Source organism: Microbacterium sp. NPDC056044 (assembly GCF_042267145.1).
In the GTDB taxonomy this organism is placed as follows: domain Bacteria; phylum Actinomycetota; class Actinomycetes; order Actinomycetales; family Microbacteriaceae; genus Microbacterium.
Genome location: NZ_JBHJWZ010000002.1, coordinates 456,504 through 514,174, shown reverse-complemented (window position 1 = coordinate 514,174; position 57,671 = coordinate 456,504). Strand labels below are relative to the sequence as shown.

51 protein-coding genes (2 of these 51 cut by a window edge) are annotated in these 57,671 nt (G+C 70.8%); 17 read left to right on the top strand and 34 right to left on the bottom strand.

Translation table 11 applies throughout. The annotated features are described in order from the left end of the window. Positions 1–221: the end of a DUF1254 domain-containing protein gene (locus ACFC1I_RS07405; protein WP_376007515.1), read on the top strand. It extends 1,105 nt beyond the left edge of the window; the window shows 221 of its 1,326 coding nt (coding positions 1,106–1,326); its start codon lies beyond the left edge, outside the window; the stop codon is at positions 219–221. 64 nt (positions 222–285) lie between these two features. Here the strand turns inward: ACFC1I_RS07405 and ACFC1I_RS07400 are convergent, their stop codons facing one another. The 6 genes from ACFC1I_RS07400 to ACFC1I_RS07375 all read right to left on the bottom strand — a co-directional run bounded on the left by ACFC1I_RS07400 (position 286) and on the right by ACFC1I_RS07375 (position 6,417). Further along, entirely contained in the window at positions 286–1,536 is a 1,251-nt protein-coding gene (locus ACFC1I_RS07400) for an alpha/beta fold hydrolase (protein ID WP_376007513.1), read from the bottom strand. Between the two features lie 175 nt (positions 1,537–1,711). After that, complete coding sequence (locus ACFC1I_RS07395; RefSeq protein WP_376007511.1) at positions 1,712–2,590, bottom strand: cation diffusion facilitator family transporter; 879 nt, start codon at positions 2,588–2,590, stop codon at positions 1,712–1,714. Continuing rightward, entirely contained in the window at positions 2,587–2,952 is a 366-nt protein-coding gene (locus tag ACFC1I_RS07390) for an ArsR/SmtB family transcription factor (RefSeq protein WP_376007509.1), read from the bottom strand. Before ACFC1I_RS07390 ends, ACFC1I_RS07395 begins: the two co-directional genes overlap by 4 nt. A gap of 48 nt (positions 2,953–3,000) precedes the next feature. Further along, a complete protein-coding gene (locus ACFC1I_RS07385; RefSeq protein ID WP_376007507.1) occupies positions 3,001–3,537 on the bottom strand; it encodes a hypothetical protein in 537 nt (178 codons plus the stop codon). Between the two features lie 245 nt (positions 3,538–3,782). Further along, complete coding sequence (locus tag ACFC1I_RS07380) at positions 3,783–5,306, bottom strand: MATE family efflux transporter (RefSeq protein WP_376007505.1); 1,524 nt, start codon at positions 5,304–5,306, stop codon at positions 3,783–3,785. 169 nt (positions 5,307–5,475) lie between these two features. Further along, positions 5,476–6,417, bottom strand: coding sequence for an EamA family transporter (locus ACFC1I_RS07375; protein WP_376007503.1), 942 nt, complete (start codon positions 6,415–6,417; stop codon positions 5,476–5,478). Positions 6,418–6,490: 73 nt separating this feature from the next. Between ACFC1I_RS07375 and ACFC1I_RS07370 the strand changes: the two genes are divergently transcribed. Beyond that, the gene (locus ACFC1I_RS07370) at positions 6,491–7,402 is read left to right on the top strand and encodes a LysR family transcriptional regulator (protein WP_376007501.1); all 912 of its coding nucleotides are present in this window, start codon (positions 6,491–6,493) and stop codon (positions 7,400–7,402) included. Positions 7,403–7,453: 51 nt separating this feature from the next. Here ACFC1I_RS07370 and ACFC1I_RS07365 read toward each other — a convergent pair whose 3' ends face one another. Then, positions 7,454–8,020: a dihydrofolate reductase family protein gene (locus ACFC1I_RS07365; protein ID WP_376007499.1), complete on the bottom strand. Its 567-nt coding sequence runs from the start codon at positions 8,018–8,020 to the stop codon at positions 7,454–7,456. Between the two features lie 157 nt (positions 8,021–8,177). Here ACFC1I_RS07365 and ACFC1I_RS07360 point away from each other — a divergent pair, with 157 nt between their 5' ends. Together ACFC1I_RS07360 and ACFC1I_RS07355 are read left to right on the top strand one after the other, a co-directional pair. Beyond that, complete coding sequence (locus ACFC1I_RS07360) at positions 8,178–10,655, top strand: transglycosylase domain-containing protein (RefSeq protein WP_376007497.1); 2,478 nt, start codon at positions 8,178–8,180, stop codon at positions 10,653–10,655. A 150-nt stretch (positions 10,656–10,805) separates the two neighbouring features. Further along, the gene (locus ACFC1I_RS07355) at positions 10,806–15,179 is read left to right on the top strand and encodes an Ig-like domain-containing protein (protein WP_376007495.1); all 4,374 of its coding nucleotides are present in this window, start codon (positions 10,806–10,808) and stop codon (positions 15,177–15,179) included. A gap of 61 nt (positions 15,180–15,240) precedes the next feature. Here ACFC1I_RS07355 and ACFC1I_RS07350 read toward each other — a convergent pair whose 3' ends face one another. The 3 genes from ACFC1I_RS07350 to dnaB all read right to left on the bottom strand — a co-directional run bounded on the left by ACFC1I_RS07350 (position 15,241) and on the right by dnaB (position 18,363). Then, positions 15,241–15,924: a Type 1 glutamine amidotransferase-like domain-containing protein gene (locus tag ACFC1I_RS07350; RefSeq protein ID WP_376007493.1), complete on the bottom strand. Its 684-nt coding sequence runs from the start codon at positions 15,922–15,924 to the stop codon at positions 15,241–15,243. Positions 15,925–16,032: 108 nt separating this feature from the next. Further along, positions 16,033–16,896 (bottom strand): lysostaphin resistance A-like protein, encoded by an 864-nt coding sequence (locus tag ACFC1I_RS07345; protein ID WP_376007491.1) that lies wholly within the window; start codon positions 16,894–16,896, stop codon positions 16,033–16,035. Positions 16,897–16,989: 93 nt separating this feature from the next. Further along, complete coding sequence (gene dnaB, locus ACFC1I_RS07340) at positions 16,990–18,363, bottom strand: replicative DNA helicase (RefSeq protein ID WP_376007489.1); 1,374 nt, start codon at positions 18,361–18,363, stop codon at positions 16,990–16,992. 609 nt (positions 18,364–18,972) lie between these two features. Between dnaB and ACFC1I_RS07335 the strand changes: the two genes are divergently transcribed. The 6 genes from ACFC1I_RS07335 to ACFC1I_RS07310 all read left to right on the top strand — a co-directional run bounded on the left by ACFC1I_RS07335 (position 18,973) and on the right by ACFC1I_RS07310 (position 25,535). Next, the gene (locus tag ACFC1I_RS07335; RefSeq protein WP_376007487.1) at positions 18,973–19,956 is read left to right on the top strand and encodes a hypothetical protein; all 984 of its coding nucleotides are present in this window, start codon (positions 18,973–18,975) and stop codon (positions 19,954–19,956) included. A gap of 122 nt (positions 19,957–20,078) precedes the next feature. Continuing rightward, positions 20,079–21,575 (top strand): chaplin family protein, encoded by a 1,497-nt coding sequence (locus tag ACFC1I_RS07330; protein ID WP_376007485.1) that lies wholly within the window; start codon positions 20,079–20,081, stop codon positions 21,573–21,575. A gap of 339 nt (positions 21,576–21,914) precedes the next feature. Beyond that, positions 21,915–22,853, top strand: coding sequence for an ABC transporter ATP-binding protein (locus ACFC1I_RS07325; protein WP_376007483.1), 939 nt, complete (start codon positions 21,915–21,917; stop codon positions 22,851–22,853). Next, on the top strand, positions 22,850–23,668 hold the full coding sequence (locus ACFC1I_RS07320) for an ABC transporter permease (protein ID WP_376007481.1): 819 nt from the start codon (positions 22,850–22,852) through the stop codon (positions 23,666–23,668). The genes ACFC1I_RS07325 and ACFC1I_RS07320 overlap by 4 nt, the downstream gene beginning before the upstream one ends. 83 nt (positions 23,669–23,751) lie before the next feature. Beyond that, positions 23,752–24,933 carry a sensor histidine kinase gene (locus tag ACFC1I_RS07315; protein WP_376007479.1) on the top strand — a complete coding sequence of 394 codons (1,182 nt, stop codon included), beginning with the start codon at positions 23,752–23,754 and terminating at the stop codon, positions 24,931–24,933. After that, positions 24,930–25,535, top strand: coding sequence for a response regulator (locus ACFC1I_RS07310; protein ID WP_376007477.1), 606 nt, complete (start codon positions 24,930–24,932; stop codon positions 25,533–25,535). The genes ACFC1I_RS07315 and ACFC1I_RS07310 overlap by 4 nt, the downstream gene beginning before the upstream one ends. 61 nt (positions 25,536–25,596) lie before the next feature. On the opposite strand, the gene rplI is transcribed toward ACFC1I_RS07310, so the two are convergent. From rplI to ACFC1I_RS07285, 5 genes are all read right to left on the bottom strand, one after another. Next, positions 25,597–26,049, bottom strand: coding sequence for a 50S ribosomal protein L9 (gene rplI, locus ACFC1I_RS07305; protein ID WP_376007475.1), 453 nt, complete (start codon positions 26,047–26,049; stop codon positions 25,597–25,599). 11 nt (positions 26,050–26,060) lie between these two features. After that, positions 26,061–26,315, bottom strand: a complete 255-nt coding sequence (rpsR, locus tag ACFC1I_RS07300) for a 30S ribosomal protein S18 (RefSeq protein WP_005054609.1) — start codon at positions 26,313–26,315, stop codon at positions 26,061–26,063. 75 nt (positions 26,316–26,390) lie between these two features. Next, positions 26,391–26,921, bottom strand: coding sequence for a single-stranded DNA-binding protein (locus ACFC1I_RS07295; RefSeq protein WP_116195174.1), 531 nt, complete (start codon positions 26,919–26,921; stop codon positions 26,391–26,393). Positions 26,922–26,926: 5 nt separating this feature from the next. After that, positions 26,927–27,295: a 30S ribosomal protein S6 gene (gene rpsF / locus ACFC1I_RS07290; protein WP_376007472.1), complete on the bottom strand. Its 369-nt coding sequence runs from the start codon at positions 27,293–27,295 to the stop codon at positions 26,927–26,929. A 160-nt stretch (positions 27,296–27,455) separates the two neighbouring features. Continuing rightward, positions 27,456–28,655, bottom strand: a complete 1,200-nt coding sequence (locus ACFC1I_RS07285; protein WP_376007470.1) for an acyl-CoA dehydrogenase family protein — start codon at positions 28,653–28,655, stop codon at positions 27,456–27,458. Between the two features lie 198 nt (positions 28,656–28,853). Between ACFC1I_RS07285 and ACFC1I_RS07280 the strand changes: the two genes are divergently transcribed. Next, positions 28,854–29,489: an SGNH/GDSL hydrolase family protein gene (locus ACFC1I_RS07280; RefSeq protein ID WP_376007468.1), complete on the top strand. Its 636-nt coding sequence runs from the start codon at positions 28,854–28,856 to the stop codon at positions 29,487–29,489. Beyond that, on the top strand, positions 29,486–30,157 hold the full coding sequence (locus ACFC1I_RS07275) for a GntR family transcriptional regulator (protein WP_376007466.1): 672 nt from the start codon (positions 29,486–29,488) through the stop codon (positions 30,155–30,157). Before ACFC1I_RS07280 ends, ACFC1I_RS07275 begins: the two co-directional genes overlap by 4 nt. Positions 30,158–30,160: 3 nt before the next feature. On the opposite strand, the gene ACFC1I_RS07270 is transcribed toward ACFC1I_RS07275, so the two are convergent. The 7 genes from ACFC1I_RS07270 to ACFC1I_RS07240 all read right to left on the bottom strand — a co-directional run bounded on the left by ACFC1I_RS07270 (position 30,161) and on the right by ACFC1I_RS07240 (position 37,895). Then, entirely contained in the window at positions 30,161–30,955 is a 795-nt protein-coding gene (locus tag ACFC1I_RS07270; RefSeq protein WP_376007464.1) for an amidohydrolase family protein, read from the bottom strand. Beyond that, positions 30,952–31,929 (bottom strand): aldo/keto reductase, encoded by a 978-nt coding sequence (locus tag ACFC1I_RS07265; RefSeq protein ID WP_376007462.1) that lies wholly within the window; start codon positions 31,927–31,929, stop codon positions 30,952–30,954. Before ACFC1I_RS07265 ends, ACFC1I_RS07270 begins: the two co-directional genes overlap by 4 nt. Further along, positions 31,899–32,690 carry a ribonuclease activity regulator RraA gene (locus tag ACFC1I_RS07260; RefSeq protein WP_376007460.1) on the bottom strand — a complete coding sequence of 264 codons (792 nt, stop codon included), beginning with the start codon at positions 32,688–32,690 and terminating at the stop codon, positions 31,899–31,901. Before ACFC1I_RS07260 ends, ACFC1I_RS07265 begins: the two co-directional genes overlap by 31 nt. Before the next feature lies 1 nt (position 32,691). Then, positions 32,692–34,638 carry a hypothetical protein gene (locus ACFC1I_RS07255; RefSeq protein ID WP_376007458.1) on the bottom strand — a complete coding sequence of 649 codons (1,947 nt, stop codon included), beginning with the start codon at positions 34,636–34,638 and terminating at the stop codon, positions 32,692–32,694. Positions 34,639–34,640: 2 nt separating this feature from the next. Continuing rightward, positions 34,641–35,600 carry a carbohydrate ABC transporter permease gene (locus ACFC1I_RS07250; RefSeq protein WP_376007456.1) on the bottom strand — a complete coding sequence of 320 codons (960 nt, stop codon included), beginning with the start codon at positions 35,598–35,600 and terminating at the stop codon, positions 34,641–34,643. Then, positions 35,597–36,547: a carbohydrate ABC transporter permease gene (locus ACFC1I_RS07245; protein WP_376007454.1), complete on the bottom strand. Its 951-nt coding sequence runs from the start codon at positions 36,545–36,547 to the stop codon at positions 35,597–35,599. Before ACFC1I_RS07245 ends, ACFC1I_RS07250 begins: the two co-directional genes overlap by 4 nt. 82 nt (positions 36,548–36,629) lie before the next feature. Next, positions 36,630–37,895, bottom strand: a complete 1,266-nt coding sequence (locus ACFC1I_RS07240) for an ABC transporter substrate-binding protein (protein WP_376007452.1) — start codon at positions 37,893–37,895, stop codon at positions 36,630–36,632. 123 nt (positions 37,896–38,018) lie between these two features. On the opposite strand from ACFC1I_RS07240, the gene ACFC1I_RS07235 reads away from it, so the two are divergent. After that, positions 38,019–39,221: a hypothetical protein gene (locus ACFC1I_RS07235; RefSeq protein WP_376007451.1), complete on the top strand. Its 1,203-nt coding sequence runs from the start codon at positions 38,019–38,021 to the stop codon at positions 39,219–39,221. 234 nt (positions 39,222–39,455) lie between these two features. After that, positions 39,456–39,944, top strand: coding sequence for an FBP domain-containing protein (locus tag ACFC1I_RS07230; RefSeq protein WP_376007450.1), 489 nt, complete (start codon positions 39,456–39,458; stop codon positions 39,942–39,944). Positions 39,945–40,040: 96 nt separating this feature from the next. Here ACFC1I_RS07230 and ACFC1I_RS07225 read toward each other — a convergent pair whose 3' ends face one another. From ACFC1I_RS07225 to ACFC1I_RS07180, 10 genes are all read right to left on the bottom strand, one after another. Then, on the bottom strand, positions 40,041–41,711 hold the full coding sequence (locus tag ACFC1I_RS07225; protein ID WP_376007448.1) for an ABC transporter ATP-binding protein: 1,671 nt from the start codon (positions 41,709–41,711) through the stop codon (positions 40,041–40,043). Next, positions 41,711–42,703 (bottom strand): ABC transporter permease, encoded by a 993-nt coding sequence (locus ACFC1I_RS07220; RefSeq protein WP_376007446.1) that lies wholly within the window; start codon positions 42,701–42,703, stop codon positions 41,711–41,713. Before ACFC1I_RS07220 ends, ACFC1I_RS07225 begins: the two co-directional genes overlap by 1 nt. A gap of 1 nt (position 42,704) precedes the next feature. Next, entirely contained in the window at positions 42,705–43,751 is a 1,047-nt protein-coding gene (locus ACFC1I_RS07215) for an ABC transporter permease (protein ID WP_376008019.1), read from the bottom strand. A 131-nt stretch (positions 43,752–43,882) separates the two neighbouring features. Then, positions 43,883–45,517 carry an ABC transporter substrate-binding protein gene (locus ACFC1I_RS07210; RefSeq protein ID WP_376007444.1) on the bottom strand — a complete coding sequence of 545 codons (1,635 nt, stop codon included), beginning with the start codon at positions 45,515–45,517 and terminating at the stop codon, positions 43,883–43,885. Between the two features lie 155 nt (positions 45,518–45,672). Further along, positions 45,673–46,092: a DUF779 domain-containing protein gene (locus tag ACFC1I_RS07205; RefSeq protein ID WP_376007442.1), complete on the bottom strand. Its 420-nt coding sequence runs from the start codon at positions 46,090–46,092 to the stop codon at positions 45,673–45,675. 223 nt (positions 46,093–46,315) lie between these two features. Then, positions 46,316–47,866, bottom strand: coding sequence for an aldehyde dehydrogenase family protein (locus ACFC1I_RS07200; protein WP_376007440.1), 1,551 nt, complete (start codon positions 47,864–47,866; stop codon positions 46,316–46,318). A gap of 87 nt (positions 47,867–47,953) precedes the next feature. Then, entirely contained in the window at positions 47,954–49,294 is a 1,341-nt protein-coding gene (locus tag ACFC1I_RS07195) for a transcriptional regulator (protein WP_376007438.1), read from the bottom strand. 157 nt (positions 49,295–49,451) lie between these two features. Then, positions 49,452–49,829 carry a group 1 truncated hemoglobin gene (locus ACFC1I_RS07190; protein ID WP_376007436.1) on the bottom strand — a complete coding sequence of 126 codons (378 nt, stop codon included), beginning with the start codon at positions 49,827–49,829 and terminating at the stop codon, positions 49,452–49,454. A gap of 42 nt (positions 49,830–49,871) precedes the next feature. Next, positions 49,872–50,678 carry a DivIVA domain-containing protein gene (locus ACFC1I_RS07185; RefSeq protein WP_376007434.1) on the bottom strand — a complete coding sequence of 269 codons (807 nt, stop codon included), beginning with the start codon at positions 50,676–50,678 and terminating at the stop codon, positions 49,872–49,874. A 12-nt stretch (positions 50,679–50,690) separates the two neighbouring features. Next, a complete protein-coding gene (locus tag ACFC1I_RS07180; protein WP_376007432.1) occupies positions 50,691–51,893 on the bottom strand; it encodes a globin domain-containing protein in 1,203 nt (400 codons plus the stop codon). A gap of 163 nt (positions 51,894–52,056) precedes the next feature. Here ACFC1I_RS07180 and ACFC1I_RS07175 point away from each other — a divergent pair, with 163 nt between their 5' ends. Next, positions 52,057–52,482: an excisionase family DNA-binding protein gene (locus tag ACFC1I_RS07175; protein ID WP_376007430.1), complete on the top strand. Its 426-nt coding sequence runs from the start codon at positions 52,057–52,059 to the stop codon at positions 52,480–52,482. Positions 52,483–52,508: 26 nt separating this feature from the next. Continuing rightward, positions 52,509–53,060, top strand: coding sequence for a hypothetical protein (locus tag ACFC1I_RS07170; protein ID WP_376007428.1), 552 nt, complete (start codon positions 52,509–52,511; stop codon positions 53,058–53,060). A gap of 88 nt (positions 53,061–53,148) precedes the next feature. On the opposite strand, the gene ACFC1I_RS07165 is transcribed toward ACFC1I_RS07170, so the two are convergent. Next, positions 53,149–54,576, bottom strand: a complete 1,428-nt coding sequence (locus ACFC1I_RS07165) for a CCA tRNA nucleotidyltransferase (protein WP_376007426.1) — start codon at positions 54,574–54,576, stop codon at positions 53,149–53,151. A gap of 24 nt (positions 54,577–54,600) precedes the next feature. Further along, positions 54,601–56,121 (bottom strand): methyltransferase, encoded by a 1,521-nt coding sequence (locus ACFC1I_RS07160; RefSeq protein ID WP_376007424.1) that lies wholly within the window; start codon positions 56,119–56,121, stop codon positions 54,601–54,603. Positions 56,122–56,237: 116 nt separating this feature from the next. Between ACFC1I_RS07160 and ACFC1I_RS07155 the strand changes: the two genes are divergently transcribed. Next, positions 56,238–57,671, top strand: partial view of a DUF6049 family protein gene (locus tag ACFC1I_RS07155; RefSeq protein ID WP_376007422.1) — the 5' portion only. It continues 819 nt past the right edge of the window; 1,434 of the gene's 2,253 nt are visible here — the first part of the coding sequence; the start codon lies at positions 56,238–56,240; the stop codon falls past the right edge of the window.

Here is a 57,671-nt window from a genome sequence, read left to right as displayed (position 1 = left end):
GCTACTCGGTGGGCGACCGCACCCCCGGCATCGTCACCGACGCCGACGGCGGCCTCACGATCCGCATGAGCCGCACGCGGCCTTCGGAGACGGATGCTGCGGCCAACTGGCTGCCGACTCCCGAGGGCGCGTTCCGCCCGATCCTGCGCATGTACATGCCCGACGCCTCTGTGCTCGACGGCACCTACGCCCCGCCGCCGATCACCCGCCTCGACACGTGATCGACAGGATGCCGCGGCGCGGGCTCGTGCCGCGGCATCCGTGTCCCCTTGGTCGGCGCCGCGGTCAGCGGACGCGGCGTCCGTGGGCGAGGTCGATGAGGCGCTCGAGTACGTCGCCGCCGCCGCGCAGGCCGTTGTGCTCGTGCTCGCTCGTGATCCACGGCGTGACGCCGGGCAGGAGCCGTGCCGTCTCCATCGAGAACTCGAACGGCACGTACACGTCGTTGACGTACACGGCGGTGGCACCGCGTGCGTCGGACGCGGCGAGCGCGTCGGCGTCGTAGAGCGACGGCCACTCGAACTCCGCGAGCGCGAGGGTCACGTCGCGCCACGGCTGGAAGCCGGGCACCGTGTCGAGCCACTCCCGGCGCACGTGCTCGCCCGTGAAGAGCGTCGGGTCGTCGCGGAAGTCATCGGGCTCGGTGCGCTCGGCCGACCACCGGGTGGCGTGGCCGTCGGCGTAGCTCGACTCGTGGAACACGAAGTACAGCGGGTTGCGGGTGCCGAACGGCATCGCGGCCGCGAGATCGTGGCGGAAGGCGTTCGACCGCGGATCGCGTTCGAGCAGACCCCACACCGTCTGCCAGCCGTCGTTGAGACCGAGTGCCGAACCCACCGATCGCACCCGCGAGACCGACGCGACCTCCCCGCCGGGGAGCACGAGCTCGCCGTCGATCGCGAGATCGATCACGCGCCGCATCGCGTCGCGGTGGGCGGGGAAGCGGCGGTAGTACTTCTCGGACTCGTCGCGCATCTTGTCGTACGTGAGGGCGTAGACGTCGTCGGGGTGGCGTCCCACGGCGCTCAGGCCACCGGTGATGTAGACGTGCTCGAGGGACGCAGCATCCGTCGACAGATACGCCAGGGTGGTGAACCCGCCGAAGGACTGCCCCAGCACGCTCCACCGGTCGGCCCCGAGGTGCTGGCGGACGGCCTCGCAGTCGCGCACGATCGCGTCGGCCCGCAGGTGCGTGATGTACTCGGCGAGCTCGGAAGCGTCACGGGCGAGATCATCGTCGCCGATCGGGGTCGAGAGCCCGGTGCCGCGCTGGTCGAGCAGCACCACGCGGTAGTGCTCGAGCGCCGCGTCGAGCCACGACGGCCCCGACGGCGAGTGGAACGCGCGCGGCGCCTCGTGCCCCGGCCCGCCCTGCAGGAACACCAGGTACGGCAGCCTTTCGCCGCCCTCTCGCGTGACGACCGCCGCGTGGATGTCTATCGTGCGGGCGTCCGCCGGATCGCCCCACACCAGGGGGACCGTGAGGAAGTGGTCGTCGATGGTCAGATCCTGCATGCGGCGCGTCGTCACAGACATGGCAACGAGCCTAGGCGTGGCCCCCGACGTCGATCGTGGAACGGACCGTGACCGTGAAGTCGTCGACATTGCGCAGGTGGGAACGGATGCTGGACTCCGCGGCATTGGCGAGGAACGAGGCATCCGTCTCCGCAGCGGCGATGACGACCGCGTCGCCCTGGAGGCGGTGTCCGACTCAGCGGAGGCGGACGCGGTCGATGCGCTGGACTCCGTCGACGTGCTCGATCGCGTGCTCGGCGCGGTCGACGAGCTCGGGTTCGACACCGTCGAGCAGCCGGCGGCCGACGCTGCGCACCGTGCCGATCAGGAGCACGAAGATCGCGGCGGCGATGATGAGGCCGACGATGGGATCGGCGAGCGGGAAGCCGAGGAGCACGCCGATGCCGCCGAGCACGACCGCCAGCGACGTGAAGCCGTCGGTTCGCGCGTGGACGCCGTCGGCGACGAGCGCGGCCGAGCCGATGCGCTTGCCCACGCGGATGCGGTAGATCGCGACCGCCTCGTTGCCGGCGAACCCGATGACGCCCGCGGCGATGACCCAGCCGAGGTTGTCGAGGGGCTGTGGATGCAGGATGCGGTCGATCGCCTGCCACGCCGCGACGACCGCGGACAGCGCGACGACGAACACGATGAACAGTCCGGCGAGGTCTTCGGCGCGGCCGAGTCCGTAGGTGTAGCGCCGGGACGCCGCGCGACGGCCGAGCACGAACGCGATCCACAGCGGGACGGCGGTGAGCGCGTCGGAGAGGTTGTGCACGGTGTCGGCGAGGAGCGCGACCGACCCGCTGAAGGCCACGACGATCGCCTGCACCACCGTCGTCGCGAGCAGGATGACGAGGCTGATCTTCAGGGCGCGGACGCCGGCGGAATGCGCCTCCATCGCGTCGTCGATCGAGTCGGCGGCGTCGTGGGAGTGCGGCACGAACAGCTCGTGGAGCACGCCGCGGAACCCGCCGGGGTGGGAGTGTCCGTGGGCGCCGTGGGAGTGGTGGGCGTGGTGGGCGTGGTGCCGGTTCTCGTCGTGGGCGTGGTGCCCGGCGGTCTTCGCGTTCATTCCGCGGCCTTCTCGGTGTGGTGGTGGCGGGGCGTGCCGCCCAGCGAGTGCTCGGCCTGGTAGATCGCGTCGGCGACCAGGCGCGACGCGTGCTCGTTCTCGAGCCGGTAGAAGACCCGTTGACCTTCCTGGCGGGTCGAGACGATGCGGGCCAGCCGGAGCTTCGCGAGGTGCTGCGACACGGCCGCCGGGGACTTGTCGACGATGTCGGCGAGGTGATTCACCGAGAGTTCCCCCGAGTCCTGCAGCGCGAGGACGATCCGCACCCGGGTGGCGTCGGCGAGCATCGCGAAGACCTCGACCGCCAGTTCGACGAAGGGACTGTCGACCGCGTATCCGCATCGCTGCTTATCTGCACTCATACGCAGATATTACGACGTTCTCCTCCCGCGAGTCGCCGGACAGGCGGATCAGCCGGTCGCGAGGGCCGCCCACGCGCCTGCGGCGAGGAACACGGGTGCGCCGAGGATGCCGCACCAGAAGCTCCGCGCGACGTCATCCGACGGCGCGAACAGCGCCCACCCGGCGACGCCGATGAGGAGCACCGCCGGCACGAAGAGGAACGGCTGGTGCAGCGCCGGTGCGAGGACGACGAGGTCGAGGCCGACGAGTGCGAGGAGGGCAGGCGAGACGAAGTCGGACCATCCCGCGCGGACCGCGAGGATCGCGAGCACCACCGCGAACGCGAGCTCGACCCAGAACACGACGATGTAGAAGACGAATGCGGTCGTCCCCGGTTCGATCGCGGTCGGCGTCGCCCACTGGCGCGCGAGCAGAACGCTGCCGACCACCGCGAGCGCGAGCCCCGCGAGGCTCCCGATGCCGAGGGCCGCCCGCCACCACCAGCCTCGCGGAGGATGCTCCTGCGCCCACGCGGACCACACCAGCGCTGCAACCCCGAAGGCGGCCGCGATGAACGCGAGGTCCCGCGGGTAGACGCCCGTCATGGCCGCACTCTACTGAGGCCCGACCGCCCGCGCCGGGGCGCAGCATCCATTCCGGGTCCGTTGCCGGCGTCGAAACCGGGGATCCGCGCCGAAACCGAGGGCCACGCCCCCGGTCTCGTCGGAAACCCCCTGTCTCGGCGAACGCCGAGCCGGGTTGGCCCCGCACCGTCGCATCACACCGCGGAAGCGACCAACCGGCCCACTCGAGCGACGCGACGGGCACCCCGTCCCCGCCCCGGGCCGGATCAGCCGCGCGTGCGCCGCTTGTCGCGCGACGGCGCGAACCGGAACCGCCGCGCCCGCCGCGCCACGCCACCGCCCGACGAAGCGGTCGGCAGCACGATGGGCTGCGTGACGATGGCGTCGACGACCATCGAGCCGTCCGTCGGGCCGATGACCGGGATCGGGGTCGTGAGCGTCGCGACCATCGGCGTGATCGGCGCCTTGCCCAGCTGCCGGTGCGCGACGATGTACGCCGGAACCAGCACCACCACCGCGCCGAGCCACGCGAGCGGGTTGCTCGCCGCGACGCCGATGAAGCCGAACAAGCTGCCGAGCAGCACCGCCGCGCCGACGCGCATGACGAGTTCGATGACTCCGGTGACGGTCGGAATGAGCGTGTGGCCGAGGCCTTGCAGTGCCCCGCGGAGGACGAACAGGATCCCCAGGATCCAGTAGGTCGCGCCGTTGATCGCGAGCATCTGCGCGGCCATCTCGACCACGCCGCCAGAGCCCTCGTCGAGGAACAGCTGCACCGTCATCGCGCCGAACGCGATGAGCAGCGCGCCGAGCACGATGGCTGCGCCGACCGAGATCCACGTCGCCTCGATCACGCCGCGGCGGATGCGGTCGGGCCGGCCGCCGCCGTGGTTCTGCGCGACGAACATCGACACGGCGAGGCCGAGTGACTGCAGGAGCGCCACCGCGAGGCCGTCGACCCGCGATGCCGCGGTGTACGCGGCGACGGCGTCCGCGCCGAGCTCGTTAAGCGCGACCTGCACCGACAGGGTTCCGATCGCGATGATCGACGCCTGGAAGCCCATCGGCAGACCCAGGCGGAGGTGCTCCGCGAGTTCGGCCCGGCTCACACGCCAGTCGCTGCGGCGGACGTGGAGCACCGGCATCCGTCGCCGTACGAACTCCAGGCAGAGCAGCACCGAGATCGCCTGCGACACCACAGTGGCGAGCGCCGCGCCGCCGACGCCCCAGCCGAGCGGGCCGACCATGACGATCACGAGCGCGACGTTGAGCGCGCACGCGATCGTGAGGAACACGAGCGGCGTGCGCGAGTCGCCGATCGCGCGGATGATCGCCGACAGGTAGTTGAAGAACATCAGCGCGCCGGCGCCGAGGAAGCTGATCTGCGCGAAGACGATGGCGTCGTCCATGAGCTCGGCGGGCGTGCGCAGCAGCTCGAGCAGGGGCGCCGTGAGCAGCGGCGCGCCGACCGTGAGCAGCAGCGTGCAGATGGCCGTGAGGATCGTGCCCGCCGCGACCGAACGCCGCACCGCCGCATGGTCGCGCGCCCCGAACGCCTGAGCCGTCGGGATCGCGAATCCGGACGTGAGACCCCACGCGAAGCCGAGCAGCAGGAACAGCATGCTGCCCGTCGCGCCCACCGCGGCGAGCGCGTCGACGCCGAGATGGCGCCCCACGACGACGGCGTCGACGAAGTGGTACAGCTGCTGCACCACGTTGCCGATGAGCAGCGGGACGGAGAACAGGACGATGACGCGCCAAGGGCGGCCCGTCGTCAGAGCGGTGGTCATGAAGGCGGCTCTCGAACGAGAAGGCGAAAGAGGGGGACGGATGCTGCGCCCGCAGGCGACGGCGGATGCCGAGCGGCAACGACCCAGTGTATCGAATCGATTCGGGGGGACCATCCCCATGTCAACTTCTTGCGCAAACCCGGAGCTTTCGACGACCCTGCCGAGCTCATCAGCCTCGAGATCGCAGAGCGGTTCCCAACCGGAGCCGATATCGACGAGGCGTGGGACGTGCCCGTCGAGAGCCTCGCTGCCGCAGTCCGGTGACGAGCACACCGCCGACGAGGAGCAGGCCGCCGATGATCTCTGCGGGCGTGGGGATCTGGCCTAGCAGCAGCGCGGCCGATGCCATCGCGACGACCGGTGCCAGCAGCACCCACGGCACCACCGCGGCGGACGGGTTTCGAGCGAGCAGGCCGTTCCAGATCGAGTAGCCGATGATCGTGCACAGCACCGCGGTGTAGAGCGTCGACAGAGCCGCCTGCCACCCGAACGTGGCGAGGCCCGACGCGATCACCTCTGGACCCTCGACCACGAACGACAGCATCAGGGCGGGGGCGGGGACCACCAGCGCCGACCACACGGTGAGTGACAGCGAACCGAGTCGACCAGGTCCGCTGACGGCCCCGGCGCGGCGCGAGATCACATTGCCGATGCCCCACGAGAACGCCGCGGCGAACGCCAGCATCACCGCGAGCGCGGGGGCGTCGCCGCTGCGGCCGGCCGCGACGATGGCGAGCCCGACCACGCCGAGTGCGACGCCGGCGATCTGGGCCGCCGTCGGGCGCTCACGCAGCACGGCGGCGGCGATGAGGATCGTGAACACCGCCTGGGCCTGCAGCACGAGCGCGGCGAGCCCGGGTTGGAGCCCCAGCGCCATCGACGTATACAGCAGGCCGAACTGCCCGAGGCTCATGAACAGGCCCACGCCGACGACGGTGCGCCAGGAGGCGCGCGGCCTCGGGACGACGACGATCGCAGAAGCGACCACCAGGAACCGGATCGCGACGAACAGCAGGGGTGGTACGCCCGCCATGCCCCAGTCGATCACGACGAAGTTGAAACCCCAGAGCGATGCGACTGTCGCCGCCAGCACCATGTCGCGTCTCTTCACGCGTTCCACTTCACCGGATCCTTCAATGAAGTACCAGCGATGCTTTTCTCACGAAACCATGTAGCGTTGATTCATGATCGACCTCGAAGCGGTGCTCTCCCTTCGCGCGGTCGCCACGCAGGGCAGCGTGGTCGCCGCCGCGACGAGCCTGGGCTACACTCCGTCCGCCGTGTCGCAGCAGGTCAAGCGCCTCGAGCGCGAGACCGGCATCGCCCTGCTCGAGCGCGCCGGTCGTGGGGTCGTCCTCACCGAGGCGGGCACCCGACTCGTCGTCGCCTCGACGCCGATCCTCGCCGACCTCGAGCGCCTCCGTGCCGACCTCCAGCTCGCTGCCGGCGACGACGACCGCGTCAGCGGCGAGATTCGGCTCGCCGCGTTCTCGACCGTGGTGCGCGGATTGGTCGTCCCGGTGCTGAACGACCTGGCGGCGCAGCATCCCGACCTCTCCGTGCCGTTACGCGAGAGCGAGCCGTGGGAGACGATCGCGCTCGTCGCCTCGGGCCAGCGCGACCTCGGCATCGTGCACCGCTGGGGCGGGGTCGCCCTCGCGATGCCCGACCACCTGATCACGACGCCGCTGTTCACGGACGTCGCCGACGTCATCCTGCACCGTGACCACCCGCTCGCCGGTCGTGCAGAACTCCGCCCCGACGAGCTGGCGGGCGAGAGGTGGGTCGCGACGTTCGAGGCGACGATCTGCCGGCAGTGGCTGCGGCGGCTGTTCGACGGCGTCTCCAACGCCCCCCGCATCGTGCACGAGTCCATGGAGTTCCAGAACCACCTCGAACTCGCCCGCGCGGGCCACGCCGTCGCGCTCGTGCCGCGCCTCGGCCGGGGCGACCTCGGACCCGACCTCGTCGCGATCCCGACTATCGAGCCCGCCTCGACGCGCGACGTGCTCGCGGTCCACCGACGTTCGCAGGAGGACTCCCCCGCGCTGCGCACGACCCTGGACGCTTTCGTGGAGCGCGCGCAGACGATGTGAGAGACGGATGCTGCGGCCGCAGCATCCGTCTTCCGCTCCGGTATGCCCGGGTCAGGCGCCAGGCGGGCCGTCGAGCACCGTGGGGACGTACTCGAGCAGCTGGATGCGTCCGTCGAACGTGCGCGCCTCGACGAGGTCGAGCCGCACGTCGGGGTAGCCGTCGAAGATGCGGTCCTGTCCGGTCGCTCCCGTGATGACCGGGAACACGCCGACGCGGTAGCGGTCGACGAGCCCGGCGGTGAGCAGCGACCGGCAGAGCGCGACGCTGCCGAGGGTGCGCAGGGGCCGGTCGGACTCCTGCTTGAGACGGCGGACGAACGCGATCGCGTCCTCGCGGACGAGCGTCGAGTTCTCCCACGTGAGGGGATCCTCGAGCGTCGACGAGAAGACGTACTTCTGCACTCCGCCGAGCATGTCGGTGCCCTCTTCGCCGCCCGCGGTGAGCTCCGACATCAGGCGGTACGTCGTCGCGCCCATGAGCAGCGGGTCGTCCTTGTCGGGCGAATCGGCGAGCCAGCCGAGATACTCGGGGCCTTCCATGCCCCAGAAGCCGGGCCACCCCTCCGCGGCGCCGTAGCCGTCGAGCGAGATGATGAAGTCGACCGTCAGGGTCTGCATGGGACTCTCCTTCGTGTCCGGTTCTGCGCGTGCGCGCGTGACTCGTTCTCGAACGGATGCTGCGTGCCCGACACTATGCGCCGGCGCGAGCTTGCGGAACCCGTCGCGGAATCGCGAACGGTCTGACATGATTCCTCCAACCGCGGAGGGACGCAGCATGAAGCGGTCACGAGAGGGCTCGGCAGAGGACTCGCCCCTGCCGCCTTACCGGCGCACACTCGCCGGGGTGCTCGGCGGCCTCGTGGGACTTGTGGTGCTCAGCGTCATCGCCGGCGTGCTGGTGGTCGCGCCCCTCGCCCCGGCCATCGCGATCTCGGGGCACGCGGCCAGCTCAGCGGTGTCGATGTTCGACAGCATGCCGAGCTACCTCGAGATCGACCGGCTGATGCTGCCGACCACGATCTACGCGCGCGACCCCGGCAGCGGGCAGGAGGTCGAGCTGACCTCGTTCTACGACCAGAACCGCGAGCCCGTCGAGTTCGACCAGGTCTCGCTCGTCATGTACGACGCGATCCTGGCCTCGGAGGACCCCCGCTACTACGAGCACGGCGGCGTCGACATCCTCGGGACGACCCGCGCGCTCATCAAGAACGCGCAGGGCGGGCAGACGCAGGGCGGCTCGTCGATCAGCCAGCAGTACGTGAAGAACGTGCTGGTGCAGCGGTGCGAACGGGACGCGGGGACGGAGTACGAGACCGACAAGGCGGGCAAGACGGTCCTCGACGAGAACGGCGACCCCGTCGTGAAGCTGACGCGCGACCAGGTGCTGCAGAAGTGCTGGGAGGACGCGACCCAGGCCGACGGCGTCGAGGGCTACGAGCGCAAGCTGCAGGAGATCCGCTTCGCCGTGCAGCTCGAGCAGAAGTACTCGAAGAACGACATCCTGCTGGGGTACCTGAACATCGCGAACTTCGGCGGCACGACCTACGGCATCGAGGCCGCGGCCCGCTACTACTTCAGCACGACGGCGGCGAACCTCACGCTGACACAGGCGGCGACGCTCGCGGGCATCGTGCAGAACCCCAACACGTTCCGCATCGACCGGGCGGGCGGCTCGATCTTCGGCGCCGACGGGGCCACGTACAACAAGGCCGCCGACGGCTCGGTCGACGACGTCACCCCCGGCACCCTCGCCGGTCTCGACACCCTCCTGGCCGCCGGCACGATCACCCCGGAGCAGTACCTCGCGGCGGGCGACCCCTACAGCGCCACCAAAGGCCGGCAGCTCTACGTGCTCGACCGCATGCGCGAGGACGGCCGCATCACGCAGGACCAGTACGTCGCCGCGGCGATCGAGCCCATCGCGCCGGCACTGCAGCCGCCGCCCACGCGGTGCGGGGCCAGCGCGGCGCCCTTCTTCTGCCAGTACGTGGTGAACACGGTGCAGCAGGACCCCGACTACGCGAGCGCGTTCGGCGAAACCGCAGAGGAACGGCAGCGCTCACTCACGCGCGAGGGCCTGAACATCTACACCACGCTCGACTGGAACCTGCAGAACGCGTCGCAGGACGCGATGCACCGCTACGCACCCGAGACCGTCGCGGGCATGTTCTTCGGGTCGGCGTCGGTCAGCATCGAGGTCAACACCGGGCGCATCCTCGCGATCAGCCAGAACAACAGGTTCACCGAGGACCGCGACCTCGCCCTCACCGACCCCGCGTACAGTTCGCTCGTCTACGCGGGCGACATGATGCACGGGGTGTCGACGGGCTTTCCGACCGGGTCGACGTTCAAGCTCTTCACCCTCGTCGACTGGCTCGAGACCGGGCACACCCTCTCCGACACCGTCAACGGCACGCTGCGGGCCATCCCGCGCCTGCGCGACCATTGCGCCGGCACGTGGGTCAATCGCGAGAACCACGTCGTGCGCAACTTCGGCGGGGTTCCCGGGTATGTGGGAACGCCCCTGCAGTTCACGGCGCAGTCGCTCAACAGCGGCTTCCTCGGCATGGCCGAGCAGCTCGACCTGTGCGACATCGAGAACGTCGCGGCCCGCATGGGCGTCACGCGCGGCGACGGCAGCCCCGTGAACATCGACGGTGCGGCAGCGATCATCGGCACCAACAACATCGCCCCCGTCGCCATGGCCGGGGCGTTCGCGACCGTCGCGAACGGCGGCGTCTACTGCAAGCCGCGGGTGATCGAGCGCGTCGTCAACTCCGACGGCACCGAGCTGCCCGTCCCGGGCGACCGCTGCGCGCAGTCGATCAGCCCCGAAGTGGCGGCCGCGACGGCGTTCGCCCTGCAGGGCGTCATGCGCCCCGGCGGCACCGGATCGGGCGGCAACCCCAACGACGGCACGCCACTGCTGGGCAAGACGGGGACGCACGAGAACCTCCAGACGTGGCTCGTCGAGTCGAGCACCCGCGTGACCACGGCGGTGTGGGTCGGGAACACGTTCGGCTACGGCGACGTGTTCCGGTCGTTCCACGACGGCCGCGCACTGTCGACGATCCGCCTGCCGATGACCCGCGACATCCAGGCGGCCGCCAACTCGCTCTACGGCGGCGGCGGCTTCCCCGCTCCTCCCGCCGACCTGGTGCGCCGTGCGGCTCCGCCGCCGCGCCCGGATCCCGCTCCGGCGCCCGCCCCGGTGCAGCCCGGTCCGGCCCAAGCCCCGGAGGGGAACGGTTGACCTGCATCACCGATTCTCGACAGACGATTATCGATTAGTGTAACCTCGCGCTCGTTCCGACACGTTGCGCTGAGATGCGTGCGCGCCGGACCAACCCATGCACGAGCACCGCGATGCCGCGGTCACTCACAGAAGGGCTGGAACCTCGCGATGAAGCGATTCTTGTCAGTACTCGCGCTCGTGGGCACGCTGGTCGCCGGAACGGCGACCGCTGCCTACGCTGCGCCCGACATACAGTCGGCCTCGGTGGAGCTCTACGTCGCCACCGACGGCGATGACGGCGCCGACGGCACGATCGACGCACCGCTGCGCACCCTCGAAGGCGCTCGGGACGCCATCCGCACGCTCAAGGCCTCGAGCGGCCTGCCCGACGGCGGCGTGACGGTGTCGCTTCGCGGCGGCACCTACTCCCGGACGGCGGCGTTCGAGCTCGGCGCCGGCGATTCCGGCACGGCGGAGGCACCCATCGTCTACCGCTCGTACCCCGGCGAGACGGTCACCCTGACCGGCGGCGTTCAGCTCGACGGGGAGGGATTCAAGGCCGTCGCCGACGAGGCCGTCCTGTCGCGCATCGTCGACCCGTCAGCGCGCGGCAAGGTGATCGCGATCGACCTCGCCGCGGCCGGAATCACCGACTACGGCCAGCTGAGCCGGCACGGCTACTGGAAGGCGAACGACGTCAGCACCGTACCGCCGATGGAGCTCTACGTCGGCGGCGAGGGGATGACGCTCGCCCGCTGGCCGAACGGCGACGGCACCGTGCAGATGGACGAGATCCTCGACGTCGGGCCGACCCGCAAGGACGCCGACCTGCAGGAGCGAGGCGGCACCTTCAGCTACACCTACGACCGCCCGAAGCACTGGACGCAGGCCGACGACATCTGGCTCGACGGCATCTTCGGCTACAGCTGGGAGTGGTCGTACAACAAGATCGAGTCGATCGACCCCGAGGCGAAGACGATCACGCTGCGCTACGGCGAGATGTCGGGCCTCATGAAGACGTGGTTCGAGGACTTCCACTTCGCGGAGAACCTGCTCGAGGAGCTCGACGCGCCCGGCGAGTACTACATCGACCGCGAGACCGGGAAGCTGTATCTCCTCCCGAACCAGGCATTCCTCAGCGGCGCCGACGCCACCGTCACGATGCTCAAGGAGCCGATGCTCCGCACCGACGGCACGTCGCACGTCTCGTTCCAGGAGCTGGTGCTCGAGTACGGGCGGGCCAACGCTGCCGTGATCCTCGGCGGCAGCCACGTCACGATCGAGAACAGCGACATCCGCAACTTCGCCGACGGCGGCGTGCTCATCAACTCCCCGGGCCGCTACACCTACGACGGCATCCCGGTGAACCGCGGCGGACGCGACCACGCCGTGATCGACTCGCACCTGCGCCACATCGGCGGCGTTCCGGTCGTGCTGCAGGGCGGAGACAAGACCACGCTCGAGCCGGGCCGCAACCGCGTGGAGAACTCGCACATCCACGACTTCGCGTACTACCACAAGGCCTACAACCCGGGCATCATGTTCGACGGCGTCGGCAACATCGGCCGCAACAACGAGATCCACGACGCCCCGCACCCGGGCATCATCGTGCACGGCAACGACCACCTCATCGAACGCAACGACATCTACGACGTCTGCAAGACGTTCCAGGACCTCGGCGCGATCTACATGAACGCGGGCGCCACGCCGCAGCAGCGCGGCACCCTGATCCGGCAGAACTACTTCCACGACACCGGGATCGGACGCCTCGGCGTCGAGGGCATCTACCCCGACAACCTCACGATGGGGCTCACGATCGAGGAGAACGTCTTCTACCGGATGGGAAACGCCGCGATCAAGAGCGGCTCGGGCGACCGCATCACGACGCGCAACAACGTGTTCGTCGACGCTCACGTGCCGTACGACAACTACGAGATGTGGATGGGCGACCAGCCGGGCAACACCGTCGACACGTCGTACATGCCGGGCTGGGTGAAGCTGTTCGAGGAGAACGACGGCTTCGTCGGCACCCCCTACGCCGAGAAGTACCCCGAGCTGCTGACGTTCATGGACGAGAACCACTACTTCCCGGCGCACAACATCTTCGAGCGCAATGTCACCTGGAACCCGACGCTCGCGCGCTCGGGCCAGGTCAACGCGCAGGGTGCCCGCGACGTGAAGAACCTCATGAACTACGCCGACAACTGGGTGGCGGGTGAGGACCCCGGGTTCGTGGACTGGCAGGCGGGCGACTTCCGGCTGCGCGAGGGCGCCCCGGTGCTCGATCGCATCCCGGGCTTCGCGGCGATCCCGTTCGAGCTCATCGGCACGCAGGGCAAGGTCGGCCTGCCGCACGGGCCGGACTCGATCGCCCTCGAGAGCGTGCACCTGCCGGCGGAGCAGCTCACCGTCGATCTCGGCAAGACGGTGTCGTTCGGCGCCGAGATCGTGCCGTGGAACGCCTCGAACGGCGCGGTCGACTACACGTCGAGCGACCCGTCGATCGCGAGCATCGACGCATCCGGGAAGATCACGGCCCTGATGCCCGGCGAGACGGTGATCACCGTCACGTCACGGGCGGATGCCGCGATCACCGATCAGGCCGTCGTCGTGGTCGCCGACGGCGACGGGATCATGCATGCGACCGACTTCCAGTCGGGCGCGAACGGCTGGCCCGTCGACCCGAACCGCGCCATCGTCGAGGACGCCGACGGCGAGCGCTGGTACCGGATCAAGGGCGGGGCGAACTCGCAGCTGCCGCGGAACTTCACGGACTACGTGCTCGACTTCCAGGTGCGCACGCCCGCGGTCGTTCCCGAGGGCGGGATCATGCTGATCTACGACCGGACCGGGCCCACCCCCGGCGGGTACGTCCGCTACCGGCACACCGAGGCCGCACCGACCTGGACGGTCTACGGCCCCCAGTGGCAGACCCTCAAGGAGGTGAAGCTGCCGGCCGGCTCCGGCTTCGAGCCGGACACCGTGTACGACGTGCGGATCGTGGTCAAGGGATCGGGCGTGCAGGTGAGCGTCGACGGCGAGACGGTGATCGAAGGTCCGAACCCTTCGGCGACCGGCTCCGGCAAGGTCGGGTTCTACGTCGAGAAGTTCACGGCGCTTGATTTCGACGACGTGCGGTTCTCGATCGTGCCGACCGCGGTGACCGGCATCGAGGTCTCGCCCGCGCAGGCCACGGTCGAGCCGGGTGAGCGGGTGAAGCTCGCGCTGTCGGTGACGCCGTCGGACGCGACGAACCCGCGGGTCACGTGGACGTCCGACGACCCCGAGGTCGCAACCGTCGACGAGGCCGGCATCGTGACCGCCCTCGCAGCCGGACAGGCGACCATCACGGCGACGTCGCAGGCCGACACCGGGATCTCTGCGACGTCGACCATCGAGGTGCGGGAGACGCAGCATCCGTCCATCGATCTCGTCGGAGAGCTCATGAGCCCTGAGGGTTGGCCGCAGTCGGATGCGGTCGACTTCGACGAAGGCACGCTGCGCATCGACGGCGAGGGCGTGTACGGGTACTCGGGCGGCACGTTCGGGAGCGGGCTGTTGAAGTTCCGGGCCAGCGTCGACGCGTTCGACGGCGGCTGGTACGGCTTCGCGGTGCGATCCGACCGGGCCGGCGACCCCACCTGGGTGAACGGCAACAAGGGATACCTCGTGGTGATCAAGGAGGACACGATCGAGTTCCAGAGCTGGAAGCCCCAGCAGACGATGCTCGACGTGATCCCGAACACTGCGATCAAGGCCGGTGAGGATCACGAACTCGAGTTCGGCGCGGTCGCGGTCGACGGAGGCACACGGCTCGTGCTGCGTGTCGACGGGCGCACCGTGTGGAGCGGCCTGGATGCCGGCGCCTCGAACCCGATCACCGGCGACGGCTACCTGAACGTCTACCACTACGTCGAACAGAACGCGCTGCGGCTGCAGCCCGTCGCGATCGACGACGGCGCGACGGTCGCCCCGGGCAGAGGCACCCTGTCGAACACCAGCGGGTGGGAGACCGGTCTGCACGACGGCACGTACGACGTGATGATGAACCTCTGGTGGGGAACGCCGGGGAGCGTGTTCCGGCTCTACGAGAACGGCGCTCTGGTCGCGACCAAGGCGCTGTCCCCGACGGAGGGGATGTCGCAGGCGACGGGCGTCTCGTTCGAAGGCAGGCCGAACGGCACCTACGTGTACACGGGCGAGCTCGTGAACTCGAAGGGCGTCACGGCGACGACATCGACCACGGTGAAGGTGGTCCACGCGGCGCCGGGCACTCCGGTGGTGTCGCACGACGACCATGACCGGGACGGCACGTTCACCGCGACGGCGAACCTGTGGTGGGGCACCAACGCCACCTCCTACCGGATCGAGCTCGACGGCGCGGTCGTCGGCAGCGGCGACCTGGTCGCGGCGACTCCCGGCGCGCAGTCCGCGTCGGTGCAGCTGACCGGCGTCGCCGCGGGCGAGCACACGCTCGTCGCCGTGTTCGCGAATGCGAACGGTGAGACGGCCTCGAAGCCGGTGAAGCTCACGGTCCGGTAGGTCGGGTCTCTCCGGTCGAAGGGGAGGGTGCGCTCGGAGCGTGCCCTCCCCTTCCTGCGTCTTACGTGCCGGTGGCGGTGTCGTAGAACTCCCAGTTCCCCTCGGAGATCACCTCGACGGCACCGTCGACGACCGAGATCGCGGTCTGCTCGTCGATCGCGTACGACGGGCCGGGGATCCTGGTCGCCCAGCGGCGCGCGCTCTCGGTCGTGTTCGACGACCAGCCCGGGTAATCGAGGTGCGGGAAGATCGAGAAGTCGACGACGCCGAGCGTCTCGTCGGTGCCGTCGGGTCGCCAGTCGACGAACTCCCGCCCGATGCGCGGCGTCATCACCATGCTCCCCGCGCTCACGCCGACCCACACGGTGTCGGCGAGCGACGGGAGCAGGTCGGCGAGCCCGGACTCGCGCATCCAGTGGGCCAGGTAGACGGCCTCTCCGCCGTCGACGAGCAGGACGTCGGCGTCGCGCACCCACGGCACCCAGCGATCGTCGCCGATCGTCGACAGCGCGGTGAGTTCGAGGACCCCGACCGACCTCCATCCCAGGTCGACGAGACCGGTCTCGCCGTCCCATCGGCCGGCGACGGTGCGCCAGACGGTCTCGGGCGAGCACATCGGCTGCCCCCATTGCGCCGTGGGGATCAGGAGTGCGCGGGACTCCTCGATCGGCTTGCCGAGCATGCCGACCAGCGAGGAACGGATGCTGTCGTTCGTGACTCCGCCGGAGGTCAGGAGCAGTTTCATGCCGAGAGCCTACTGACGTCGTCCCCGGAGCGCGGCCCGATCATGAGACCTGAGAGGAGGCTTCGCCGCGCCGGGGTGACACCGCGGTGGCCGCGAGCCTCGGGAGGGTCAGACGCCTGCCGGCTCGGCGGCGATGACCTTGGGGTGGACCCGGCCCTTCACGAAGAAGATGGCGATCAGCCCCGCGACCAGGAACACCACCCCGAAGAGGCTCGCGAAGGTCAGCAACGGGCTGGTGCTCGCGGACTCCGCCGTGCCGCCGAGCCCGGCAAGGCCCCCGGACGCCAGCGTTGTCGTCGGGTCGGTCGCCGCGTGAAGCAGGATCGGCCAGATGATCGAACCCGTGACGCGCAGTACGAGATACATCATCAGTCCGAAGCCGAACGCGTAGGGCAGCGTGAGCAGAGTCGCCAGCGGATCCTGTCCGCCGATGATGTTCTGCGCGTGCAGGAGCGCGAAGACGACCGACGAGAGCACCATGACGGCCTTCTCGCCGTATCCGGCCTTGCGCAGCAGGTTGACCGCGATGCCGCGGGTGAGGAGTTCTTCGGCGACGCCGATGCACAGGCCCATGAACAGGGTCGCGACGATGACGTCGGCGGGGATCTCACCCCAGTTGGTGGCGGCGACGTGGAGCGCGATCGGGATCACCACGAGGACGACGGCGATCCACATCCAGCCGCTGCCCTTGATCGGCTGCGGTCCGAAGATCTCGCGGAGCCACCCCAGCGACCAGATGAACAGCAGCAGCAGGATCGCGCCGATCAGGATCGGAAGGGCGACGCCGAAGAACACGCTCGCACCGTTGCTGAAGAGGTTCTCCGGATCGATCATGCCCGCGAAGATCGTGCTGGTCACGAACCCGGTGGCCAGGTAGAGCGCGATGTAGACCACCGCCGCGAGAACTGCCTTCCACCACCCGCCGCGGTTCCAGAACGCCTGCCAGCGGTTCTCGGACACAGACTGCGACACGGATGCCTCCAACGCGGGATAGGAACGACCGCATTGAACGTAGCGCACGCGAAGACCCGTTCGCACGAGGATGCGCCTTGCGTGCGGGCCTACTTACCCGAAGTCGCCCGGGGCCATGTCCGTGAAGCGGGAGAAGTGACCCTGGAACGCGACCGTGATCGTGTCGGTGGGGCCGTTGCGGTGCTTGGCGACGATGAGGTCGGCCTCGCCGGCACGCGGGGAGTCCTTCTCGTAGGCGGCCTCGCGGTGCAGCAGGATCACCATGTCGGCGTCCTGCTCGATCGAGCCCGATTCACGCAGGTCGGAGATCGCGGGCTTCTTGTCGGCGCGCTGCTCGGCGCCACGGTTCAGCTGCGAGAGCGCGATGACCGGCACGCCGAGCTCCTTCGCGAGCAGCTTCAGCGCTCGGGAGAACTCCGAGACCTCCTGCTGACGCGACTCGACGCGCTTGCCCGAGGTCATGAGCTGCAGGTAGTCGATCACGACGAGCTTGAGGCCCGCGCGCTGCTTGAGGCGACGGCACTTCGCGCGGATCTCGACGAGCGTCATGTTCGGGCTGTCGTCGATGTAGAGCGGAGCGTCGTTGATGCGACCGCGGGTGGCGGCGATCGTCGTCCAGTCGCGCGAGTCGAGTGTGCCCTTTCGCATCGACTGCAGCGGGATCGCGCCCTCGGCGCTCATCAGGCGCATCGCGATCTCGCTGCGCCCCATCTCGAGCGAGAAGAAGATGGTCGGCATGTCGGCCTTGATGGCCGCGGCCCGGGCGAAGTCGAGCGCGAGGGTCGACTTACCCATGGCGGGGCGCGCGGCGATGATGATCATCTGGCCGGGGTGCAGACCGTTGGTGAGGGAGTCGAGTCCGGAGAAGCCGGTCGGGATGCCGGTCATCTGGCCGTCGCGACCGCGTGCGGCCTCGATCTCTTCGACCGCGGCATCGACCGCGATCGTGAGCGGCACATAGTCCTCGGCCTGCTCGGCACCGGTGACCGAGTAGATCTCGGCCTGGGCGTTGTTGACCAAGTCGAGCGCCTCGCCCTGGCCCGAGTAGCCCATCTGCACGATGCGGGTGCCGGCATCGACGAGGCGACGCAGCAGCGCGCGCTCCGACACGATCGAGGCGTAGTAGCCGGCGTTCGCGGCGGTCGGCACGATCGAGGTGAGCGTGTGCAGATAGTCGGCACCACCGGCGCGCTGCAGCTCGCCGGTCTTGATGAGCTCGTCCGTGACGGCGACGACGTCGGTCGGCTCGCCGTGGGAGTACAGGGTGAGGATCGCCTCGAAGATCAGCTCGTGCTTGGGCACGTAGAAGTCGGTGCCGCGGAGGGTCTCGATGACGTCGGCCACCGCGTCCTTCGAGAGCAGCATGCCGCCCAGCGCACTCTGCTCGGCGAGCAGGTCATGCGGGGGAGTGCGCTCGAAGTCGCGAGGCGCCCCCATACGCTCTTCGGAGATGTCGGCGATCGACATAGGCTGCTCGTCCTCCCTATCGTTCGTTCACATCGTCCGAGGTTTGCCGGCGCCCTCCGGGACGGCTCGCCGAGCCGGCACACCCGGGCCATGATCGACCAGCGGAATGCCACGGCATCCCGCCGCTCGCCGGAAGTCGTCCGGTGATCCCCGCCGCCCTCGCACCGCCGTTCCCAGCGCGGAGGCGCGCGTCCCTGGTGGGCCGCACACCACGCTAAGGATGGGCTCCGACAGTCGCAACACAGGCTGTGGATAACTTTGTGGAGAGTCGGGGAGAAACGCCGTCACACCTGTGAGCAACCTCTGTGGAGAACTCGCCCCTCTTCTGGGGGTTATCTCACGGAAACGCACGCTGACCTGGGGCTGAGTATTTCACAGCCTGTGGAGAGCGATGCGGTTGAAGTCAGGGTTGAAGGTTTGGCTATGAAGGCCGTCCTGTGCACAATCCTGCGGCCGCGTTCTCGTGCGCGCGCACGGGGCGAGACGAAGGGACTCTGCGTCCACACGGGTCTGGACAGATCGAATCATCAGGGAGTAGCCTCGTGGGTCCAGGCACCCTCACGCACGATCCGTCCGGAACGTGCGGCCCTTTCGTCGTGGGAGGTGAACGTGGAGATCGCAACCTCGCAGCTGCCGAGGATCGTGCGGCTGGCCCTCATCGGGGCCGCGACCGCGTTCGCCTGGCTCGTCGTCTCGCTGGTCCTCGGCCTCGGCCTCGGACAGGCGCACGCCGACGAATCCGATGACGGGGGCCTGCTCGGGGGTGCCCTCGGCTCTGCAACCTCGCTGGTCGACAGGACCGCGTCGACCGTCACCAGCACCGTGTCGACCGTCACGACCGGCGTCACCGACGCCGTGAACACCGTCGTCGACGCGACTCCCGCTCCCGTGCAGCAGCCGGTGAGCGAGGTCGTGCAGACCGTCGGCACCGTCGTCACGACGGTGACCGAGCCGGTCTCGGAGGTGGTCTCGGGCGGCGTCGTCAGCAGCATCGCGGAGCCCGTCGTCGACCTGGTCGCGGAGGTGCCGATCGTCGGCGGGATCGTCTCGAGCACCGGCCTCGACGACGCCGTGACCGACCTCGGCGGCACGGTCGACGAGACGCTCGGCGGCGTCGTCGGTGCCGTCGACGAGACAGGCGCGACCGTCGGCCTGCCGCCGACGACGAGCCCGGTCCTCCCGGCGCTGCCTGCGATTCCGCAGCTTCCCGACCTGCTCGGCAGCTCGGCCGACTCACCGGCACCGACCGCGATCGTGGTTCTCACCGCGCGGACGGATGCTGCCGCCACTCTCTTCTCGACGACAGCGCGTGCGTTCGGGCATGGGGCCGCAGCATCCGTGTCCGAAGCGGCCACGGGTGCCGTCGTCGTCGTGTCGTCCGCTGCGTTCGTCGCGGGCGGACTCCTCGGCTCTGCAGGCGGAGTCTGCCTGTCGTTCTCTTCCGCGGGACCCGGTGGTGCGGGTCTCGGCGCCTGGGCGCTCGCCGCCCTCCTTCCGCTCGCCGCACACCGTGCCTGGGTGCGCCGTGCCGGACCGGAGGACGAGCACGCCCCGCCGGCGCCTGCCGGATCCACCGACGTCTCCCCCGACTGATCGGATCGCCGCCGCTTCAGCTCACCCGAGCGTGAGCGGCAGAGCATCAGCGCGCCCTCCGCGCTGAGCAGCGCGACTCCTTTCGCGCGCTGCGAACCGATCAATCCACAAAGGGGAACATCATGCGTACTTTCTACAAGCGTGCCCTCTTGGGCACGCTCCTCGCCGGCGGCATCACGCTGCTCGGCGCGACGGTCGCCAACGCGGCCGAGACCACGGGTGACGACGGACTGCTGTCGGGCAGCCAGGCGATCATCGACGTCAACCTTCCGATCGCCGTCAGCGGCACGTCGCTCTCGGTCCTCGGAGACTCGTCCTCGAGCGGCGCGACCACCGCTGCCCCCGCCCCGGCACCGGCTCCCGCCACGTCGACGACCGGCGCCGACGGCGTCGGCTCGGGCACGCAGGGGCTCGTGTCGGTGAACGTGCCGATCACGGTCAGCGGCAACTCGATCGCGGTCGTCGGTGACAGCTCATCGACGGATGCTGCGACCACCGCACCCGCCCCGGCTGCTGCTCCGGCACCTGCGGCCGAGACGACGGGCCAGGACGGCCTGGCCTCAGGCACCCAGGGCCTCGCATCGGTCGGCGCGCCGGTCGCGGTCTCGGGCAACGCGATCTCGGTCGTCGGCGACAGTGCGAGCGACGGTGCGACCACCGCACCCGCCGCCTCGGGATCCGTCGCGGGCACCGATGCCGGGACCGGCGGCGAGGATTCGATCCTCGGCGGCACCCAGGTCGTCGCCCCGGTGACCGCCCCGGTCACCGTCGCGGGCAACGCGATCTCGGTGCTCGGCGACAGTGCATCGATGGATGCTGCCACCGCGACTCCGACGGCCGGCTCGGGCGGCAGTGGCGCCCAGGGCGAGACCAGCGGCGCCGACGGCATCCTCGGCGGCACCCAGTTGCTCGCACCCGTCACCGCCCCGATCACCGCGGCCGGCAACGCCGTCTCAGTGCTCGGCGACAGCTCGAGCGACGGCGCCGCCACGACGGCTCCGTCCGGCTCGACCGGCAACGGCGCCTCCAGCGTGACCGGCGGTGAGGACTCGATCCTCGGCGGCACCCAGGTGCTCGCACCCGTCACCGCCCCGATCACCGCGGCCGGCAACGCCGTCTCAGTGCTCGGCGACAGCTCGAGTGACGGCGCCACCACGACGGCACCGGCCGGCTCGACCGGCAACGGCGCCACCGGCTCGACCGGCGGCGCTGACGGTGTCCTCGGCGGGACGCAGATCCTCGCGCCGGTCTCGCTGCCCGTCACCATCGGCGGCAACGCGGTCTCGGTGATCGGCGACACCACCACGGTCGACGCCGTGGTCCCCACCGGCCCGACGGGACCGACGGACCCGACGGATCCGACGGACCCGACCGACCCGACCGGCCCGACCGACCCGACGACCCCCACCACTCCGGGGGACAACGGGACGCCCGGGAGCGACGGCCCTGACGGCACCACCGCACCGGCGGCCGCGATGACCGGCTCGGCGGCTGCGGCCGGCACCGCCACCCAGCTCGCCGCGACGGGAGGGACGGGTGTGATGCCGTTCCTGCTGCTCGGGCTCTCGCTGTTCGCAGCGGGCGCCATCGCACGCGCGTCGCGGCGACGCTCCGCGTGAGTCGAGGGGCGCCACGGCGTTCCCCGGGTGCCCCACTCCTCCGACCCGCGTGAGCACGCGGGAGGGTCGTCCCCAGCGGCCCTCCCGCCCTTGACGCCCCCGATCGCGGGAACCGGCTCTGCCTGGACCGCGCCTCGTGATCGGGGGTTCCACACCATCTCCGCGGCGCGGTGCGACGACCACGCCTGGCCCGGCGCACGTCGTCCGGAGATGCAACGAGCGGATGCCGCGACCCGGGGGGCTCGCGGCATCCGTTTCGTCGCGCCTGTGACGGATGTCACCCGCACAACATGACGGCCGTGTGAGGGCTCGTCGACCCGCACACTTCAGGCTGAGGGCATGGAAACCACACAACCCCTCGGCCGAGAGGCGGCCGCAGTTTCGGGTCTCCCGCTGGCCGTCGACGCGACCGCGCTCCGCAAATCCTTCGGCACGGTCCGCGCCGTCGACGAGGTGACGCTGCAGGTGCGTCCGGGCGAGATCGTCGCGTTCCTCGGCCCGAACGGCGCGGGCAAGACGACCGCGATCGACATGATGCTCGGTCTGTCGAACCCCGACTCGGGCACCGTGACCGTCTTCGGCGAGTCGCCCCGCGCGGCCATCGCCCACGGCCTCGTGTCGGCGGTGCTGCAGACGGGCGGACTGCTCAAGGACATCTCGGTGCGGGAGACGCTCGAGCTGACCGCGAGCCTCTTCGTCGATACGCGTCCCGTCGACGAGGTGATGCAGCGCGCCGGCATCGCCGAGATCGCCGGCCGCCGCGTCGACCTGTGCTCGGGGGGTCAGCAGCAGCGGCTTCGCTTCGCGATGGCTCTGCTGTCGGACCCCGGCCTGCTCATCCTCGACGAGCCGACCACCGGCATGGACGTAGAAGGGCGCCGCTCTTTCTGGAACGCCATCCGGGCGGACGGCGCCCGCGGCCGCACCGTGCTGTTCGCAACCCACTACCTCGAGGAGGCCGACGAGTACGCCGATCGCATCGTCCTGATGAGCCGGGGCCGCATCGTCGCCGACGGGCCGACCGCCGACATCAAGAACATGGTGTCGGGCCGGACCGTGACGGCGACGCTCGCGGACGCCGACGCGGTCGCGCTGGCGACACTGCCCGGTGTCGACAGCGTCGAGGCGGTGGGCGAGCGACTCAGCATCCACACCAGGGACTCGGATGCCGTCGCCCGGCATCTGCTGACCCGCACCGCCGCGCGCGACATCGAGATCGCCGCACAGAACCTCGAGAGCGTCTTCCTCGCCCTCACCTCCGAAGGAACGTCATCATGACCATCACCGCCCCGACCGCCGACCGGGTCTCGCTCGATCGGCGGGTACCGCCGCTCGGCGGCTTCAACCTCACCTATTTGGGGGTCGAGCTCAAGCGCAAGCTCCGCAACCGGCGCACGGTCGTGTTCATCGTCGCGTTCCCCATCGTGATGTTCGTCATCATCGGGCTCCCGCTGCGCGATCAGCAGCTCACTGCCACCCCGCTCGCCGAGGGCGGTCCTTCGGTGGCCGCGTACATCATGGTGTCGATGGCGATGTACGGCGCCATGATGTCGGCGACGCAGACCGGCGCGGGCGTGGGCATCGAGCGCGCACAGGGCTGGAGCCGCCAGTTGCGGCTGACCCCACTGAACCCGATGGTCAATGTGATCATCAAGATGATCGCCGGCATGATGCTGGGCCTGCTGGCCGTCGTGGCGACGTACGTCGCGGGCGCGGTCAGCGGCATCCAGCTCGCTCCGGCGCAGTGGATCGCCACGGGCCTGAGCGGCTGGCTCCTCGCGAGCGCCGTCTTCACGACACTCGGCCTCATGGTGGGCTACCTCGTTCCGGGCGAGAGCGCCGCACAGATCACGAGTCTCGCGATCGTGCTGCTGTCGTTCCTCGGCGGGTTGTTCACGCCGCTCAGCGCGATGCCCGACTTCATGCAGACGATCGCCCGCTTCACGCCGGTGTACGGGATCAGCGAGATCACGCGCGCACCGCTGACCGGTGAATCGTTCGACGTGCTGTGGCTGGTCAACGCGCTCGTGTGGCTCGGCGTCTTCGTCGCCGGCGCCGCGTGGGCCTTCCGTCGCGACACCAAGCGCGTCTGAGCCGCCGCTCCGGCCGCACGACCCCTGGGCTCGTGGGGCCGGAGCTGTTCCGGTCCGCCGACCCCGCGAATACGGTGAGAGCCATGCACGCGACGCCTCGTCAGGGCCGTCCCGACGCCGGCACGGCGGGACGGCCCTGGCCCGTGCGCCGGCACGGCGCAGCGACGTGGGCGAGCAGTCGCCTCCCGTGGGCGCTGTGGTCGCGTGCGGCGCTGAGCTGGTACGTCGGGGCCGGCGTCGCTCTGGTCTGGCTCGTCAGCCTCGCGCAGGAGGTGGTCGTGCGGTCGGCGTCCCCGGCATCGCTCACGATCGGTCTCCTCCTCGTCGTCGTGTTCGCGCTGTCGTTCCTCGCCGCCGCGCCCATCGCGTGGACGCTCGACAACCGTGGGCGGCTGGTGGTGTGCGCCGCGCTGTTCGCGATCTCATTCACGCTGTTCCCGTGGCTCGGCTGGGGCATCGCCGCGATGTGGACGTACGTCGGCGTAATCGTCGGCATGTGCGTGTTCCCGTGGCAGTGGACGTGGCCGGTGATCCTCGGCCTCGGGGTGCTGGCGCTGGTCACCAACGGGGTGACCCAGGGGTGGGACGAGAATGTGCTCTGGGTACCCGGGATCATCGTCTCGATCTCCCTCATGATGGCGTCGTTCGCGCGCACGACCGCCACCATGAACCAGCTGCGCCACGCGCAGAAGCAGCTCGAGGCGCTGGCGGTCGAGCGCGAGCGTGGACGCGTGGCCCGCGACATCCACGACATCCTCGGCCATTCGCTCACGGTCGTGACGGTGAAGGCCGAGCTCGCCGGCCGGCTCGTCGATGTCGACCCGCAGCGCGCCAAGGCCGAGATCGCCGAGGTCGAGGCCCTTGCGCGCGGCGCCCTCGCCGACGTGCGGGCGACCGTCGCCGGGGTCCGCACGGTGAACGTCAGCGGCGAGCTCGCCGCGGCCCGGGCTGCTTTGGCGGCCGCCGGCATCGCGGCGGAGGTCCCTTCGTCGACGGATGCTGTGCCCACCGGTCGGCGCGAACTCGCGGGGTGGGTCGTGCGCGAGGGGGTGACCAACGTCGTGCGGCACTCCGGCGCGACGCGCTGCCGCATCACGCTCGGCAGGCATGAGGTCGAAGTCGCCGACGACGGCGTCGGGCCGTCCGGCTCGTCGGCCGGATCGACGGGCCTCGTCGGCCTCCGCGAGCGCGTCGAGGCGGCCGGTGGACGCCTCACGATCGGTCGCAGCGACCTCGGCGGCTTCAGCCTGCGGGTGACGCTGTGATCCGGCTGCTCATCGCCGACGACCAGGGCCTCGTGCGCGGGGCGCTGTCGGCCCTGCTCAGCCTCGAGTCCGACATCGATGTCGTGGCAGAGGTCGCCCGCGGCGATGAGGTCGTCGAGGCCGCGCGGGCGTCGCAGCCGGATGTCGCGATGCTCGACATCGAGATGCCCGGGATGGACGGCATCGCGGCGGCGGCGGCGCTCCGTGCCGCCCTCCCGACGTGCCGCGTGCTCATCGTGACGACGTTCGGCCGCCCCGGCTACCTCACGCGAGCCATGCGGGCCGGCGCCTCCGGCTTCGTCGTGAAGGACACCCCGGCCGCCCAGCTCGCCGACGCGGTACGCCGCATCGCTCAGGGCCTGCGCGTCGTCGACCCCGTTCTCGCGGCGGACTCCCTCGCCCAGGGCGAGTCACCGCTCACCGAGCGCGAGACCGATGTGCTGTCGGCGGCGCTGACCGGCGGCTCGATCGCCGACATCGCCGAGATGCTGCACCTGTCCGAGGGGACGGTGCGCAACCACCTCTCCAGCGCGATCGGCAAGACGGGAGCCCGCAATCGCGCCGATGCCGCCCGGCTCGCGCAGGAGAGCGGCTGGCTCTGACCCGGAAACGACGGATGCCGCGAACCCGAAGGTTCGCGGCATCCGTTCGTGTGCGCCAGAGTTACTTGGCGGCGACCACCTGCAGGGTGATCACGGCGGTGAGGTCGTCGCGCAGACGGACCGTCGCCTCGTGCTCGCCCGTCGACTTGATCGGCGAGGTGATGTGGATCTTGCGCTTGTCGAGCTCGCCGAGGCCGGCGGCCTTGACCGCGTTCGCCACATCGACGGTCTTGACGGCGCCGAACAGGCGACCCTCGGCGCCGGCCTTGACGGCCAGGCGGACCTTGTTGGTCTCGAGGTTGTTCTTGAGCGCCACAGCCTCTTCGTGGTCGTGGATCGCGCGCGCCTCGCGGGCGGCGCGGATCGACGCCACCTGCTTCTCGCCACCGCGGGTCCACGCGACCGCGAAGCCCTGGGGGATGAGGTAGTTGCGGGCGTACCCGTTCTTGACCTCGACCACGTCACCGGCGCTTCCGAGCCCGGCGACCTCGTTCGTGAGAATGAGCTTTGCCATGTGGGTACTCCTTAGCGGCCAGCGCCGGCGTAAGGCAGGAGCGCCATTTCGCGCGCGTTCTTGATCGCCTTGGCGATCAGACGCTGCTCCTGCACCGAGACACCGGTGATACGACGGGCGCGGATCTTCCCGCGCTCCGAGATGAACTTGCGGAGGGTGGCGACGTCCTTGTAGTCGATGACGCCGACACGGATCGCCTTCGCGGGGGCCGCGTTCTTCGCGCCCTTCCGCGGCTTCCGGCGGTCGCCGGTTGCCTTTCCAGCCATGGTGTTTCCTTTACGTTTTGCTGATCGGATGCTTCGTCACGAGGCATCCGGAATCTGTTGCTGAGATCTGACCGATCAGAACGGGGTGTCGTCGCCGTAGGCGCCAGGGGCAGCCCACGCGTCGCCGCCACCGGCACCGCCGGCGTTCTGCGAACCGGGCGTCGACCACGGCTCGTCGGCGACCTGCGGACGCGACTGACCGCCGCCGCCGCCGAAGCTGCCGCCGCCACCGCCGGAGCCGCCCGCGGCGCGGGTGACCTGAGCGGTCGCGTAGCGCAGCGACGGGCCGATCTCGTCGACCTCGAGCTCGATCGCGGTGCGGTTGTTGCCTTCGCGGTCCTGGTAGCTGCGCTGCTTGAGGCGGCCGGTCGCGATGACCCGCATGCCCTTCGTCAGCGAGCCGGCCACGTGCTCGGCGAACTCGCGCCACACGCTCGCGCGGAGGAACAGCGCTTCGCCGTCCTTCCACTCGTTCGCCTGACGGTCGAAGTTGCGAGGCGTCGACGCGATCGTGAAGTTCGCGACGGGGAGGCCGTTCTGCGTGTAACGCAGTTCGGGATCAGCCGTGAGGTTGCCCACGACGGTGATGATCGTCTCGCCGGCCATCGTCCTTACGCCTTCGCAGCCTTGGCGGTCTTGCGGGCAGCGCGCTCGTCGGCACGCTGCTTCTCCGAGGCGATCATCGCGATCGCTTCCTCGGCGCGGAGGACCTTGGTGCGCATGATCTGCTCGCTCAGGTTCAGCTGGCGGTCGAGTTCCTGCGTGGTCTCAGCCGTGGCAGTGAAGTTGACGACGGCGTAGATGCCCTCGGTCTTCTTCTGGATCTCGTACGCAAGACGGCGCTTGCCCCAGATGTCGATGTTCTCGATGGTGCCGCCGTCGGTCGTGATGACCTTCAGGAACTTGTCGAGGTTGACGCCGACCTGGCGCTCGTCGATCTCGGGGTTCAGGATGACCATGAGCTCGTACTGGTGCGTCACTAACCCACCTCCTTCGGACTAGAACGGCTGTCGGGCATTTCCCGGCAGCAGGAGGGTGTGTTGCACGTTGCCCGACTCGCCGCACAAGGGTGCGCGTGCGGACAACCCTCCTATGGTACCGGATGCCTCGGCCCGCGCCGAATCGCGGTCCGCGCTCCGCTCAGCGGAACGCGCCGAGCCCGGTGAGGTGCTGGCCGAGGATGAGCGTGTGCACCTCGTCGGTGCCCTCGTACGTGCGCACCGACTCGAGGTTGGCGGCGTGCCGGATCGGCGAGTGCTCGAGCAGGACGCCGTCGCCGCCCAGGATCGTGCGGGCCTCGCGCGCGATCCCGATCGCCTCGCGCACGTTGTTGAGCTTGCCGAGCGAGATCTGGGTGGGAGTCAGGGTGCCGGCATCCTTCGCGCGCCCGATCTGCAGCGCGAGCAGTGCGGCCTTCTGCAGTTCGACGACCATGTCGACGAGCTTGCGCTGCGTGAGCTGGAACCCGGCGATCGGCCGCCCGAACTGCTCGCGGCGGAGTGCGTGGCGCAGCGCCGCCTCGTAGCTGTCGCGCCCGGCGCCCAGCGCGCCCCACACGATTCCGTACCGGGCGTCGTTCAGCGCGGAGAACGGGCCGCGCAGCCCTCGCGCTCCGGGAAGGAGAGCGGATGCCGGCAGCCTCACCTCGTCGAGGTGCAGCTCGGTCTGCACCGACGCCCGCATCGACCCCTTCGGCTCGAGCACCGTCGCCTCGAACCCGGCGGTGCCGGCCGGAACCAGGAAGCCGCGCACCCCCTCGTCGGTCTGCGCCCACACCACCGCGAGCTGCGCGATCGAGGCGAGGCCGATCCAGCGCTTCGCGCCCGTCAGCACCCAGTCGCCGCCGTCGCGCCGGGCGAACGTCGTCATGCTGGAGGGGTCCGATCCGGCGCCGGGCTCGGTGAGTGCGAACGCGCCGATCGCCTCGCCGGCCGCCATGCGCGGGAGCCACTCCTGCTTCTGCTCGTCCGACCCCCAGCGGTGGATCGAGCCCATCGCGAGCGAGCCCTGCACCGAGACGAACGTGCGGATGCCCGAGTCGCCCGCCTCGAGCTCGAGCGCGGCCAGGCCGTATTCGACGGCGCTGCGGCCGAGGCATCCATACCCCTCCAGCTCCATGCCGAGCACGCCGAGGCGGCCGAGGGCGGGCGCGAGCTCGACGGGGAAGTGGCCGCGGTCGAACCACTCCGCGATGTGCGGGCGGATCTCGGCGTCGACGAACGCGCGCACCCGGTCGCGCGTCGCGCGCTCGTCGGAGCTCAGCTGCGCGTCGACGCCGAGGATGTCGGAGGCCTCGCGGAGCGCCGCGAGATCGTCGGGGTCACGGCTGGCATCGGTCACGGCGCCTCCTCGCGTCGGGGTGCGCTCGCGCGCTCGTGAGTCGATTCTTCCCGATGGCGGCCGCCCGCTCTCGCCCGCGGCGCCCGGAGGCGATATGTTCACGGGAACCCCGACTCGGGCCGCGGGGCGGTCGGGATCGATCCGCACAAGCGATTATCGATTATGCTGACGGAACACGCTCCAACGATGGGACCACGGATGCCTCGCTCGACCACCCTCGTGTTCGCCGGTGATTCGATCACCGACTCCGGTCGCGACCGCGCGGATGCGGCATCGCTGGGGGACGGGTACGTGCGGCTCATCGCCGAGGCGCTCGGCGCCGAGGCCGCCGTCGTCAACAAGGGCATCTCGGGCAACCGTGCCGTCGACCTCGCCGCGCGCTGGGACGACGTGCTGGCCGCAGAACCGACCGTGCTCACCGTCTACATCGGCGTCAACGACATGTGGCGCCGATTCGATGACGACGACCCCACGTCGGCCGAGGACTTCGAGGCCACCGTCGCGGCGCTGCTCGAGGCCGCGCGCGACGCCGGCGTCGCGCGGATCCTCCTCATCGAGCCGTACTTCGTGCCGGTGAGCGACCGACAGGCCGCATGGCTCGACGACCTCGACCCGAAGCGGGCCGCCGTCCGGCGTCTCGCCGAGCGGTTCGACGCGACGCTCGTCGAACTCCACGACAGCGTCGGCGCGGCCGCCGCTCAGCACGGCGCCGCGGCCATCGTGCCCGACGGCGTGCACCCGACGCCGCAGGGCTCCGCACTCATCGCGGACGCCTGGCTCGCGGCGTACGCCACGGCGCCGGTGGGCGCCACGATCACGGGAGGCGCACGATGACCGACGCCCTCAGCACGGTGACCGAGCTCAAGCGCGGTCTGCTCTCTGACCAGATCTACGAGCTGGTCAAGACGATGATCAAGGACGGCTCGCTCGCGCCCGGCGAGCAGCTCGTCGAGTCGCAGCTCGCGCGCCGGCTGCAGGTGAGCCAGGCGCCGGTGCGCGACGCGCTCAAGCAGCTCGCGCACGAGGGCCTCGTCACCCACGTGCGCCACCAGGGCAACTTCGTCACGAGCTACACCGACGAAGAGGTCGCGCAGGCGAAGGTCGCTCGCGCCGAGCTCGAGTCGATCGCCGGCCGCCTCGCGTGCGGTGCGCTCGACGCCGCGACGCACGCGCGCCTCGAGGACCTCATCGCCCAGATGCACGACGCCGCCGAGGCGAAGGACCTCGGCGTGTTCCGCGAGCTCGACTTCGCGTTCCACCGCGGCGTGATCGAGGGCAGCGGCAACGTCTACCTCCCGCGCATGTGGGACATCATCGAGCCGAGCCTGCGCTCGCTGCACGTGCTCGGCGACCCGTCGTTCCCGGGCGACTGGCACGAGGTCGCCGAGTGGCACCGCAGCCTCCTCGAGGCGCTCGACGGCGGCGACCCCGACGCGGCGGCAGAGCTCTTCCACGCGCACGCGGCCGGCACGCTCCTCCCGGACGAGTCCGAGGGTGCGTAGGGGTCACACCCGGTAGAGCTCGCGGGCCGTGGCACCCCAGAGCGCGTCGGTGCGCGCTCCCCAGGCCTGATCGACGTCGTCGACGAGCTGTGTATAAGAGAGGTATCGCGCCGACATCGGCCAGTCGCTGCCGAACATGACGCGCCCGCCGCCGAAGGCGTCGAACGCCGTCCCGGCGAGCGCGGCGAGGCGGTCGCCGTCGCCGGGGCGCGTGGCGAGCCCCGAGAACTTCGCGACAGTGTTCGGTTGCCGTGCGACGAGACCGAGCCCCTCCTCCCACGCGACGTCGGGTGCGCCGGCTCCGAGGCCGAGATGGCAGAGCACGATGCGGGTGGACGGATGCTGCGCCGCGACGCCCGCGACGGCTGCGAGCTGGGCGGGACGCACCAGGAACTCCACGACGCGTCCCGTGTCCCCCGCGCCGTCGCACAGCGCAGCGAGCCCGGGGACGTCGGACAGGTCGGACTCACCGCCCGGAGTGGCCACGCGGATGCCGGCGATCCCCTCATCGAGCACGGCATCCGCGAGGCCCGCCCACCCCGCGCCCGCGGTGTACTGCAGCACCGCGGAGCGCACGACGGCGTCGTGGTGGGCGAGGTCGCGGAGCCATTGCATCTCCGCGAGCGTGTCGGCCGCCTGCACGGCCACGGCGGACTCGAGCGGTCGCGAGGCGGTGGCCGCAGCATCCGTCAATCCGGCAGTCGTGGCCGCCCGCGGCAGCGCGAGGTCGTCGCGAAACCACGAGAGCGGGAACCGGTCGAGGTCCCACACGTGGACGTGCGCGTCGACGATGCTCACGCGCGGCCGGCCTCGGCGAGGTGCTCGAGCCCCTCGAGTTCCTCGAGTTCGCGCCAGAGGTCGTCGGGGATCTCGACGTGCTCGGCGGCGGCGAAGTCGTCGACCTCGGCGGAGGTGCGGGCGCCCACGACGACGGCCTCGACGGCGGGCAGGCGCAGCGGGTAGCGGGCGGCGACGTGCCGGAGTGGGACGCCCCGGGCGTCGCAGATCGCGGCGAGCCGTCGCGCGCGCCCGCGGAGGTCGGGCGGGGCCTCGCGGTAGTCGAAGTAGGGCGCGGCCACCGGATCGGCGAGGATGCCCGAGTTGAACACGCCGGCCGCGATGACACCGACGCCCCGGCGCGCGGCCTCGGGCAGCAGCTCGGCCTCGCCGCGGTGGTCGAGGAGGGTCGTGCGGCCCGCGATCATCACGACGTCGACGTCGGCCTCGCGCACGAACCGCGTCATCGGGTCGGGCCACACCATGCCCACGCCGATCGCCCGCACGACACCCTGCGCGCGCAGCTCGGCGAGCGCGGGCATCGCGTGCGCGAGCGCCTCGTCGACGTCGAGCGGGTCGTGCAGGTAGAGCAGGTCGACGCGGTCGGTGCCGAGACGGGCGAGCGAGCCCTCGAGGCTTCGCAGCACCCCGTCGCGCGACAGGTCGCCGACCGTGTCGACGCCGATGGCGCCGCTCGGCACGCTCTCGCCCGCCGCGTCGACGACGCGCCGCCCGACCTTCGTCGCGATCGCCACCGTGTCACGCTCGACGCCGGCGAGCGCGCGGCCGAGCCGCGCCTCGCTCGCCCCCGCGCCGTAGTGCGGAGCCGTGTCGAAGAAGCGGATGCCGCGGCCCAGCGCCGCGGCGACCGTTGCGTCGGCGTCGGACTCCGCCACCGCCTGGAACAGGTTGCCGATCGGCGCGCAGCCGAGACCGAACGTGCCGGAGGCGCCAGGGGTCGGCGTCAGCGGGCGAAGGCCTGCACGGAACGCCACTGCTCGTACTCCTCCCGCGAGTCGGGTGTGAGCGGGTAGTAGTCGCTGAGCCGCGCGCCCTCGTCGAGGCGCAGGCGGCTGAACACCTCCCAGTCCTCGTGGTCGCGCGCGGACTCGACGACGGAGCCGGCCATCGCCTGCGGCACGATCACGGGCCCGTCGCCGTCGGCGATCACGATGTCGCCCGGCATGCACAGCGCACCCCCGACCGCGACCGGCACGTCGTACGCCCACGGGAAGAGGTCGGTCTGCGACGCGTAGTGAGGTGTGGTGCCCGTCGACCACACCGGCAGCCCGAGCTCGCGGATGCGGTCGGCGTCGCGGATGCGGCCGTCGACCACGATGCCCACGCCGCCCTTGCGCTGGAAATACCGCGCGAGGATGTCGCCGATGCAGCCGGAGTACCGGCTTCCGAACGCCTGGATCACGAGCACGTCGCCGGGCTTGACCTCTTCGAGCACGTGCCAGAGGGCCGTGTGCCGCTCGACGTACTCCTGCCCGTGACCCGAGGCGAGGTCTTCCCGCTGCGGCATGAACTGCAGCGTGATGGCCGTTCCGGTGATGCGCTGGCCCTCGGTGAGGGGCCGGGGACCTTCGACGAATGAGCGTGAGATGCCCATGCCGTGCAGCTTCGCGCACGCCGTCGCCGACGACACGCGCTCGAGCTCGCGCACGATCTCGGGGTCGGGCCGGTCGTAGGCGGCACCCCGCACCGGCAGGTCGATCGCGGGCCGCGGGAACGGGGAAGAGGAATCGGACATGTCACTCCTTCGAGACGGAGGCGGAAAGGACGGAGACGGATGCTGCGCCACGGTGCCGCGGCGCGGCTCCGGACGCGATCGTGTGCAGGGTGAGGTCGACACGGTGCGCCGGCGCGAGGTCGATCTCGACAGCGCCGGCCTCGACCTCGGAGTGCACCAGCGCCGGCGTGCCGGGCACCGCGGCGTACGCGGTGCTGCGCCCCGGGTACGCGCCGCCGGTCTCGGTGCGGACCGTGACGCCCGCGATGCGCCGCTCGCCGAACCGCGAGGCCCGGACGGTCACGCGGCGGCTGCGGGTGGTCGACGTGTTGACGAGCGCGAGGTCGATGTCGTCGCCGTCGAGGCGCGAGACGAGCGCCGCCACATCGCGCGGCAGGCCCGGGCGGCCGGCGTCGGCGTCCTCGTAGACCACAGCCGCGAAGGGAAGCCCGCCGTTGTAGAGCACCTGCGGCGTGCCCGAGACGAGCTGGCCCAGCACCTCGGTCACGACGGGGTTGACGCGCTGGCCGAAGTGGAGGTGCGCAGCATCCGGATCCGCCCCCGCCGCGGCCATGAGCGCGACGCGACGGGCGACCTGGCCGAGTGCCATCGACAGCGCGCGCGACGGATAGTCGGGGAGGTCGCCGTCGAGGTACGCGAGCCACGGCGCCTCGTGCCCGGCCTCCGCCTTGTCGCGGAACGCCTTGACCGCATCGTCCATCGCGGGAAGACCGGCGATCGCCCGGCGCACGCGCGCGAGGTCGTCGTCGCGGCGCGACCACCACCACACCCACAGCGGCAGCTCGAGCGGCATCGGACCGTAGTCGAACCAGCCGTGGCGGCCGAAGCGGTGCGGCACGAGGAGAGCGGGGGTCGCAGCATCCGTTCCCCAGCGCGCGAGCCAGCCGCCCCGCAGACTGAACGGGGTCTCGGCGATGGGGGCGACGATCGCGTTGTCGAGCACGGTGTCGAGGAGCACGCGCGCCATGTCGAGGGCGCCGTCGTCGCCGGTGAGGAACGCCTCGTTGATGCCGGCGATGACCGCCGCCATGCCGACCGACGGCAGGCCGTGCGGCCACGACCAGCCGTAGTGGCCGCCGAACCAGCGGCCGTCGTGGAGGCCGCCGACGGTGCCGTCGGGTGCGACGCTGTCGGGGATCAGTCCGCCGTTCGCCGCGGCGCGTGCGCGCCAGCCGTCGACGTACGCGCGCAGCCACGCGGCCGAGTGCTCGTCGCCGTCGTAGAGCCAGCGGTTGGCGACGAGGCTCGTGGCGGCGAGGTTCACCGCGACGTCGCCGGCCGCCGCGCGGTGCATCGCCTCGCCCATCGCCGCGGCGTTCGCGGGGTCGCCGAGGTCGTCCCATTCGTCGACGCCGGGCACGTATTCGAGCGGCAGGCCGTACGGCCGCATCTCGGGACGCTCCGACGAGTACGGTTCCGGCTCGTCGCTGAGACCCGGGCGCGGACCCAGCGCCCCGTTGTGGGGGGCGCGGATGATGCCGAGCGCGGCGTCGAAGTTGCCGTGCGCGGCATCCGTGTACAGCTCCGCGAAGCGGCGTGCCCGCTCGGCGAACGCGGGATCGGAGGGGTCGGCGGCGCACAGGCCGTAGAAGAAGAGGAGCGACTCGCCCTGGTGGAACCAGTCGTAGCCGTTCTCGTACTCGTCGGTGACCATGCCGGCCTCGGCGAGCTGCACGGTCACGCCCTCCCAGTGGCGCTTGGCCGCCGTGAGGATGTCATCGCTGCCGCCCAGCAGATAGAACGCCGGCCAGTTGAAGAACGGCTCGTAGAGGTCGTCGACGCCGTCGCGATCGACGAAGTCCGCCGCGAACCGCAGCCGCCCGTCGGGCTCGGCGAAGGTGCCGGAGAAGAGGCGCCACGCGTCTTCGATCTCGTCGAAGAGGCGGCGTTCGAGCACCGCCCACGCGGGGATCTCGGAGAGGGGATGCCCCTGGATCGCGTCGCTCAACGTCAGCCCTTCGTCGCTCCGGCGACCAGGCCGCCGATGATGTGCCGCTGCATGATGATGAAGAAGATCACGGCGGGCGCGATCGCGAGCAGCAGCGTCGGGAACAGCACCGTGTAGTCGGTCGAGAACTCTCCGACCGCCGCGTAGACGCCGGTGGTCACCGTGTAGATGCCGGAGCCGGGTCCGAGGATGATCTGCGGGCTCACGAAGTCGTTCCAGACGCCGATGGAGTTGAGCACGACGATCGTCGCGACCACCGGGCGCATGATCGGGAAGATGCACGACCAGAACGCGCGGATGCGTCCGGCGCCGTCGAGCGCCGCCGCCTCGTCGATGTCGCGCGGCACGGTGCGCAGGTACGCCGCGAACAGGAAGATCGTGACGGGCAGCGTCGCCGCCGTCTCGAACAGCAGGAATCCAGGGATCGTGTTGATGAGGCCGAGCACCCGCAGCACGAACACCACCGGGATGAGCGTCACCTGGCCGGGGATGAACAGGCCCGACACGAACACGAGCAGCAGCACGAGGTGCCATTTCGAGCGGCCGCGGGCGATCACATACGCGACCGGCGCCGCGAGCGCGATGCAGAAGACGTTGACCAGCACGACGAACAGCAGCGTGATGCCGTAGGCGCCGACCACGTTGAACTTCTCGCTGGTGAGCGCACCCCAGAGGTAGTCGAACGTGAACATCTCGGGCGTGATCGCGAGCGGGTGCAGGATGATGTCGGCCTGCGGCTTGAACGCGCTGATCACGAGGATGTACAGCGGCACCAGCATGACGAGCGCGAGCGCGCCGAGCAGCACCCACTTCACGATCGATGCGGCCAGCGGCGTGCGCTGGGCGGCCGGCCCGCCGCGGCCGCGGGAGCGCTTGCCGTAGCGGCGGCGCGGCAGTTCGTCGGCGTCGGTGAGCATCAGCTCCGCGCCGATGTTCGGGCTGGTCTGCGTCGAGATCGTCATGATTCGCTCGCCTTCCGGTCGGCGCCGCGGCGCGCGAACGTCACCGCGAGCCCGAGCGCCGCGGTCACGATGAGGAGCACGACCGACTGCGCCGCGCCGAACCCGAGCCGCGCCTGCGCGAACGAGTCCTTGAGGATCTGGTACACGATCGTCTGCGTCGAGGCGGCGGGTCCGCCGTCGGTGAGGGCGAGCACGATGTCGTAGGCCTTGAGGAGACCGACGAGCGTCAGCACGAGGTTCACCGTCAGCACCGGCGCGATGAGCGGCAGCGTCACGTTGCGGAACTGCTGCCAGCGCGACGCGCCGTCGACGGTCGCCGCCTCGTAGTACTCGGTGGGCACCGACTTGATGCCGGCGAGGTACAGGATCATGTTGAAGCCGAAGTGCGACCACACGATCGTGAGGATCACGCTCGCCTTGGCGAAGGTCATGTCGGTGAGGAACGGCAGCGGCGCGACGCCGAACTGCGCGAGCAGCGAGTTGACCGCGCCCTGCGGGGCGAGCATCGCCGACCACAGGAAGCCGATGATCAGCGCGCTGATGATGTACGGGTAGAAGAAGACGATGCGCAGCACCGTGTTGCCGCGGCTGTTGCCGGCGATCATCGCGGCCACGGCGAGGCCGATGCCGTTGCAGAGCAGCGTGCCCACCACGGCGATGATCGCGGTGAAGATCGCGGCGTCGACCGTGCGCGGGTTCTTGAACGCGTCGGTGTAGTTCTCGAACCCGATGAAGTCGAAGCGCAGGCTGTAGCCGTTCCAGTCCGTGAAGCTGAGCACGACCGCGAGCAGCATCGGCACGATGAACATCGCGATGAACACCAGGAGCGCGGGTCCGCTCATGATCACGCCCGCGAGGCGGTCCTGCCACGAGGTGCGCCGGCGGCGCGCGGGTGCGGACGTGCGCGCCCTCGCGGTGCCCGCCAGGCGGGCCACGGTGTCGGCCATGTGAGCCTGCTTTCGTATCGTCGCTGAAACGGAAGGGACGGATGCCTCGGCGCCAGGGTCGGCCCCGGCGCCGAGGCCCTCGTCAGTCGGCGTTCGCCTCGAACCAGGCGTCCATGGCCGCGTCGACGTCGGCGGCGGACGTTCCGCCGAGCAGCGCCTGCGTCTGCGTGTTGATCTCGCCGGCGTAGCCGTCGGGGAGCTTGCGCTCACCGTAGCCGCCGCCGGTCGGCGTGTAGGCCGACGCCGGGGTGTCGGAGACGATGGCCAGGAGCTCCTTGCCGAGCGCGGTCATGTCGTACTCGTAGCCGTCGCGGTAGTTGCCGTCGACCTGGAGCTGGTCCAGGACCGCGTCCTCGTCGGTGGTGAGGAACTCGAGGAGCTTGGCCGCGGCGTCCTGGTGCTCCGACACCTTCATGATCATGTACGGGCTCGCGATGTTCGCGCCCATGGCGGGGTCGGCGACGCCGTCGACGGCGGGGCCGCGGAAGACGCCGATCGGCGCGGGGTTCTCAGCCTTCGCCTCGGTGCCGGCAAACCAGCTGCCCATCGGGTAGAGGGCCGCCTTGCCGGAGAGGAACGCCTGCTCGGCGTCGGGGTACTTCACGCCGAGCGCGTCGGCGTTCGTGTAGCCCTCGGCGATCCAGTCCGCGTACATCGCGGTGTAGTCGCCGTAGCTCTCGCTGAACGTGGTGGCGCCGGAGTTCATGTCGGCGAACCACTCGGGGTTCTCGCCGACGATCGACGGCAGCGCGAGCGTCTGCAGCGCGCCGCTCGACATCCAGTCGCCGCCGGTCTGGATCGGCGTCCAGCCCGCGTCCTTCAGCTTGCCGAGCGCGTCTTCGAGCTCGTCGACGGTCGCGGGCACCTCGGTGATGCCGGCCGCGGCGAACGCATCCTTGTTGTAGAACCACAGGCTCTGCAGCTGTACGCCGACGCCGGCCATGTAGTACTTGCCGTCGATCGAGTACTGGTCGGCGAGCGGGCCGTTCGACGCCCAGTCGTACTCCGACAGGTCGACGAGCTCCTCGGCGAGGTCAGGCGTCGGCGCCTGCGACTGCACGATGTCGGGCGCCTGACCGGCGGCCAGCAGGCGCGGGACGGCGGCGGCCACGCCCTCGGCGCCGGGGTTGTCGATCACGACGTCGATGTTCGGGTTGGCCTCCTCGAACGGCGCGACGAGCTCGTTCCACCACTCCTCGGTGAGGTTGGGGGTCACGTTGACCAGCATGCGCAGCTGGACGTCCTCATCCTGACTCTCACCCCCGCTCGCAGCGGAGGAGCAGCCGGCCAGGAGCGTCACGGCGGCCGCTCCGGCGCCGATCGCGGTGAGGGTACGTCTGGTGATCATCGTCGATCCTCTCGTGGGCACATCATCGGGACGTCACGACCTTACACTAATCGATAATCGGTTATCAACGATTGCCGACGATCCTTTCGTGGACTCTACGCCCGCCGCCGGTAGCGTGGTCGGATGAGTGTTCCGGCGCCGGGCTCGTACCCGTTCGACGCGCGCCCGCTCGTCGAGCCCGTTCCGCCGGGCGCCGCGCGCGCGTTCGTGCAGGAGCTGCGGCGCACCGGCCGGCTCGCGGGCTCGGGCTGCGCGGGCCCGGTCTTCGTGGTGATCATCGCCGTCGTGGTGATGCTCGTCTTCGGCTCCGTCGCGATCACGATGATCTCGACGGTCGTGGCCGCGGTCACCGCCGGCACCGAGAGCGGGGGCGGACCGGCGCTGATCTTCGCGCTGCTCCCGTTGCTGATCATCGGCGTCATCGCCGCGGTCGCGATCACACTCGTCGTCCGCGGGGTGCGCTCCGGTGGCGAGCGCATGTACCGGCTCGACCGCTTCGCTCGTGCGAACGCCATGCGCTACGAGCCCCGGCTCGACGCCCCGCCGCTGCCGGGAATGATCTTCTCGCTCGGCAGCTCGCGTCAGTCGAGCGACCTCGTCCGCGGGGATCGGCCGCGCTTCGTCGAGTTCGCGAACTACCGGTACACGACCGGCTCCGGCAAGAACCGGCAGACGCACCAGTGGGGGTACGTCGCGGTGAAGCTCGACACACCGCTCCCGCACATCGTGCTCGACGCGACGAGCAACAACGGCCTGTTCGGCTCGAACCTGCCGCTCTCGTTCGACAAGGAGCAGCGCCTCAGCCTCGAGGGCGACTTCGACCGCTTCTTCTCGCTGTACTGCCCCACCGGCTACGAGCGCGACGCCCTCTACCTGTTCACGCCTGACATCATGGCGCGCTTCATCGACAACGCCGCCGCGCTCGACGTCGAGATCGTCGACGACTGGCTGTTCCTGTACGCCAAGCGCGACTTCTCCACCCTCGATCCGCAGACGTGGGCGTGGCTGTTCTCCGTCGTCGGGGCCCTCCTCGACAAGTTCGCGCAGTGGGCGCGCTGGCGCGACGAGCGGCTGGCCGCGGCAGCGGCTGCTTCGATGACGGATGCCGCGCCCCTCGGCCCTGCGGCCGCCGCTGCCGGCGCAGGGCAAGGGGGCGCAGCATCCGTCCCCTTCAGTTCACCGATCGAGGCGCTCCGCCCGCCGCCCGGCGTCGCCCCGGCCGGCCGTCGCCTGCAGCGCGGCGTGCCGTGGGCGACGATCGTCGTCGGCGGAGCGCTCGTGCTGTTCTGGATCCTCACCCAGATCGGGCCGGCGTTCCTGCGCTGAGCGTGGTGCCGACGCGCAGGCCGACGAGCGTAGGCTGGCGGGCGTGCATTCGACGATCGCGACGCCCGGCGGGCGTGAGGGGGTACTCGGCGCTTCCCGCGCCGAGCGGAGGTAGCGGCGCGCGTCGCCGGGTCTGAGACCTGCCGCGATGCACCCCGACACTCCGCGGTCCGGCCGGGCCGCGGCATCCATCTTCCGTCGCCGTCTCGGCGATCTTTCGCGAATCAAGGAATCATGCACGCATTCACCGAGAAGGACATCCGCGCGTCCTTCGTCAACGCCTCGCTGCGCGAGCGCAACGCCCTCGTCGTTCCCGACCTCGCCCACGTGGGCTGGGACGGACTCGACTACTTCGGCTGGCGCGATCCGAAGCAGCCGCTCGCCGGCTTCATCGTGGTGCCGGTCGATGCCGAGCCCGTCGGGATCCTGCTGCGCCAGACCGAGCAGCGCACGCGCACGCGCGCCCAGTGCTCGTGGTGCGAGGACGTCACCCTGCCCAACGACGTCGTGCTCTTCGGCGCGAAGCGGGCGGGCAAGGCCGGCCGCAACGGCGACACCGTCGGCACCCTGCTGTGCGAGAGGTTCGAGTGCTCGGTCAACGCCCGGCGCCCGATGCCGCCCGCCTACCTCGGCTTCGACGTGATGGCGGCGCGGCAGCGGCGTATCGAGGCGCTCCGCGCCCACGCCGAAGGCTTCGCGCGCGACATCCGCGACGGCGCCTGACCGCCGGCTCGGGCTCGGGCTCGAGGTCGGGGTCGGGCTCGGGGTCGGGGTCGGGGTCGGGCTCGGGCTCGGGCTCGGGCTCGGGCTCGGCGGCGATCACTCGTCGCGGGTGGCCTGCCAGATGGCGCGGCGCGCGGCCTGCTCCTCGGGGTCGGGCACGGGGAGCGAGGCGATGAGCCGGCGCGTGTAGGCGTCCTGCGGGTCGCCGAGGACTTGGGCCGTCGGCCCGGCCTCGGCGATCGTGCCGCGGTGCAGCACGACGACCTTGTGCGCGAGCAGGTCGACGACCGCGAGATCGTGCGTGATGAACAGCGTCGCGAAGCCGAACTGGCTCTGCAGCTCACCGAACAGCTCGAGCACGCGCGCCTGCACCGACACGTCGAGCGCGCTCGTGGGCTCGTCGGCGATCAGCAGCTTCGGGTTGAGGGCGAGGGCCCGCGCGAGCGAGGCACGCTGGCGCTGTCCACCCGACAGTTCGTGCGGGTACCGCTCCCCGTAGGACTTCGGCAGCTGCACCGCCTCGAGCAGCTCGTCGACCTTCGCCTGCACCTCAGCGGCGCCCTTGGCGGCGCCGTGCACGATGAGCGGCTCGGCGACGTTGCGGGAGATGGTGAGGAGCGGGTTGAAGCTCGTCGCCGGGTCCTGGAACACGAAACCGAGCTCGCTGCGGCGGCGGCGGAACTCCCGCTCCTTGACGCCGAGCATCTCGGTGCCGAGCACACGCAGCGAGCCGCCCGCCACCGGCGTCAGGCCCGCGATGGCCCGGCCGATCGTCGTCTTTCCCGAGCCGCTCTCGCCCACGAGCCCGAGCACCTCGCCCGGTGCGATCGAGAAGCTCACGCGGTCGACGGCGCGGAACGGCGCCCGGCCGAACCGGCCGCCGTACTCGATGACGAGATCCTTCGCCTCGACGACCGGCTCCGCGGGCGCTGCGGCTTCCGGCAGCTGCCGGTCGACGATCTCCACGCGCGGTACGGCGGCCAGGAGCTTCTTGGTGTACTCGTGCTGCGGCGCGGCGAACAGGTCCCGCGCGGTCGCGGTCTCGACGATCTCGCCGTTGAACATCACCGCGACGCGGTCGGCGAGGTCGGCCACCACGCCCATGTTGTGCGTGATGAGCGCGATCGCGGTGCCGTCCTGATCGCGGAGCCGGCGCAGCAGATCGAGGATCTCGGCCTGCACCGTGACGTCGAGGGCCGTCGTCGGCTCGTCGGCGATGATCACCGTCGGCTCGAGCGCGAGCGCCATCGCGATGACGATGCGCTGCTTCTGACCACCCGAGAACTGGTGCGGATAGTCGTCGACACGGCGCTCGGGCTCCGGGATGCCGACGCGGCCGAGCATCTCGATCGCCTTCGCCTTGGCCTCGGCCTTGCTGTAGCTGCCGTGGGCCCGAAGCCCCTCGGCGAGCTGCCAGCCGACCGTGTACACGGGGTTGAGCGCGGTCGACGGCTCCTGGAAGATCATGGCGGCCTTCGAGCCGCGCACCTCGCGGAGCTCTTTCTTGTCGAGGCCGACGATCTCGGTGCCGTCGAGCACGACGGCACCGTTCATGACCGCGGTGTCGGGCAGGAGCCCGAGGATCGTGCGGGCGGTGACCGTCTTGCCGCTGCCGGACTCGCCGACGATCGCGAGCACCTCGCCGCGGCGGACGTCGAGCGTCACGCCGCGCACGGCGTGCACGTCACCGGCGTCGCTGGCGAAGGTGACGGTGAGATCGCGGATGTCGACCGCGACGTCGTCGGATGCGGGGGCTGCCGAAGCCATCACTCCACCTCTCCCATGAACTCGCGCGACGCCGGCTGGCTCGCGGCGACCGCGTCGGCCGGCGTCTGGTTGGTCGCCCTGCGGCGCGCGCGCAGGCGCGGGTCGGCGAGGTCGTTGAGGCTCTCGCCGATGAGGGTCATGCCGAGGATCGTCAGCACGATGGCGACGCCCGGAGGGATCGCCGTCCACCAGATGCCGGCGGCGACGTCGCTGATGGAGCGCTGCAGGTCGTAGCCCCACTCGGCAGCGGCCGACGGTTCGATGCCGAACCCGAGGAAGCCGAGCGCGGCGAGGGTCGCGATCGCCTCGGACGCGTTGAGCGTCACGATGAGCGGCAGCGTGCGCGTCGCGTTGCGCAGCACGTGCACGAACATGATCCGGCTCGTGGGCGCGCCGATGACCTTCGCCGACTCGACGAACGCCTCGGCCTTGATGCGGACGACCTCGGCGCGCACGACGCGGAAGTACTGCGGGATGAAGACGACCGTGATCGACACGGCCGCCGCCATGATGCCCGGCCAGAGCCCGGACTGCCCGCCGCTGATCGCGATCGCGACGACGATCGCCAGCAGCAGCGTCGGGAAGGCGTAGATCGCGTCGGCGATGACCACGAGGGTGCGGTCGACCCAGCCGCCCAGGTAGCCCGAGACGACACCGAGCAGGATGCCGACGACCACCGAGAGGAGCAGTGCCACGATGACGACGAGGATCGCGGTCTGGGCGCCCCAGATCGTGCGCGACAGCACGTCGTACCCGCCGACCGTGGTGCCGAGCCAGTGCTCGGCGCTCGGGGGCTGCGTCGACCCGAAATTGCCCTGCGCGTCGCGGAGCTGGTTGTAGCTGTACGGGGCGATCCACGGCGCGAAGATCGCGAAGATCAGGAACAGCGCGGTGAGCACCAGACCCGCGATGAGCATGCCGCGCTGGAGGCCGACGCTCTGGCGGAGCTGGTGGATGACCGGGATCCGGTCGGAGAAGCGGCGCTTGGCCATGTCAGTACCTCACCCTCGGGTCGAGGAACGCGGCTATGACGTCGACCACGAAGTTCGTCACCGCGACGAGGATGGCGATCATCGCGACGATTCCCTGGATCGCGACGAAGTCACGCGCCTTCAGGTACTCACCCAGCTGGAAGCCGACTCCCTGCCACTCGAACGTCGTCTCGGTGAGGATCGCGCCACCCAGCAGCAGGGCGATCTGCAGACCGATCACCGTCACGATCGGGATCAGCGCGGGCTTGTACGCGTGACGGCGCACGAGGCGGTATTCGCTCACACCGCGCGAACGGGCCGCGTCGATGTACGGCATGTTGTGCGTGCCGATCACGTTCGTGCGCACGAGCCGCAGGAAGATGCTCGCCGTCAGCAGGCCCAGCACCATCGACGGCAGGAAGGCGTGCAGGAGCACGTCCTGCACATACGCGGGGTTGCCCGACTTGATCGCATCGATGAGGTAGATGCCGGTGCCGCCCTCGCGTGTCAGGGCGATCTCGGTGCGCACGCTCGCACGACCGGAGACGGGGAACCAGCCGAGCCACACCGAGAACACGAGCTTCGCGAGCAGGCCCGAGAAGAACACCGGGGTGGCGTAGAAGAGGATCGCGCCGACGCGGAGTCCGGCATCCGTCGCCTTCTCGCGCTTGGCGGCGGCGAGCATGCCCAGCGGGATGCCGACGACGAACGCGATGATGAAGGCGTAGAAGATCAGCTCGAAGGTCGCCGCACCGTAGGTGAGGAGCACCTGTGTCACGGGCTGATTGTCGGTGAGCGTGGTGCCGAAGTTGCCGGTGAGCACCTGGCCGATGTACTCGAAGTACTGCACGAGAACGGGCCGGTCGTAGCCCGCCTCGTGGATGCGCTCCTGCAGCTGGTCGGCGGGCAGGCGCCCGCCGAGGGCCGCGGTGATCGGGTCGCCGGTGAGGCGGATGAGGAAGAAGACCAGCGTCACCAGGATGAGCACGGTCGGGAAGATCAGGAGGAACCGCACCAGGAGATAGCGGCCGAGGGTTCCGCCGGAGGCGGGCCTGCGCCGCGCCAGCATGGCGGGCGGCTGGTCAACGGATGCGGCGACGTCGCTCGTCATCGTGGGGGCCTAACTGTGTGTGTGCTGCCGAAGGCGAATGCCGATGGGGCGGCCCGGGTGAGCGGGCCGCCCCATCGCTGGATCGCGTCTTACTTCGTGAGCGGAGCGAAGCGGAACTTGAACGATGCGTCGAGCGTGACGCCCTCGACACCGGTTCCGGCGACGGCCACCTGTGCACCCTGCAGGAGCGGCACGGTCGAGAGGAGCTCGGCCACTCGGGACTGGATGTCCTCGATCTCCTGCGTGCGCTTCGCCGGGTCGGTCTCGACGGCCTGCTGGAGGATGAGGTCCTCGGTCTGCTGGTCGCTGAAGTGGTTGCCCAGGAAGTTCTTCGTCAGGAAGAACGGGGTGAGGTAGTTGTCGGCGTCCGAGTAGTCCGGGTACCAGCCGAGCTGGTACGCGGGGTACACGTCCGACGTGCGGTCCTTCGAGTACTGCACCCACTCGGTCGACTTCAGGTCGACCGAGAACAGGCCGCTCTCCTCGAGCTGCGACTTCACCAGGGCGTACTCGTCACCCGACGAGGGGCCGTAGTGGTCGGGGCTGTACTGCAGGCTGAGCGAGACGGGCGTCTCGACGCCTGCCGCCTCGAGGGTGGCCTTCGCCTTGTCGGCGTCCGGGCCGCCGGCGCCGTCGCCGTACATCTCCTTGAGCGGCTCGATGGCGCCGGTGAAGCCCTCGGGGACGAACGAGTACAGCGGCGTGTACGTGCCCTTGTAGACCTGCGTCGACAGCGCCTCACGGTCGACGAGGTCGGCGACGGCCTGACGGACCGCGAGCGCCTTGGCAGCGTCCGCCTCGGGGGTCGTCGCACCGTACGGCTGCGTGTTGAAGTTGAACACGATGTAGCGGATCTCGCCGCCGGGGCCGTTGACGATCTTGACGTCCTTGTTCTTGCTGAGGTCGTCGACGTCGGTGGACGACAGCGCGCGGTACGCCACGTCGATGTCGCCCTGCTGCACAGCGAGCTTCAGGTTCGACGACTCGGCGAAATAGCTGAGGATGACGCCGCTGTTGACCGGCGCGTCGAGGAGGCCCTTGTAGTTCTCGTTCGGCGTGAACTCGACCGTCTTGTTGAAGTCCCACGACGTGATCGCGTAGGGGCCGCCGAACGCGTTGGCGTCGACGATGTCCTGGTCAGGGGTGACGGCGTCGGCCGAGAACACCTCGTCGTCGACGATGGCGCCCGGGAAGCTGGTCAGGATGTACGGGAAGACCTGGTCGTTCGCCGTCTTGAGGTGGAAGACCACCGTGGTGTCGTCCGGGGTCTCGACACTGTCGAGGTTGTAGAGCAGGCTCGACGCGCCGTTCGGGTCGGCGATCTTGACGTTGCGGTCGAACGAGAACTTGACGTCGGACGAGGTCAGGTCGTTGCCGTTCGCCCACTTGAGGCCCGCGGGAAGCGTCACGGTGTACTCGGTCGGCGACGTGAACTCCGCCGACTCGGCGAGGTCGGGAACGACCTCGGTGCTGTTGTAGTCGGTGTTGAGGAGGTACGGGAACACCTGGGTCTGCACCGCGAGCGAGCCGTTGTCGTACGAGCCGGCCGGGTCGAGCGTGGTGACCTTGTCGGTGGTGCCGACGATGAGAGGCTCGCCCGAGGCGCCGCCGTCGTCGTTTCCGCCGCCGCCACCACCGGCGCAGCCGGCGAGGAGGAGTGCCGAGGCGCCGAAGGCGCCGATCGCGAGGCCGATCCGGCCGCGCGTGCTGTGGTGCAGTGACATGTAGTGCTACCTCTGCGTAGTGGTGTCAGTCGCGTCAGATGGTCGCGGCCAGAGGCTATCTTCACCCCCGAGGGCCGTTACGGCAATCGAGTGAACGATTCGTAACCAGACTGAAACCCAGCAGAGATGGGACTGGATGCCACATTCCCGGCGTTTCAGCTGGGCGAAGTGCCCGCCATTCCCGCCGGCCCGAGGCCGAAATGCACCAGCTCGGCGTCGTCGAGCATGCGGCTGCGGATGATGAAGCGCTTGCCCGTCGGGCCCTCCACACTGAATCCCGCACCCCGGCCGGGCACCACGTCGATGGTGAGGTGCGTGTACTTCCAGTACTCGAACTGCGCCTCGGAGATGAACACCACGATCGGATCGTCCAGCCCGACGTCGAGGTCGCCGAGCCGCACGTCCGAGGGCCCGACGAGGAACATCCCGACCGGGAAGCACATCGGCGCGCTGCCGTCGCAGCAGCCTCCGGATTGGTGGAACATCAGCTTTCCGTGCTCGGCAGTGAGCTGCCGCAGCAGGGCGGCCGCAGCATCCGTCACCGCCACACGCGAGTACCTGCCGACCTGCGTCATTGTCGAACTCCTCTTCTCGCGGCATACCCGTACCGGAATCAGGCGATGAGGCGAAATCAGGACGATCCGGGGTCGGATCAGCCTGCATTCGCCTCATCGCCTGATTCGAGAACGGGACGCGGTGCGCCGGCGGATGCGGGTGGTGCGACCCGGGCGGAGGCACTGGGGGCTCGCTCCGCCCGGGTCGTCGGGGCGCCGCTCTGGGGAGCGCGGCGTCCGGTTTCTAGAAGAAGCCCATGGCTCCGTCGGCGTACGACACCAGGAGGTTCTTCGTCTGCTGGTAGTGGTCGAGCATCTTGAGGTGGTTCTCGCGGCCGATGCCGGACTGCTTGTACCCGCCGAACGCCGCGTGCGCGGGGTACTGGTGGTACGTGTTCGTCCAGACGCGGCCCGCCTCGATCGAGCGGCCGGCACGGTAGGCGGTGTCGCCGGAGCGGCTCCAGACGCCGGCGCCGAGGCCGTAGAGCGTGTCGTTGGCGATCGAGATGGCGTCGTCGAAGTCGTCGAAGCTCGTGACCGAGACCACGGGTCCGAAGATCTCCTCCTGGAAGATGCGCATGTCGTTCGTGCCCTCGAACACCGTCGGCGCGACGTAGTAGCCGCCCGACAGGTCGCCGCCGAGGTCGACGCGCTCACCGCCGGCGAGCAGCTTCGCGCCACCCGCCTTGCCGATCTCGATGTAGCTCAGGATCTTCTCGAGCTGGTCGTTCGAGGCCTGCGCGCCGATCATGGTCTCGGGGTCGAGCGGGTTGCCCTGCACGATCTTGCCGACGCGCCCCAGGGCGTCGCCGAGGAAGCCGTCGTAGATCGAACGCTGGATGAGGGCGCGCGACGGGCACGTGCAGACTTCGCCCTGGTTGAGGGCGAACAGCGTGAAGCCCTCGAGAGCCTTGTCGTAGTACGCGTCGTCGGTCGAGCGGGCGACGTCCTCGAAGAACACGTTCGCGCTCTTGCCCCCGAGCTCGAGCGTCACCGGGATGAGGTTCTGCGACGCGTACTGCATGATGAGGCGGCCGGTGGTGGTCTCGCCCGTGAACGCGACCTTGCGGATGCGCTTGTGCTGCGCGAGCGGCGCACCCGCCTCGATGCCGAAGCCGTTGACGATGTTGACGACTCCGGCCGGCAGCAGGTCGCCGATGATCTCGAAGAGGAACAGGATCGACGCCGGAGTCTGCTCGGCGGGCTTGAGCACCACGCAGTTGCCGGCGGCGAGCGCCGGGGCGAGCTTCCACGTGGCCATGAGGATCGGGAAGTTCCACGGGATGATCTGGCCCACCACGCCCAGCGGCTCGTGGAAGTGGTATGCCACGGTGTCTTCGTCGATCTGGCTGAGCGAGCCCTCCTGGCCCCGCAGCACGCCCGCGAAGTAGCGGAAGTGGTCGACGGCGAGCGGGATGTCGGCGGCCAGCGTCTCGCGGACCGGCTTGCCGTTCTCCCACGTCTCGGCGACCGCGATGCGCTCGAGGTTCTGCTCGATGCGGTCGGCGATCTTATTGAGGATCACACTGCGCTCGGCGGGCGTCGTGCGCTTCCACGACTCGAACGCCTTCCATGCGACGTCCACCGCGCGGTCGACGTCTTCGACGGTGCCACGGCCGACCTCGGTGAAGGGCTTGCCGTTGACGGGGCTTATGTTCTCGAAGTACTGGCCCCTGATCGGCTCGACGAACTCGCCGCCGATGTAGTGGCCGTAGCGGGGGCGGTAGTCGGCGATCGATCCCCGCTGCCCGGGTGCGGCGTAGACGCTCGAGACGCCCTCTTCGACGATGGTCATTGCTGGTCTCCTTCGACGCTGTGCGACGGTCCTCGTCGCGTGTCATCGAAGGTAGGCGGGGCAACGTTGCAGAACGTTGCGACCCGGTCAGGCGTCGGCTTCGAGCCGCTCGATGCGGGTCACGAGGCCGGCGCGGCGCGGCGAGCGGGCAGGCAGCATCGACAGGCAGAGCCGCAGCAGCTCGACGTCGTCGGCGGCGGCATCGGTGTCGGCGAACGCGAGGAGGACGTCGACGGATGCCTCGGCCATGAGTGCTTCGCGAAGCGCCACCCGCACCGTCTGCCGGAAGTCCTCCACCCCCGGCGCGACGGAGTCGGGCAGCACGTCGCCGCGGTAGGCGGCGAGGGCCACGCGGTGCGCGCCGCGATCGAGCAGCGACAGCACCTGGTGCGCGTCGGTCTCGACCTCGACGCCGAGGCGGTACGGCCGCGACTCGGGAACCAGCGCGGGAGCGGCGGTCGTCAGCGCCTTGCGCAGACGCACCATCTCAGCGCGAAGGGTCACGGATGCCGCATCCCCCGCCGACTCGCCGTACACGAGGTCGCCGAGGCGCTCGGCCGACAGGCCCTGGCGGTGCACGGCGAGCATGAGCAGCAGCTCGGCATGGCGCGGGCCCAGCTCCGACACCGTCTCGAACCCCTCGCCGGTCACCTCGAGCTGCGCGCGATCGCGGCCGAGCACGCGCAGCGTCGCGCGCGTGGGCTCGACCCGCCGGGCAGGCGCGCGGCGCGCGGGTCGCGGCGGCTCGGCGCGCGCGCGGAGCCGTGCGACCAGGAGCTCTCCCTCGATCGCGCGGGCCGTAGCATCCACCAGCAGCTGCGCCTGAGGGGTGACGGCCTCGAGGCCGCCGGTCACGTCGATCACGCCGAGGATGCGCCGCGTCTCGGGATCGTGCACCGGCGCAGCGCTGCACGACCACGGCTGCACGAGCCGGTTGAAGTGCTCGGCACCGGCGATCTGCACCGACCGGTCGAGCGCGATCGCGGTGCCGGGGGCGGCGGTGCCGACCGCGTCCTCCGACCAGTTCGCGCCCTCGACGAAGCCCATGTCGCCGGTGAGCCGGCGCACGTTGCGATCGCCCTCGACCCACAAGAGGCGCCCGGCCGCGTCGCCCACCGCCACGACGACGCCGGAATCGGATGCCTCGCCCGGAAGCAGCAGCCCGCGCACCATGTCGATGACAGCCGAGAGCGGATGCGCACGACGGTACGCGTCGAGCTCGTCGGCGCTGAGGTCGAGGGGCGGGAGCGCCTCGGCGCCGACGAGGCTGTCGAGCGAGCGGCGCCACGAGTCGCGGATGAGCAGGCGCACGTCGCGCAGTCGCTCATCGGCGGTGTTGCCGGCGACGAGCTCCTCGTGGGCGCGCTCGATGAGCAGACGCGAGGTCTCGGGCGACACCTCGCGACGCTGCGACCAGGGTGATGACACGGCGGCTCCGATCGACGTCGGTGGAGCGTGCCTTCAGTGTAGGTGCGGGCGGCGCCGGGGCGTCGAGAACGTGCGATCTCGCCGATGTCGACGCGACGGGTCGGGCCCAGCCGGGTCGGCCCGGCCGGGCCGGGCCGGGCCGACCGCCGACCGCGGGCTACGCGGCCGCGGCGGTGACCTTCTCGCGCAGGGGCATGAGCGCGCCGGCGACCTGGCCGATCGTGTCGGCGTCGACGCCCGCCGCGGCGAGGGCGTCGGCGGCGTGGCCGATGACGCGGTCGAAGTCGGCGTCGGTGATGCCGCGGCCGGCGTGCGCGACGCCGAGGTCCTTGCCGCGGTAGCCGTCGGGACCCCCGGCAGCGGCCGCGAGGAACATCGCCATGTGGCCCTTCTGCTCGGCCATGCGGGTGCTCTCGAAGAAGGGGGCGAGGGTCTCGTCGGCCATGATGCGGCTGTAGAGGCCGTCGACGACGGCGGCGATGCCGGCGCCTTCGCCGAGGCGCTGATACAGGGTCGCTTCGCTCGTGTCAGTCATGCGGTTGCTCCGATCGTGGGGATGTGGGGTGGCGCGGGTGGGTCAGTACTCGAAGTCGCTGCGCCGCCGGCGGACCTCGTCCGTGGGCTCCGCGAAGACCGGGGTCGACACGGATGCCGAGGCCGCAGCGGCGGCGGCAGCGGCTGCGGCGGCGGCGGGAGCCGCCGAGGTGGGGGCGGGCGGCGGCCCGGCGGCGAGGCCCGGGGTCGACGCCGCGGCGGCAGGGCTCGGGGCCGTGCGCGGGGCACCGGCGCCGAGGCGTCCGAGCTCGCGCTCGATCGACTCGAGGAGCGAGTGCACCTGGGCCGTCGCCATGCGGGCGAACTGGCGGGCGCGCACGACGTCGTCCGGCGACGCGGGACCGGCGGCCTCGAGGTGGTCGGTCGCGAACGCGAGCGCGGGCGACTGGTCCGCACCGCCCCACGACGGCGCGGCGGAACCGGAGGCCGACGCCGACGCCGCCGCCGCCGCGATCTGCCCGGGGTGCGCCGCCGCCTCCTTCTCGATCGAGTGCGCGACCTGCTGGGCGCGCTCGACGATCTCGCGGTACTGCGTGCGCGCGGTCTCGATGAGGTCGCGGGCGTACGACTCGGCCTCGGCGACGGCATCGTCGGCGATGCGCTGTGCGCTGCTGAGCAGCAGCACCGCACGGCTCGAGATCTCGCCCTCGTCGGCGCTGACGCCGCTCGCGGTCAGTGCCGCGTTCTCGCGCCAGGCGACCTCGAGCGCGTCGGCCGCTGCGGTCAGCAGCGCGTCGACCTCGCCGCGGGAGTAGCCGTGGCGCTCGTCCGAGAAGGACGCGGCGCGCAGCGTCTCGGGCGTGGTGGATACGGATTGGATCGCGGTCATTTCGCCTTCGCTCTACTGGACTCCCAGCGAGACCGCGGGTCGGACGAGCTCCGGGGAGTCTGCTCGTCCGGCAGTGGCGCCGGGTTGCTGGGTGAACGGGTCTTCGTACTTCTCGCTGCGGATGCGGTGCTCGTCGAGTCCTGCGCGGCGCAGGGCGGCGATCGTGTGGTCGACCATGCGCGGCGAGCCGCACACCATCGCGAGGCGCTCGTCCCACGGGCCGTCGGCGGCGGCGAGGTCGCCGATCAGCCCGCGGCGTCCGGGATACGACGGGTCGTCCGAGACGCCGTACTCGACGTCGAGCCATCCCGCTGCCGCGTACTTCTCGAGCTCGGGCTTCGCATAGAAGGACCATGGATGCCGCACCCCGTGGTACAGCGCCACGCGCGGGCCGTTGCCGCGCGCGGCGTGGCGTGCGGCGACCTGGTCGAGCACCGCGAGCAGGGGCGCGAGGCCGGTGCCGCCGGCGACGAGGAGCAGGTCGGGCCACTCGCTGTCGAAGGGAAGGGTGAGCAGGTCGCCGATCGGCGGGCCGAGGCGCACGCGGTCTCCTGCCTTCACGTCGCGCAGCATCGCCCCGCTGACCTGGCCGCCCGCGACGAGCTGGACGTGGAACGTGATCGTGCCGTCGGCGCGCGGCGCGTGCGTCGGGGAGAGGTAGCGCCACTGGCGGGGTCGCTGCGGGATCTCGATGGCCAGCGACTGACCCGCCTGGTACCGGTAGCGGTCGTCGGGACGGATCGTCAGGGTCCCGACATCCATTCCCCGCCGCTGCGTCGCCACGACCTCGGCGGCCCACGTCGCGGGCTGGGATTCGACGGACTCGGCGGCGGTGATCATCGTGGTCGCGATGAGCCCGTACGCGTCGGCCCAATCGGCGGCGAGCTCGGCCGTCCACGCGTCGCCGAGGAAGTGCTTCAGGGTCGCGAGCAGCGACGCTCCCACCGCGGGATAGTGGCCGGCGATCGTGCCGAACTTGCGGTGATCGCGGCCGAGGTCCTCGATGTAGGGCACGACGTCGCCGACACGGTCGACGTTGCTGACCATGTGCCCGAGGGCCTTGACCAGGCGGTCGCGCTGCGCCGCCATCGCGACGGGGAACAGGTCGCGGGTCTCGGGATGGGCGAGGAAGAGGTGCGCGTAGAAGTACCCGGGGACGGCATCCCCGTGGGCGGCGACCTGGCTCCAGGTCCGCTTGAGCGCTACCGCATCCACGTGTGTCCTGTCCCCTCGATCGGTGAGTCGGTCTCGGGCGACGCTAGCGCGTTGCAGATATATCTGCAAAGCATCCACGTGCAACTGCAACCGGATAACATGGCCCTGTAGAGCGCTCAGGGGTGGTGCGCGACGCAGGTCGGGGGGCCGTATGAGCGTGTTGTTGTCGAACGGGACAGTGTTCGTCGAAGAGGGGCTGCGCGAGCAGGCCGCCGACCTCCTCGGCCGTGTGCCGGATCTCGGGTCCCTGGCCTTCGCGGTGACCGCCGAGAACGAGGCCGAGACCGCGATCCCGGCGGAGCTGGCTTCGTTCCTCGCACAGGTGCTCAGGGGACTGGCGCGCGGCCGCGTGTCGGTGGAGACCCTGCCCGACGAGCTGACGACGACGGTCGCCGCGGAACTCGTCGGCGTCTCGCGGCCCACCCTGATGAAGCTGGTGCACACGGGCGAGCTGGAAGCCCACCGCGTAGGCACGCACACCCGGCTGCGCACCACCGACGTGCTGGCGCTGCGGCGCAGCCGCGCGCGGGCCCGGCGAGAGGCGCTCGACGCCCTGCGCGACCTCGACGACGAGTTCGGAGTGGACTGACAACCCGGCCTGGGTAGTCTGACCGGGTGCTGCACCGTGTGTTCGTCGACAGCGACGTCCTCGCCGCGCGCACCGCGTACGACTGGCTCGCGCTGCTGCGCCACAGGACCGGGGCGTTCCAGCTGCATTCGTCGGCGGGCGTCGTGGCGGACTCCGTCCGGCTGTGGGCGCAGCGAGACCCGGGGCGGCGCGCGGCCGCACCGCGGCGTCTCGACCTCCTCGCGACGAGCCTCGACGAGGTGATCGGCCCGGTCGCGCCCGACCTCGACCTGGACGCAGCCGTCGAGCCGCGCTCTGCGGAGGCCGACGCCGCCGTCGCGCGGGCGAACGTGCTGGTCTCGGCCCGGGGCCGTGGGGGCGCGACCGGAGACCCGCTGCCGTTCGAGATCTACACCCCCGACGAGTTCCTGTGCCTCGTCGACGACACCGCGTGCGCCGACGTCCGGCAGGTGACCTCGGAGCAACGAGCCCGACGAACCCGCCACGCCCCCGCGTCCCTCGCGGACGCGCTCACCGCAGCGGCCTGCCCCGCGTTCGCCGCGCGCGTCGGTGCGCACCTGGACGCGCTCGCCCGGTGATTCGGCGCGGCGGCGGGACGCAGCATCCACCGTCCGTCATCGCGGCGTGCGCTGCCTCGGCCTGAGAAACAACGATCGCGCGGGAGACTCAGCCGCGGGCGGCCCACCACTCGCGCAGGCGGCGCTCAGCCTCTTCGGGGCCGACCACACCCTCGTCGAGGCGGAGGTCGAGGAGGAAACGGTAGGCCTCGCCCACCTCGCGGCCGGGCGTCAGGCCCAGCACCTCCTGGATGCGGTTGCCGTCGAGCTCGGGGCGCATCGAGTCGAGCTGCTCCTGGGCGGCGAGCTCGGTGATGCGGCGCTCGATGTCGTCGTAGGCGCCGGCGAGGCGCCGGGCCTTCTTGACGTTGCGGGTCGTGACGTCGGCGCGCGTGAGGATGTGCAGGCGCTCGAGCTCGGCGTCGGCGTCGCGCACGTAGCGGCGCACGGCCGAGTCGGTCCACGCGCCCTCGGAGTACCCGAAGAAGCGCAGGTGCAGCTCGATGAGCCGGCTCACGGTCGCGATCGTCGCGGAGTCGAAGCGCAGCTCCTGCAGGCGCTTGCGCGCCAGGCGCGCGCCCTTGAGGTCGTGGTGGTAGAACGTGACGCCGCCGCCCGGCTCGAGCCGGCGCGTCGCCGGCTTGCCGATGTCGTGCAGCAGCGCCGCGAGCCGCAGCGCGACGTCGGGCGCAGCATCCGGGTTCCGCGACTTCTCGAGCTCGATCGCCTGGCGCAGCACGGTGAGCGAGTGCTCGTAGACGTCCTTGTGGTGGTGATGCTCGTCGACCTCGAGCTGCAGCGCGGGGATCTCGGGCAGGAACTCGGCCATGAGCCCGGTCTCGACGAGGAGACGGATGCCTCGGACCGGGTCGTCGGTCGCCAGCAGCTTCACGAGCTCGGCCTGGATGCGCTCCGGGCTCACGATCTCGAGCGTGCGGCGCAGCTCCTCCATGGCGGCTTCGGTGCCGGGGTCGACCGTGAAGCCGAGCTGCGACGCGAAGCGCGCCGCCCGCAGCATGCGCAGCGGATCGTCGCCGAAGCTCACGGCGGGGTCGGTGGGTGTGCGCAGGACCCCGCGCACGAGGTCCTCGACGCCGCCGGTCGGATCGACCAGTGTCTGCCCGGGAACCCGGAGAGCCATGGCGTTCACGGTGAAGTCGCGGCGCACGAGGTCGCCCTCGATGGTGTCGCCGAACTCGACAGTCGGCTTGCGCGTGACGCCGTCGTAGCTGTCGGCGCGATACGTCGTGATCTCGACCTGCTCACCGTGCACGCGAGCGCCGATCGTGCCGAACGCGCGGCCGATGTCCCACTGGGCCGATGAGATGGGCTTGACGATCGTGAGGATGTCGTCGGGGCGCGCGTTCGTCGTGAAGTCGAGGTCGTTCGTCGGCCGGCCCAGCAGCGCATCGCGCACCGGACCGCCCACGATCGCGAGGTCGAAGCCCGCGTCGGCGAAGGCGCGCGCGAGCACAGAGACGACGGGAGACTCGGCGAGCGCGCCGAGGCGCGCGATGCCCTCGGCCATGTTGAGCATGGCTTCCAGCCTACCGAGCGGTGTTCACGCGAATCGCAAGAAGCCGGTGAACAGGAGCTCCCGCACGCGGGGGAGCAGATCCGCCCGCAGCGCCGCGGCATCGACCTCGAGCAGGTCGGCGATCGCGTCGATCAGCACCCCCACCGGCAGGTCGCCGTCGCACGCGCCGACGAGGGCCGCGAGGCCCGGATCCACCCCGAGCGCACGCCCGAATCCGCCGCCCTGGCGCAGCTCGATGACCGTCGGGTCCTCCGCTCCCGGCAGATGATGGCGCGCTTCGGTGACATCCGGGGCGACGAGGAGGACGGATGCCGCGACCCCCGCATCGTCGAGAACGCTCAGGCGATCGTGGGCCTCGAGCGCGGCGGCGAGGTGCGCCCCGAGTCCCTCGCCGGCGAGCGCCGTATGGAGGGTCTCGTATCGGGCGAGCGTGGGCGACTCCTCTGCCGGACGCCGCAGCAGCAGGTATCCGAAGCCGACCTCGGTCACCGCGCGGGCGGCGAAGTCGTCGAGCCAGGCGTCGACGAGTCGCGCGAACCCGGGGGTACCGGGCAGCGTGCCGCCGTCGCGCACCCACAGCTCGGCGTACGACAGCGGGTCGAGGCTCTCGCGTTCGACCACCCACGCGTCGAGCGCCACGGGCGAGGACTCCACCCACCCGCGCACGCGCTCGAGACCGGGCACGCCGTCGCGCGTCTCCCAGTTGCCGAGCAGCTGCGCGATCCCGCCCGGCGTGAGGTGGGCGCCGACGCCCGTGACGAAGGCGGCCACGACGTCGTCGCCGACCATGCCGCCGTCGCGGTACTCGTAGGCGGGCACGTCGGCGACGCGCGGCGTGATCACGAACGGCGGGTTCGACACGACGCGGTCGAACTGCTCACCGGCGACGGGCTCGAAGAGGCTGCCGAGGCGCACCTCGATGCCGTCGATGCCGTTGAGCAGGGCGTTCAGCCGTGTGAACGAGAGCGCGCGCCGCGAGATGTCCGTCGCCACCACCTCAGCCACGTGCGCGCGGGCGCGCAGCGCCTGGATCCCGCAGCCCGCACCGATGTCGAGCGCCCGCTCGGCGGGCGTCGGCAGCTGCAGCCCGGCGAGCGTCAGCGACGCCCCGCCGACCCCGAGCACGTGATCCTCGGGAAGCGGCCCGCCGAGCGCGGCCTCGTCGAGATCGCTCGCGATCCACCACTGTCCGGATCCGGACGCGTCGGCGTACGACTGCGGCCGCACCACGGCGAGCGGGCGCACCTCGTCGCCGTCGATCTCGGCGAGCCCCAGCCGCGCAAGTCCCGCGGCGCCGGCTCGCGGGAGGGACTGATCCACGGATGCTGCGGCCTGCGGCATCCCGAGCACGAGAAGTCTGCCCAGCACGGCGAGGGCGTCGCGGCGGTCGCCGAGGGCGCGCGACGCCGGCGAGCGGAGGCCCCGCGCGATCGCGTCGTCGGCCGCGGCGCCCCACGCGTCGCGCAGCGCTTCGGCGGTGAACCCCGCCCGCTGGAGGTCGGCGGCGAGGTCTCGGCAGAGGTCGGTATCCGGTTCGGGGAGCACGGGACCATTCAACCGCGCCGCGCGCACTCAGGCGGGCTCGGAGGGTCGGACCGTAGACTCTCCTCGATCGTGCGGTCAGGACATCGCACAGGAGCGAACCCCCCGACAGGATGATCGTGACTTCACCGCGAGCCCCGCGGCGTGCCCCGCGCCGCGCACCGCGCCTCGTGACCGCCGGCATGGCGGCCGTGGCGGTGCTCGCGGGGCTTCTGCTGCCGGCACCGGCGTTCGCGGCCGGCCCGACCCCGACGCCGTCGCCGAGCGCGAGCTCCGGCGTCCCGTCGGGCACCACGGTGTTCACCCTCGCCCCCGCGGCGAACGGCATCGTGCGGCCGGGCGACGCGCTCAGCGTGTCGGTCTCGATCCAGAACGGCACGCAGGCCGAGGTCGCACCCACGACGATCACGCTGTCGCTCGCGCGCACGCCGCTCAGCGACCGCGAAGACCTCGGCGACTGGCTGGACGGCACGTCGGCCGACTTGCCGCTCGAGCCGATCGCCACCGACGCGATCCCCGCCGTGGAGGCCGGCGGCTCGCAGATGCGCGGCATCACGATCGCGGCCGACGACCCCGCCCTCGCGGGGCTCGCTCCCGGCGTCTACCCGCTCGCCGCGTCCTACCCGGGCGCGGACGGCACCGTCGTCTCCACGAGCACGATGATCGTGCCGCCGACCGACGCGACGGACGTCGGCATCGGCGTGATCGTGCCCATCACGGCGGGTGCCCTCGACGAGGGCCTCCTCACCGCCGAGCAGCTCGCCGAGCTCACGGCACCCGACGGGGCGCTCACCAACCAGCTCGACGGTGTGACCGGCACCGCCGCCATCCTCGCGGTCGACCCGGCCGTGCCCGCGTCGATCCGCGTGCTGGGCACGTCGGCGCCCGAGTCCGCGCTCGAGTGGCTCACGCGCCTCGAGAGCATCCAGAACTCGCGCTTCGCCCTGCAGTTCGGCGACGCCGACGTCACGGCGCAGCTGCAGGCGGGCCTGCCCCGGCCGCTGCAGCCGACGTCGTTCACGGCCTACATGTCGCCGTCGAACTTCGCCACGCCCACGCCGACCCCGACGGCCACGTCGACCCCGGCGCCGTCGGACGCACCGACGACCGCGCCCACCCCGCAGCCCGACAGCGCGCTGCCCAGCACCGACGCGCTGCTCACGGTCGGCCCCGCCACCCGGCAGGGCGTGTACTGGCCCGCCGACGGCACGGCCGACGCCGAGATCGTCGCACGCCTCGCCGACATCGCGAACGCCGACGGCACCGCACCGGTCACCGTCATCCCCTCGTCGACGACCGAGGCCGGCGCCGCCGGCCGCACCGTCTCGGCGCACGGGCGCGTCGGCGCCGGAGAGGTGCTCGTCTACGACAGCGACATCTCCGACGCCCTCGACGACGCGTCGCAGCAGGAGGAGTCGTGGCTGCGCGGCGCGCCGCTCACCACCGCCACCGCCTATCTCGCCTTCGCGGCCGCCGAGACCGGCGGCCCGCTCCTGGTCACCGTCGGCCGCGGCGACGGGCGCTCGCGCGTCGAACTCGGCGCCGCCATCTCC

Coding starts and splice junctions, on each gene's coding strand:
- ACFC1I_RS07400 (WP_376007513.1), bottom strand. CDS start 1,536: ATGTCTGTGACGACGCGCCGCATGCAGGATCTGACCATCGACGACCAC.
- ACFC1I_RS07395 (WP_376007511.1), bottom strand. CDS start 2,590: ATGAACGCGAAGACCGCCGGGCACCACGCCCACGACGAGAACCGGCAC.
- ACFC1I_RS07390 (WP_376007509.1), bottom strand. CDS start 2,952: ATGAGTGCAGATAAGCAGCGATGCGGATACGCGGTCGACAGTCCCTTC.
- ACFC1I_RS07385 (WP_376007507.1), bottom strand. CDS start 3,537: ATGACGGGCGTCTACCCGCGGGACCTCGCGTTCATCGCGGCCGCCTTC.
- ACFC1I_RS07380 (WP_376007505.1), bottom strand. CDS start 5,306: ATGACCACCGCTCTGACGACGGGCCGCCCTTGGCGCGTCATCGTCCTG.
- ACFC1I_RS07370 (WP_376007501.1), top strand. CDS start 6,491: ATGATCGACCTCGAAGCGGTGCTCTCCCTTCGCGCGGTCGCCACGCAG.
- ACFC1I_RS07365 (WP_376007499.1), bottom strand. CDS start 8,020: ATGCAGACCCTGACGGTCGACTTCATCATCTCGCTCGACGGCTACGGC.
- ACFC1I_RS07360 (WP_376007497.1), top strand. CDS start 8,178: ATGAAGCGGTCACGAGAGGGCTCGGCAGAGGACTCGCCCCTGCCGCCT.
- ACFC1I_RS07355 (WP_376007495.1), top strand. CDS start 10,806: ATGAAGCGATTCTTGTCAGTACTCGCGCTCGTGGGCACGCTGGTCGCC.
- ACFC1I_RS07350 (WP_376007493.1), bottom strand. CDS start 15,924: ATGAAACTGCTCCTGACCTCCGGCGGAGTCACGAACGACAGCATCCGT.
- dnaB (WP_376007489.1), bottom strand. CDS start 18,363: ATGTCGATCGCCGACATCTCCGAAGAGCGTATGGGGGCGCCTCGCGAC.
- ACFC1I_RS07330 (WP_376007485.1), top strand. CDS start 20,079: ATGCGTACTTTCTACAAGCGTGCCCTCTTGGGCACGCTCCTCGCCGGC.
- ACFC1I_RS07325 (WP_376007483.1), top strand. CDS start 21,915: ATGGAAACCACACAACCCCTCGGCCGAGAGGCGGCCGCAGTTTCGGGT.
- ACFC1I_RS07320 (WP_376007481.1), top strand. CDS start 22,850: ATGACCATCACCGCCCCGACCGCCGACCGGGTCTCGCTCGATCGGCGG.
- ACFC1I_RS07315 (WP_376007479.1), top strand. CDS start 23,752: ATGCACGCGACGCCTCGTCAGGGCCGTCCCGACGCCGGCACGGCGGGA.
- rplI (WP_376007475.1), bottom strand. CDS start 26,049: ATGGCAAAGCTCATTCTCACGAACGAGGTCGCCGGGCTCGGAAGCGCC.
- rpsR (WP_005054609.1), bottom strand. CDS start 26,315: ATGGCTGGAAAGGCAACCGGCGACCGCCGGAAGCCGCGGAAGGGCGCG.
- ACFC1I_RS07295 (WP_116195174.1), bottom strand. CDS start 26,921: ATGGCCGGCGAGACGATCATCACCGTCGTGGGCAACCTCACGGCTGAT.
- ACFC1I_RS07280 (WP_376007468.1), top strand. CDS start 28,854: ATGCCTCGCTCGACCACCCTCGTGTTCGCCGGTGATTCGATCACCGAC.
- ACFC1I_RS07275 (WP_376007466.1), top strand. CDS start 29,486: ATGACCGACGCCCTCAGCACGGTGACCGAGCTCAAGCGCGGTCTGCTC.
- ACFC1I_RS07260 (WP_376007460.1), bottom strand. CDS start 32,690: ATGTCCGATTCCTCTTCCCCGTTCCCGCGGCCCGCGATCGACCTGCCG.
- ACFC1I_RS07250 (WP_376007456.1), bottom strand. CDS start 35,600: ATGACGATCTCGACGCAGACCAGCCCGAACATCGGCGCGGAGCTGATG.
- ACFC1I_RS07245 (WP_376007454.1), bottom strand. CDS start 36,547: ATGGCCGACACCGTGGCCCGCCTGGCGGGCACCGCGAGGGCGCGCACG.
- ACFC1I_RS07240 (WP_376007452.1), bottom strand. CDS start 37,895: ATGATCACCAGACGTACCCTCACCGCGATCGGCGCCGGAGCGGCCGCC.
- ACFC1I_RS07235 (WP_376007451.1), top strand. CDS start 38,019: ATGAGTGTTCCGGCGCCGGGCTCGTACCCGTTCGACGCGCGCCCGCTC.
- ACFC1I_RS07230 (WP_376007450.1), top strand. CDS start 39,456: ATGCACGCATTCACCGAGAAGGACATCCGCGCGTCCTTCGTCAACGCC.
- ACFC1I_RS07225 (WP_376007448.1), bottom strand. CDS start 41,711: ATGGCTTCGGCAGCCCCCGCATCCGACGACGTCGCGGTCGACATCCGC.
- ACFC1I_RS07220 (WP_376007446.1), bottom strand. CDS start 42,703: ATGGCCAAGCGCCGCTTCTCCGACCGGATCCCGGTCATCCACCAGCTC.
- ACFC1I_RS07215 (WP_376008019.1), bottom strand. CDS start 43,751: ATGCTGGCGCGGCGCAGGCCCGCCTCCGGCGGAACCCTCGGCCGCTAT.
- ACFC1I_RS07210 (WP_376007444.1), bottom strand. CDS start 45,517: ATGTCACTGCACCACAGCACGCGCGGCCGGATCGGCCTCGCGATCGGC.
- ACFC1I_RS07205 (WP_376007442.1), bottom strand. CDS start 46,092: ATGACGCAGGTCGGCAGGTACTCGCGTGTGGCGGTGACGGATGCTGCG.
- ACFC1I_RS07200 (WP_376007440.1), bottom strand. CDS start 47,866: ATGACCATCGTCGAAGAGGGCGTCTCGAGCGTCTACGCCGCACCCGGG.
- ACFC1I_RS07190 (WP_376007436.1), bottom strand. CDS start 49,829: ATGACTGACACGAGCGAAGCGACCCTGTATCAGCGCCTCGGCGAAGGC.
- ACFC1I_RS07185 (WP_376007434.1), bottom strand. CDS start 50,678: ATGACCGCGATCCAATCCGTATCCACCACGCCCGAGACGCTGCGCGCC.
- ACFC1I_RS07165 (WP_376007426.1), bottom strand. CDS start 54,576: ATGCTCAACATGGCCGAGGGCATCGCGCGCCTCGGCGCGCTCGCCGAG.